This is a genomic window from Streptomyces monashensis (assembly GCF_001866665.1).
Lineage (GTDB): Bacteria > Actinomycetota > Actinomycetes > Streptomycetales > Streptomycetaceae > Streptomyces > Streptomyces monashensis.
Genome location: NZ_MLYO01000029.1, coordinates 1 through 56,567, shown reverse-complemented (window position 1 = coordinate 56,567; position 56,567 = coordinate 1). Strand labels below are relative to the sequence as shown.

Below are 56,567 nucleotides of genomic sequence, written 5' to 3'. Positions count from 1 at the left end.
GGCCACTTCTCGCCCCGCAGACGCCGGACGCCGCTGTGCCGGACGACGTGGCTCGGGCCGTGGTGGGCGTCCTGGCGGACTGGGCGAAGGGCCCCGGCGGCTGGGCCTCCGGGGCTGCCGACGCCCAGCCCAGGCCGGTGGGTGTCGTCACAGTGGCCTCGCGGACCCGGCCCCGGCTGGTCCAGTCCCTGGGCGCCCGGATCGCCGAGATCGGCCGGCTTCCCCTGCTCGGCTCCGTGGAGTACGCGGAGGATGCGCCGCGGGTGCCGCGCAGCAACAGCGCGCAACGGCTGAAGGCGCTCGACGGCTCGCTGACGGTGCCGCCCGCTCTCGCGTCGGCGCTCGCCGAGGCCGGTGGTCCGGTTCTGCTGGTCGACGACTTCACCGAGACGGGCTGGACCCTCGCGGTCGCGGCGCGCCTGCTCGGACGGTCCGGTGCGCGGGGGGTGTTGCCGCTGGTCCTGGCCGTCCAGGGCTGACCCCGCGTCCGGCCGTGGCGGCCGCCGTACTCAGGTCGGCCACCTCAGGCGTGCTCCGACGAACCCTTGGGTAAGGATATAAGCCACACACCCGTAGATAACCGTCGGTGGCCCCAATTGCTCGTTGCCGCATCCCAGTTCGACAGGAAGAATTGAGGTCCGCTCCCCGCACGGTTCGCCCGTGCTCCGGTTGGGCTCTGCTGCGGTGCGCGCTCCCGAATCCAACCTCGCCCGCAGTATGGGCGCGTAGCCGAAGGGAAGAACGTGACCTTCGGATTCGCCTCGTCCTCGGCGGCCTCGTTGTCGACGTCCGCGTCCGCCTCGTCCGCCAGTCGCCTGCTCGAGCCGGCCGAATGGGCTTCCGCCGGAATCCCTCTGCTGCGCGACCCCCGTGAGGTCGTCAGCGGGCTGCACGCCCGCCACCACCCGAGACCGTCCATGGCGGTCGTGGCGGTGCTGGATCCGGAGGAACGGCTGTGCGCCAGCGCGTCGTTCCTGCGGCGCCCGGCCCCGGCCGACGGCTGGATGTTCCGCAACACGCTGCTCGCCCAGTTGCGCCGGGTCATTCCCCATGACCTGAGGCGCCGCACCCCGGTGCGCACGGCCGTACTGCTCTACTGCCGTGAGGGAGACGCGCGCTGGACGGAGGAGGACGGCGCCTGGATGTGGGGCCTGCGCGACGCCTGTACGCTGCACGGCCTGCGCTGCGGGGCGTACATCACACTGACCCACGACGGCTGGCAGGTGCTCGGCGAGGGGCGCGGCGGCCGCCGCCCCAACGCCGACTCGGCGCCGGAGCCCTTCGCCGAGTCGGAGGCCCCGCCGCTCGCGCCGCGCACCGGCGGGCCGGTCTCCGAGGTCCTGCGCCGCGCGGCGGCCCGCTGACGGTCCGGGCACCGGGCGAGCGAGCCGTACACCCCTGCCGGATGCGCCGGTCGGATGCGCGGCGCCCGCGGCGGACGCCTGGGCCGCGGGGGCGGCAGGCCGAGCCCGAGCCGTGGCCCCGCCAACGGCCGGGCCACACAGGCCGACAAGGGACGCGGAGGACAGGACAGCCCGTCCGCAGCCCGCACCGTGCGGGCCGATGGCCCTGTGGCGTCCGGGACGCGCCCGGCGGCCGTACAGCGTCCCGGGCACAGACGGCTCGGAGACCGCGCGCCGCATCGCGGTGACGGACGCACCCCACCGGCGCCCGCCGGTCACCGCCCCGCCGCCGGGGCCGACCGGGAGGCCTTCCTCGCAAACTCGGTGGCCGCCTGGCATCCGGGCATGCCAAAAGCCACTCCGTGCGGATTCCGCCGGAGCGGCTCCAGCGTCACTCCGGTGCCCCGAGGCACCGGGCGTGGCTCAGACGCCGGCGCCCAGGACCGCGTTGATCTGCTGCGGGTCGCCGCAGACGATCAGCAGGGCACCGGCCCGCGAGTGGGCCAGCGGAAGGACGGAGGCCGCGGCGGAGGCGGGACCTCCGTTGACGGCCACGACCACCACGGGGCGGGACGCGGCACGGTCGGCGATGGTGACGTCCGTGTAGAAGACGTCGTCACCGGCGTCGTGCTGCGCCCAGTAGGCGGCTTCACCGAAGGACAGCTCGTGCTCCGCCCACGGGTGCTGGGCACCGGTGGTGATCACGAGCACGTCGCCGGGGGCACGGCCCGAGTCCAGGAGCAGGTCCACCGCCTCGTCGGCGGCGTCGAGCGCGCCCTCGGCCGAGGCCGGGATCAGCTGGATCTGCGGGGTGGCCGCCGAAGCGGCGGGAGCGGCCGGGCCGGACGGGCTCGGCTTGGCCGGAGCCACATCACGCGGCGTGCGCTGCACCGGCGGCGCGGGCCGCGGAGGGCCGGGGCGACCGGGGCGGGACGGAGCCGCGGGACGGGGGCCGGGTACGGGGCGAGGGGTCGGCGCGGTACGGCCGCTGGCCGGAGTAGCGCGGGGACCCTGGGCACTCTCGTGAATCTGAGGCTCCTCGGGAATGAGAGGCATGAGCTGATATTTATCAAACATTGGTGCGGAGCGGGTGACCGGGTGGCACATCAGTGCGATCGGAACCGTCAGAAATCGAAGCCGAGCTGACCCTCGATTTCCGGAACACTTCCGTCCGCCCAGCTGCGGACCTTCTTGAGGTGCCGCCACTGAGGCAACGCATCAAGATACGCCCACGACAAGCGGTGGTGCGGGGTGGGCCCCCGCTCCTCCAGTGCGGCCTTGTGCACGGGCGACGGATACCCGGCGTTGTCCGCAAATCCGAAGTCTGCATGGTCGATGCCCAGTTCGGCCATCATTTTGTCGCGCTGAACCTTGGCGATCACCGACGCCGCGGCGACGGCCACGCACGAGCGATCGCCCTTGATCACCGTACGCACCTTCCACGGGGCGCCGAGGTAGTCATGCTTCCCGTCGAGGATGACGGCGTCGGGGTGGACCGGCAGAGCGTCCAGGGCGCGGACCGCGGCGAGCCGCAGCGCGGCCGTCATCCCCAGGGCGTCGATCTCCTCGGGGGAAGCATGCCCCAGGGCATAGGCCGTCACCCATGTCCGCAAGACCTCGGCCAGTTCCGTACGACGCTTGACGCTCAACAGCTTGGAGTCGGTCAGGCCCTCGGGCGGGCGACGCAGTCCGGTGACCGCCGCACAGACGGTGACCGGTCCGGCCCAGGCGCCGCGCCCCACCTCGTCGACACCGGCGATGACCTTCGCTCCGGTCGTGGCGCGCAGGGAGCGCTCGACGGTGTGAGTAGGTGGTTCGTACGGCATGGCGCCCCTAGCCTACGCCGACGCGATCGTCGTGCGACACCCCGGTCACCCGCGCGCCGCAGGGCTCACCGGGGCGCGGGATCAGACCCGGTGCGGCCGCAGCAGCGGGAGCATCAGCCGGTCGATCATCTCCTCGAGATCCTGGTCGCTCCATTCGCTTCCGCACACCTTCGACCGGTACATCATCATGGCCGGGATGGCGTCGAAGACATAGCTGTTGGCCGCATCGGAGCGTACCTCTCCCCGCTCTATTCCGCGCATGACGACGTCACGGAGCAAGGTGACGGTCGGCTCGATGACCCCGCCGACGATCACGTCCTGGAAGCGCTCCGCCTGGACATCGTCGCACTCGTGAATCACCGCACGCAGGGCCACGCCGGGGGGCGAGTACATGATCTCCCGCACCGCCCGGCATAGGGCGAGAAGGTCTTCGCGCACGCTCCCGAGGTCCGGCGCGGTCTCCACCCGGGGCAGTCCGGCCACCAGCGCGTCCGCGACGAGGTCCTCCTTGGAGGGCCAGCGGCGGTACACGGCGGCCTTGCCGGTCTGCGCTCCGGCCGCGACGCCCTCCATGGTCAGGCCCTTCCAGCCGACGGCGCCGAGCTGTTCCAGGGCGGCATCCATGATCGCGCGCTCCAGCACCACGCCGCGCCGACGGAGGGAAGCCGTCCGGGCAGGATCGGCCGTCCAGCGCGAGGTATCCATCTGTCTCTCTCCAACGTGCAAGGGAAGCGGGGGTTCAGGGGAGGGGAGGCACCGCACCGCAGCGACAGGGGGACGCGGGGCGGCACACCCGATTAAGTGAACGCTTGCGTTCACTCTGGGGGGCTCACTACCGTGGAGCCGAAAGTGAACGCGAGCGTTCACTAATTCCTTCGTGGGGGACCCATAGTGACGACCTCTCAGCTGCTCCAGGATCCAAAACCGGGCGTGGCCCGCCGGGAGGGGCATCCCGGCATCGCACTCGCCGTCATCGCGGCCTGCCAACTCATGGTGGTACTCGATGCGACGATTGTGAACATCGCGCTCCCGCACATTCAAGACGCGCTCAAGTTCAGCACCACCGACCTGACTTGGGTGGTCAGCGCCTACACACTCACGTTCGGCGGCCTGCTGCTGCTCGGTGCGCGAGCCGGTGACATTCTCGGCCGCCGCCGGGTGTTCATGACCGGCATCCTGCTCTTCACCTTCGCCTCGCTGCTGGGCGGCCTCGCCCAGGAACCCTGGCAGTTGCTGGCCGCACGGGCCCTTCAGGGCGTGGGCGGCGCGATAGCCTCGCCCACATCGCTGGCACTGATCACCACGACCTTCCCCGAAGGCCCGGAACGCAACCGGGCCTTCGGCGTGTTCGCCGCCGTCTCCGCGGGCGGTGGCGCCATCGGCCTGCTCGCGGGCGGCATGCTCACCGACTGGCTGGACTGGCGGTGGGTACTGTTCGTCAACGTGCCGATCGGTGTGCTGATCGCGGCGCTCGCGCCGCTGTACATCAGCGAGTCCGCGCGGCACCCCGGGCGCTTCGACATCACCGGCGCGCTGACGTCGACGGTGGGCATGGCCTCGTTGGTGTACGGCTTCATCCGTGCCGCGGAGAACGGCTGGCGCGACACGCTCACCCTCGGCTCGTTCGCCGCGGCCGTGGTGCTGCTGCTCGCCTTCGTCCTCACCGAGGCGTGGGCGAAGGAGCCGATCACCCCGCTGCGGATGTTCGCGGACCGCAACCGCTGGGGCACGTACGTGATCATGCTCAGCCTGTCCGCGGCGATGTTCGGCATGTTCTTCTACATTGTGCTGTTCGTGCAGGACGTCCTCGGCTACAGCGCCATCAAGGCCGGCCTGGCCTTCCTCCCCGTGACCGTGGCGATCGCGATCAGCGCGGGCGTCTCTCAGGCCCTGCTGCCGAAGTTCGGCCCGAAGCCGTTCATGGCGGTCGGTTCGGCGCTGGTGACGGTCGGACTGGTCTGGCAGACGTTCATCCGGCCGGACAGCTCCTACCTCGGCGGAGTGCTCGGGCCGATGCTGGTGTTCGGCTTCGGCATGGGGCTGAACTTCGTGACGGCCACCGTGACGGCCGTGTCGGGCGTGGCCCAGCACGAGGCCGGGGCGGCTTCCGGGCTGCTCAACGCGATGCAGCAGGTGGGCGGTTCGCTCGGGCTGTCCATCCTGACGACCGTATTCGGCTCGGCCGGCAAGGACGAGGCGAAGAAGCAGCTGCCCAGGTTCCTTGCCGACAGCTCGCCGGAGCAGAAGGCGCAGTTCGCCAAGACCCACCAGTTGCCCGCGCCCTGGGGGCACGACGTGCTCGCCCACGGCATCTCCTTGGCCTTCGTACCGGCCGCCGCGATCGCCGGGCTGGCGTTCCTCACCGCCTGGCTGGTGCTCAGGGTCCGCAAGAGCGATCTCGAGTCCCTCTCCGGCACGGCGGGCCCGGGCATGGGCTGACTCCCTCCGAGCCGCGCGGAGCCACGGCCGTCCGGACCGCCGCCCAGGGAAGGAACGCGCAGAAGGCGGTCCGGCCGGCCGTACGGCGGCTGTCGGCATCCGCACCAGGGCCAGGACGACGACCAGCACGAGCACCGGCCCCCACGCCACGAACGCCATCTCACACCCCTCCGCCCCGCACTCTCCGACTCCCCGCCGGGCCCGGCTCCCGAGAGCGCGGTACACGGCGGATACGGGAAGAACGGGCGGCCGTCACGGAGAGTTCCCGGCGGGCACAGAGAGTTCTCACCCCTGTCTCGCGCCGATCAGGAGATCCGCCCTCGGGGTCCGACAGTCGGTGATCGGCCCTCGCGACCCTCAGAGCTCCGTCGGCACCCAGTCCGGCAGCGCCTCGACCCGCTCCGCCCACGCGGCCGGCGGTGTCCCGGCCTTGGTGGAGGCGAGCACGCCGCCCACGATCGCGCAGGTCGTGTCCACGTCACCGCCTGCCTGGGCGGTCGCCCAGAACGCCGTCTCGTAGTCCCCGAGGCAGCGCGCCGCGGACCAGAGCGCGAAGGGGACGGTGTCGTGGGCCGACGTGCGGCGTCCGCAGCCCAGCACGGCCGCGACGGTGCCCGCGTCGGCGTAGTCGAGCATGTCCCGGGCGCGCCGCAGGCCCTGGCCGACGGCGCTCTTCGGCACCAGCGCGACGACGCCGTCGAGCAGCGCCTCGGGGCTCGGCGGCCCGTCCGGCGCACCGGCCAGCGCGGCCGCGGCGGCCACCGCCATGGCGCCGACCACGGCCTCGCGGTGCTGGTGGGTGGGGTAGGCGGAGATCTCCGCCTGGTGGGTCGCCTGCTCGGGGTCATCCGCGTACCAGGCGCCCAGCGGGGCGATCCGCATCGCGGCGCCGTTGCCCCAGGACCCCCGTCCGTCGAAGAGCCCGGCCGCCAGCTCACGCCAGTCCCCGCCCTCCCGGACGAGGCGCAGCAGCCGGTTGACCGCGGGGCCGTAGCCCCGGTCGAAGTCGTGGTGCTCGGCGAAGGAGCGGGCCAGCGCGTCCTGGTCGATGCGCCGGTGGGCGCCGAGGACGGCGACCACGGAGCAGGCCATCTCGGTGTCGTCGGTCCACTGCCAGCGACCGGGCGGCAGCTCGCGCCGCTTCAGCAGCGGATAGTGCGCGGGGACGAAGAACTGGGAGCCCAGGGCGTCTCCCACGGCCAGTCCGCGCAGGCTCGCCAGGGCGCGCTCCAGTCGGCCGGAGGAAGAGGAGTCAGCGGTCATCGCTCTGCCACCCTATCCGTTCACCCAGTACGGCAACGGCTTGCGCCAGCGCTCGAAGGGCCGGTCGAGCGCGTACTTGCCGTCGTCCCCCAGAACGAGCATCCGCATCTCCGCGTTCCCGGGGTTCGACAGCGACTCGAATTCCGCCACGGTCCAGTGGAACCAGCGCATGCAGAAGAGCCGCATCGCGAGCCCGTGCGTCACGAGGAGCACGTTCGGCGGATGATCGGGGTCCTCGAAGCTGCGGTACAGGCTCTCCAGGAAGCCGCCGACCCGGTCGTACACGTCGGCGCCGGACTCCCCCTGCGGGAACCGGAAGAAGAAGTGGCCGTAGGCGTCCCGATAGGCCTTCTGGAGGCGTACGTCGTCGCGGTCCTGCCAGTTGCCCCAGTCCTGTTCACGCAGCCGCGGCTCCTCCCGGACGCGTATGAGGTCCGGGTCGAGGTGGAAGGCGCTGAGCGTCTCGTGCGTGCGGCGGTACGGCGAGACGTACACGCTCACGCGCTCCCTGCCGAAGAGCTCCCGCAGTTCCTTTCCGGTCTCCTCGGCCTGTCGCAGGCCGCGCTCGGTCAGGGCGAGCGCGTGGTCGGGCTCACGCTCGTACACGGAGTCGTCGACGTTGCCCGTTGACTCGCCGTGCCGGACAAGGACGATGCGCCGTGGTCGTACCATGCCGAAACCCTAGATCGAGTGAGGCTGAGTCGAGGACTCGTACGGGCTCCTTACAGCGTAGGTCACACGAAATCGACGTCCGGGACCCGTCCTGAGGTGAGTTTGTTTTCCGAACCCACCTCGAAGCGACCTCTCCGGTGACGCAGGCGCCGTGGCGCTCAGACCGTCCAGGACGGCTCCAGCTCCACGATGTCGCCGGAGAGCGCCGCGATGTCCGCCTCGGTCTGGGCGCGCAGGGCGAGGCGCTCGACACGCTCGGTGCGGTACTTGCCGTGCTCGGCCGCGGACCGCCACATCGACAGGACCAGGAACTCCTGCTCGGGCGCCGCGGCGAACATGCCGCGGATCATGCCGGGCGAACCGGCCATGGCGGGGTTCCAGACCTTCTCCTGCATGAGGGTGAAGTGCTCCACCCGCTCCTCGTGGACCTGGCACAGGGCCACCCGGACCAGATCGGCGTCGGTGAACCGCGGCTCGAAGCCGGTCTTCACGTCGAAGCGGTACTCGAAGAGCTTGACCTGGGCGTCCTTGAACGTGCCGACCTGGGCGGAGGCCAGGCGGTCGTGCGAGCGGGCCATGAAGGAGTCGTAGAAGGCACGGCTCTCCCAGAAGGCGAAGATGTGCGCCACACCCGGTCGGTGCCGGCTCCAGCCGCCGCCCTGTCCCCGAAATCCCGGCTCCCCCGGAAGCCCCGCCCATTTCCGCTGCCCCCGCTCGAACCCGCGGCGGTCCACCACGGTGCAGCGAATCCACTTGACCAGCACCGCGCCATCGTAAGGCCAGCGGACGTGGCGCCGGTCACGCTCCGGCGCAGATCGCTCGCGCATATGCTCCGCGCGCGTGGCACGATGGGCAAAGAGCCTCGGCTCCTGGGGAGTTGGGGACCCGAGCAGCCACAGGGGGAAGGGGGAGCCTGTTGTCCGGCTTCAGCAAGGGGATCCGCAAGGTCGAGGCCGCGCTCAAGTGGGACCCGAGTCCGGCGGGTCGGCCGCCCACCGATCTCGACATCGTCGCCGCGACGTTCACCGCGGACGACCCGTACGGGAATCCGGCCTATCTGGTGCACTTCGACAGCCGCTCACCCGACGGCACGATCTTCCTCAACCGGGACAGCACCGACGGCAGGGGCTTCGGCTGGGACGAGGTCATGACGCTCGAACTGGACCGGCTGGCCGACCGGTACGCGCGCGTGGTGGTCGGTGCGGTCATCCAACAGCGCCCCGGGCACAAGGCGTTCGTCGATGTGCTCAATCCGGCCATGCGCATCCGGGAGGGCTACACGGTGCTCGCCGAGGACGACTTCGGCACGGTCCTCGGGGCGACAGCGGCCACGATCGCCGAGTTCGTCCGCGACGACTCCGGGAACTGGACCTTCCGCCCCGGCGTGCACGGATTCGAGGAGGACCCGGCGACGTTCACCCGCGTCATGGGCAGGGCGCACCAGCCCTGACACGTGGTGGGGTGTCGACATGAACCGTCGACACCCCACGTGAGCAGCTATTTCACGCCCGCTGAGGGCTCACGGTCAGCTGCAGCCGCTGGTCGAGCCGCAGCCCTCGCAGATGTAGCAGGAACCGGCCCGCTGCATCTTCGTACCGCAGGAGAAGCAGAGCGGGGCGTCGGCCTGGATGCCCAGCTGCATCTCCACCAGCTCGGCGCTGGTGTGCGCCTGCTTCGGGGCGGGCTTGGCCGCCTCGACCTCGGCACGCGGCGCGGCCACGGCCTTCAGCTCCTGGGCGCGCGGCGCCGACTGGGCCAGGCCCTCGACGTCGACCTCGTCGTCCTCGATGGACTGCTCGTAGGAACCGGTCTCCAGGTGCCGCTGGCGCTCCTCGGCGGAGTGGATGCCGAGCGCGGAGCGGGTCTCGAAGGGCAGGAAGTCCAGCGCCAGGCGGCGGAAGATGTAGTCGACGATCGACTGCGCCATCCGCACGTCCGGGTCGTCGGTCATGCCGGCCGGCTCGAAGCGCATGTTGGTGAACTTCGAGACGTACGTCTCCAGCGGCACGCCGTACTGGAGGCCGACGGAGACCGCGATGGAGAAGGCGTCCATCATGCCCGCGAGGGTCGAGCCCTGCTTCGACATCTTCAGGAAGACCTCACCGAGACCGTCGTCCGGGTAGGAGTTGGCGGTCATGTAGCCCTCGGCGCCGCCGACGGTGAAGGACGTGGTGATGCCGGGACGACCCTTGGGGAGGCGCTTGCGGACCGGGCGGTACTCGACCACCTTCTCGACCGCGGCACGGATCGTGTCCTCGGCCTTCTCGGTGATCTCCGCCTTCTCCGCGTCCTTGACGTCCTTCGTCTTGGCGGAGAGCGGCTGGCCGACCTTGCAGTTGTCGCGGTAGATCGCGAGCGCCTTGACGCCCAGCTTCCAGGCCTCGTAGTAGATCTCCTCGACCTCCTCGACGGTCGCCGTCTCCGGCATGTTGACCGTCTTGGAGATGGCGCCGGAGATCCACGGCTGGATCGCGGCCATCATGCGCACGTGACCCATCGGGGAGATGGCGCGCTCGCCCATGGCGCAGTCGAAAACCTCGTAGTGCTCCTGCTTCAGACCGGGGGCGTCGATCACGTTGCCGTTCTCGGCGATGTGGGCGACGATCGCCTCGATCTGCTCCTCCTGGTAGCCCAGGCGGCGCAGGGCCTGCGGGACGGTGCCGTTGACGATCTGCATCGAGCCGCCGCCGACGAGCTTCTTGAACTTGACCAGGGCGAGGTCGGGCTCGACACCGGTGGTGTCGCAGGACATCGCGAGACCGATGGTGCCGGTCGGGGCGAGCACGGACGCCTGGGAGTTACGGAAACCGTTCTTCTCGCCGAGACGCACCACGTCCTGCCACGCCTCCGTGGCCGCGGCCCACACCGGGGTGTCCAGGTCGTCCATGCGGACGGCCTTGCCGTTGGCGTCGGCGTGCTGCGCCATGACGCGCTTGTGGGCGTCGGCGTTGCGGGCGTAGCCGTCGTACGGGCCGACGACCGCGGCCAGCTCGGCGGAGCGGCGGTAGGCCGTACCCGTCATCAGCGAGGTGATCGCGCCGGCCAGGGCGCGGCCGCCGTCGGAGTCGTAGGCGTGGCCGGTGGCCATCAGCAGGGCGCCGAGGTTGGCGTAGCCGATGCCCAGCTGGCGGAACGCGCGCGTGTTCTCGCCGATCTTCTGGGTCGGGAAGTCCGCGAAGCAGATCGAGATGTCCATCGCGGTGATGACCAGCTCGACGACCTTGGCGAAGCGCTCGACGTCGAAGGACTGCGCACCCTTGCCGTCGTCCTTCAGGAACTTCATCAGGTTCAGCGAGGCGAGGTTGCAGGACGTGTTGTCCAGGTGCATGTACTCGCTGCACGGGTTCGACGCGGTGATCCGGCCGGACTCGGGGCAGGTGTGCCAGGTGTTGATGGTGTCGTCGTACTGGATGCCGGGGTCGGCGCATGCCCAGGCGGCCTCGGCGATCTTGCGGAAGAGAGCCTTGGCGTCGACCTCCTCGATGACCTCGCCGGTCATGCGGGCGCGCAGCCCGAAGTTCCCGCCGTCCTCGACCGCCTTCATGAACTCGTCGTTCACACGGACCGAGTTGTTGGCGTTCTGGTACTGGACGGAGGCGATGTCGTCGCCGCCCAGGTCCATGTCGAAGCCCGCGTCGCGCAGGACGCGGATCTTCTCCTCTTCCTTGACCTTGGTCTCGATGAAGTCCTCGATGTCGGGGTGGTCGACGTCGAGCACGACCATCTTGGCGGCGCGACGGGTGGCGCCACCGGACTTGATGGTGCCGGCGGAGGCGTCGGCGCCGCGCATGAAGGAGACCGGGCCGGAGGCGTTGCCGCCGGAGGAGAGCAGCTCCTTGGAGGAGCGGATGCGGGAGAGGTTCAGGCCGGCGCCGGAGCCGCCCTTGAAGATCATGCCCTCTTCCTTGTACCAGTCGAGGATCGACTCCATGGAGTCGTCGACGGACAGGATGAAGCAGGCGGAGACCTGCTGGGGCTGCGGGGTGCCCACGTTGAACCAGACGGGGCTGTTGAAGCTGAAGATCTGGTGCAGGAGGGCGTACGCCAGCTCGTGCTCGAAAATCTCGGCGTCGGCGGACGAGGCGAAGTACTTGTGGTCCTCGCCGGCCTTCCGGTACGTCTTCACGATGCGGTCGATCAGCTGCTTCAGGCTGACCTCGCGCTGCGGGGTGCCGACGGCACCGCGGAAGTACTTGCTGGTGACGATGTTGACCGCGTTCACCGACCAGAAGTCGGGGAACTCGACGCCACGCTGCTCGAAATTGACCGAGCCGTCGCGCCAGTTGGTCATGACGACGTCACGGCTCACCCACTCGACCTCGTCGTACGGGTGTACTCCGGGGGTGGTGTGGATGCGCTCGATGTGCAGTCCCTTGGCTCCCGCCTTGCCGCCCTTGGCTCGGGAACCTCGTGCCGGACCGCTCGCCGTCTCTGTCATGCCGCCTCCCTCTACGGGCAAAAACGCCCTGAAGTGCCCCGTTTGTTCCCGTGGCACGGTGTTCTGTCTTGTGTTGCGGGCACCCTCAGCTGCCACCCGCAACAGGTCTTGGATCGCCGCCTCCCGGCCGGAATCCGGACCTCCTCCCGGTTTCCGGCCCGCCGGTCAGTCGGCGGCGTGGGCGGGCTCGGGGACCTGAGTGGTCGCGCCGGGCCCGCGTTCGTCTTCCTGGCTCCCCGCTCCCGCGTCGCCGGCGCCCGCGGCGGCGCCTCGCGGTGCCTCCCTCAGCTCCGCGATGGCGGCCTCGAAGTCCTCGAGCGAGTCGAACGCCCGGTAGACGGAGGCGAATCGCAGATAGGCGACGAGGTCGAGCTCCTGCAACGGGCCGAGTATGGCCAGACCCACGTCATGGGTGGTCAGCTCGGCGCTTCCGGTGGCCCGCACCGCTTCCTCGACCCGTTGGCCGAGCTGGGCGAGCGCGTCCTCGGTGACAGGCCGTCCCTGGCATGCCTTGCGCACACCGTTGATGACCTTGGTACGGCTGAATGGCTCGGTGACTCCGGACCGCTTGACCACCATGAGCGAGCACGTCTCCACGGTCGTGAAACGACGGGAGCAGTCGGGGCACTGGCGGCGCCTGCGGATCGACGTGCCGTCGTCGGTCGTACGACTGTCGACCACACGGCTGTCGGGGTGCCTGCAGAAGGGGCAGTGCATGATCTCCAACCCTCCTCACAGCAGACTCAACAGCCTCGCGGAACCCCATGGGCCCCGCGAAGCAGCCCTAAGCATAGGCGATCGCAGAACCATCTCGGACCCGGGGGACCACAACTTGTGGGCTGCTGTAGCCATCCAACCACTAGATGTGGGGATCGGCTCATTCATCGAGGCAGGTACGCGTGTCGCGACGGAACGGCCGGTCACACCAGCATCGGCGGCACGCCCGGGGACACGCGCACGCGCAACCGCGCCCGTCGTGGCACTTACGGAGATACCGTGGGCGCCGCACGGAGGACGCGTGGGACTCCGGAGCAGAAGGAGCCCGGAACCCGGGCGGCCGGGTTCCGGATGGCAGACTGAGGACACGATCCACCAGGTCGGCGGCCCCGGCGGTGAAGAGTACAACAATGGGCGCTTTTGCCCGACAGGTGGCGCGTCAGCAATACACCCAGACACATGATCACGTCAGGCGAATCGCACTTTTTCACTCGAACGTGTGTTTGGCGCAACCTTTCGAAAGCAACTACCGTTGTCCAGCAGGGAGACCATCGAGAGGGGCCGCCGTGACCACCACCGCAGACAGCGCCATCATCACCGCCCAGGACCGCTCCCAGGGCCGAGTCGAGCCAGTACACGCCATGAACGAAGCCACGAATCCCGAGCACAAGCGCTCCTTGCCGGGCCGACCTCCAGGAATCCGGGCGGACAGCTCCGGGCTCACCGACCGGCAACGCCGCGTGATCGAAGTCATCCGGGATTCCGTGCAGCGCCGCGGCTATCCGCCGTCCATGCGCGAGATCGGTCAGGCCGTCGGCCTCTCCAGCACCTCGTCCGTCGCCCATCAGCTGATGGCGCTCGAGCGCAAGGGCTTCCTGCGCCGCGACCCCCACCGTCCGCGCGCGTACGAGGTCCGCGGCTCCGACCAGGCCGTGACCGTGCAGCCCACGGACACCGCCGGCAAGCCCGCCGCGTCGTACGTCCCGCTGGTCGGCCGTATCGCCGCCGGTGGCCCCATCCTCGCGGAGGAGTCCGTCGAGGACGTCTTCCCTCTCCCCCGCCAGCTCGTCGGTGACGGTGAGCTGTTCGTCCTCAAGGTCGTCGGCGACTCCATGATCGAGGCCGCGATCTGTGACGGCGACTGGGTCACGGTGCGCCGCCAGCCCGTCGCCGAGAACGGCGACATCGTAGCGGCCATGCTCGACGGCGAGGCCACTGTCAAGCGCTTCAAGCGCGAGGACGGCCACGTCTGGCTCCTCCCGCACAACGCGGCCTACGAGCCGATCCCCGGCGACGACGCGACCATCCTGGGCAAGGTCGTCGCGGTGCTGCGACGCGTTTGACGTCTGCGGCGGACAGGCCGCTCGGCCGGTTCGCTCCCTGACCGGGCCCCGGAACCCCTGCGCCGGTTCCGGGGCCCTGCTGTGTCCGCGTGACTCCGCGGTGACACCGGCGCCACGGCTTCGCGGGGGTGGCCTGACCGGCGCCGGTCAGGCCACCCCCGCGATCCACTCGCCTCTTACGGCTCCTACGACGCCTCGGCGGACTCCGCCTGCGCCACCTCCGTCCGGTTCGCCGCCGCGTCGATGGCCGCGAGGGACTTGCGCGCCTGGTTCCGATCCGTGGTGTACCAGAAGTTCGGCAGCGACGCCTTGATATAGCCGCCGTAACGCGCGGTGGCCAGTCGCTGGTCCAGCACCGCCACCACGCCCCGGTCCCCCGAGGCGCGGACGAGCCGGCCCGCTCCCTGGGCCATGAGCAGGGCCGCGTGAGTGGCGGCCACCGCCATGAATCCGTTGCCGCCGGCGTCCTCGACCGCCTTCTGCCGGGCGCTCATCAGCGGGTCGTCAGGGCGCGGGAACGGAATCTTGTCCATGACGACCAGCTGACAGCTGGGGCCCGGGACATCGACGCCCTGCCAGAGCGACAGCGTGCCGAAGAGGCACGTCTTCGGGTCGGCCGCGAAGTTCTTGATCAGCTCGCCGAGGGTCTCCTCACCCTGGAGCAGGATCGGGAACTCCGGAATCCGCGAGCGCAGTTCCTCGGCGGCGAGCTGGGCGGCCCGCATGGACGAGAACAGGCCGAGGGTGCGGCCGCCGGCCGCCTGGATGAGTTCGGTCAGCTCGTCGAGCATGTCGGAGCGCTCGCCGTCGCGCGCCGGGCGCGACAGATGCTTGGCGACGTAGAGGATGCCCTGCCTGGGGTAGTCGAACGGGGAACCGACGTCGACGCCCTTCCACTTCGGCAGGTCCTCGCCCTCCGTGCCCTCGGGGCCGAGGCCCAGGGAGGCACCGACACCGTTGAAGTCTCCGCCCAGCTTGAGGGTCGCCGAGGTGAGGACGACGGAGCGGTCTGCGAAGAGCTTCTCCCGGAGCAGGCCCGAGACGGACATGGGCGCGATCCGCAGAGATGCGCCGAAGCGGTCGTGCCGCTCGTACCAGACGACGTCCCACTCCGAGCCGTTCAGCACGCGCTCCGCCACGTCGTGCACCGTCTCCACCGAGGCCAGCGCCTGCTTGCGGACCGCGTCCTCGTCCTGGACCGACTTGTCGCGCGTCGCGCCGATCGCGGAGATGACCGTGCGGGCGGCGTCCCGCAGCGCCATCAGGGCGTAGCCCAGATCCTCCGGGATCTCCTCCAGGCGGCCCGGCAGGGCCAGCTCCATCAGCCGCTCGAAGCCCTCGGCGGCGGTCTGGAGCTGGTCTGCGGCCTTCTCGTTGACGAGCTTGGCGGCGCGGCGCACCGCACGGTTGACCTGGCCTGCGGTGAGCTCGCCGGTGGCGACGCCGGTGACCCGGGAGACGAGTTCATGGGCCTCGTCCACGATCAGCACCTCGTGCTGCGGCAGCACCGGGGCACCCTCGATGGCATCGATGGCGAGCAGGGCGTGGTTCGTGACCACGACCTCGGCGAGCTTGGCGCGCTCGCGGGCCATCTCCGCGAAGCACTCGGCGCCGTAGGCGCACTTCGTCGCGCCCAGGCACTCCCGGGACGACACCGACACCTGCGCCCAGGCGCGGTCCGAGACGCCCGGGGCGAGATCGTCCCGGTCGCCGCTCTCGGTCTCGTCCGCCCAGTCGCGCAGCCGCAGCAGGTCCTGGCCCAGCTTGCTGGTGGGCGCGGCGGCCTCGAACTGGTCGAAGAGACCGTCCTCCTCGTCCTGCGGCATGCCCTCGTGCAGCCGGTGCAGGCACAGGTAGTTCGACCGGCCCTTCAGCATCGCGAACTCCGGCCGGCGGCGCAGCAGCAGGTGCAGGGCGTCGACCGTGCGCGGCAGGTCGCGCTCCACGAGCTGCCGCTGAAGCGCCAGCGTGGCCGTCGCGACGACCACCCGGTCCCCGTGCGCGAGCGCGGGCACGAGATAGCCCAGCGACTTTCCGGTGCCGGTGCCGGCCTGGACCAGCAGGTGGGATCCGTCGTCGATCGCCTCGGCGACCGATTCGGCCATGGTCACCTGGCCGGGGCGCTCCGTGCCGCCGACGGCGGTGACAGCGGCATGCAGGAGTTCGGGGAGGGAGGGCTTCGTCATAGCCCGACCACCCTACGGCCCGGCGCTGACAAACGGGCGATCACAGCGGGATAGGGGGACGGGGGCACGGACGGGCTCCTGGGTGCGGTGGGGTGCGGCGATCGGACAAGGGTCCCGGGACTCCCCGGCCTGACGGGCTCCTCGGCCCGACGAGATTCCGGGCTTCACGGCTTTCTCGAGAATTCTCCGGTCCAGCGGGAACCCCGCCGCCCGGACAGACGTTCCATCTGTGACCGCGCAATCACTCAGTGCTACAGAACATCGCGCAGGACCCGGTCCCGGATCATGAGGGCGGCCCGCTTGCCGGGCAGGTCGACCTCGGCCGCGAACCGGAATCCGGCGCTCAGGAACGCTGCGACGGAGGGGGCGTTGTGAAGATCGGGTTCTGCTACGACACGGGCGCACGCCGGGCGCCGGTCGAGGACGAGGTCCGCCACGGCGCGCAGCAGCGTGGAGCCCAGCCCCCTCCCCCGATCCGCGGCCTCACCCACGAGGAGATGGATGCCGGTGTCGTGCGGGCGGGCCGGGTAGTGGCGGGCCAGTGGATCCAGGTCCGCCCGGTAGAGCTCCCAGTAGCTCATCGGCGTGCCGTCCAGCACGCCGAGACAGGGCACGCTCCGTCCGTCGCCGTCGAGCTGGGCGCGCAGGTGTTCCTCGACACGGCTCCGGGGCCCGGCCAGCTCCCAGAACCGGGCGATGTCGGGGTCGTTCATCCAGCGGTGCACGAGCGGAAGGTCGTCCTCGACCCGGACGGGCACGAGCCGGAAGGAGCCGACGGCGGTGACGACCGGCCCCCACGTGGGGAGTCGGTCGAGGAGGCAGGCCGTCCCTCCGACAAAACGGGCGAGGAAGTCGGCGGGCAGGTGGAGGTCCAGCGTGTCCTCGCCGTCCTCGTCGTCGGCCTGGACGGTGAACCCGGCGAAGGGTGCGTCGCGGTTGCCCGCGCCGTTCGCTCGGGGGCCGTCGGGGCCCCGGTGGACAGGGGCTCCCCGATGGACCGGGGCGGGGCTGCTGCCGGCGTTCGCGTCGGTGGGAGGCACGGTGCGCTCCTCTCAGGAGACGAGGTGGGTCATGTTCCTCGGAAGTGCGGTCAGGCGGGGCGGTGCACTCGGGGCGGTCCTGCTCAGGAACGAAGGGGGTTGGTCAAGGTGACGTAGACGGACTGGGTGTCGACCGGGCCGACGAGTTCGTCCAGGCCGTGCAGCCGGGTCAGCAGGTTGGCCTTGCAGCGCAGGACGGGTGAGTCGAGCAGGCGGCGGGGCAGACAGGTGCGCAGGGCGGCGGGACCGGAGGCGAGGTCGGTGAGGAAACGGCGGAAGGCGGCGAGGAGCAGGCGCTCGTCGGCGAGGCGCTGGGAGCCGAACGCCCCGATCAGACCTAGCACGTTGTTGACGGCGAGGTAGTACACGAAGCGTTCGTCGATGACCTCGTCGGAGACGAAGGTGTCGCTGCGCCCCCCGATTCCGGGCAGCCGGGCTTCCAGTTCGGCCCGCCGGGACTCGCGGAAGTAGTAGCCCTGGTTGTCGCGGTAACGGCCGCCGGCCGGCCAGCCGTCGCCGTCGAGCAGGAGCACGGTGTTCTGCTGGTGGGCCTCGAGGGCGATGCCGGCCTCGCCGTCCAGCCAGAGCACGGGCCGTACGACCTGCTCCAGGTACCGGAGGAACCACTCCGTGGCGACGGTTCCGACGGGGCGGCCGGTGCCCGCGGCGAGCCGTGCCACGAGCTGGGCCAGCCGGGACCGCATCGGCCCGGCGGTGCCCGGCGCCGGGGCGGTGGCGCCGGGCTCGGCGACGGGGCGGGGCGAGACGAGTCCGGCGACGCAGCCGACGTCGTCGGCCGGGGCGAACGGGTTGTGCCGGATCACCACGTCGAGTCCGGGCACGGGACGTCCGTCCGGATCGTCGACGCCCAGCCAGGCCGGGTCTCGGACGATGTCGAAGCGGGGGTGGGCCGCCTGCCACTGCAGGGCCAGGCCGGTGCGCAGCAGTCGGTGCACCTCGACTCCGCGGTGGAGTTCCTTGCGCAGGTTCTCGCGGCGGGAGTTGGTGATGCGCAGGCCCAGCGACAGCTTGAGCATCGCTGGGGCGCCGGGCCGGTGGACGGTACGCACGGAGGAGGTGGGGTGCCAGGACGCGCCGAAGGGGCCGAGGTCGCGCAGGAGTCCGGAGTCGAGCAGGGCGGCGACGGACGCGCGGTGGCGCAGTTCGCGAGCCTGCCACGGGTGCAGCGGCAGGGCGGTGTACCCGTCGGGCAGGGGGAGTTCGGGTCCGGCGAGGCGGTGGGTGAGTCGGCCGGCGGGAACGGGGCGGCCGCGCTCGGTCCAGGCCGAGTCGGTGGCGAGGAGAGAGGGGGCGACAGCCAGCCAGTGCAGCGGGAAGGAGCCGTGCAACTCCGGTGAGTACAGACGGACTTCGGCCTCGGTCAGGCCTTCCCGGCTCTTCGGGGTCGGGTGCAGCGGGTGGCCGAGGAGAAGGGCCTGCTCGGCATCGAGAAAGAGGTCGGAGACCTCGGCGCGGTGCTCGCGGCGGTCACGGATGAAGGTCGCTGTGCAGCGGAGGGAGTCGGCGACTCGGGCCACGAGGCCGCCGTCGTCGCCCCGGCGGTCCGCGGCCGAAGCAGGGGCGCCGGGCGCCGGGACGGCGGGCCTGGAGGTCGAGGTCCCGGGCCCGGTGGGCGGGGCGCCGGTCCTGGGGCGCGGGGTGCTCGGCATCGCGGACGGGGCGATGGGTGTCTCCCGGGTGAGCAGCGCGGCCAGGGTGACTGCGTCGACAGGAGGGGCGGATTCGGGTGCGTGGAGGAAGCGGGGCGGGCCGAAACGGTGCCAGCCCGTCGGGGACCAGTAGCGGACGGGTACGAGAAGGGAGGTGCCGCTGGCCGGGAGTGGAAGGCGAAGGGTGCCGCCGGTGGGCGCCGCGAGGTCGGTTTCGCGCACCCAGCAGCGCAGGAGGTTCTCCGTGGCGGCGCACTGGGCCGCGATGCGCGGGTCGGGATCCTCCAGAAGGTCGGCGCCGGGCTCTGTCACACGGGTGAGATCCGCGATACGCCGCTTCTGCTGCGGGACCGACTCGGCGAGCGGGACGGGCGAGGGCGTGGCGCCGGAGTCGCCCTGGTCGTCGGGGGAGCCGGAGCTGCCGTCGGGAGTGGGGGTGGCGTTCATGACGGCTCCTCGGGGCCGGCTGGCGGGGTGCGGGGCTCGTGTTGGCGCTCGGTCGCCGTTCTCCGGTGGCCCGCGGTCGCCGCGGCGGCGCGTGGGGCTCGTGGCGCCGTGGACGTGCGGCGCCGGGAGAGCAGCGGCCGGACGGTGCGGGTGCGGGGTCAGCCGACGCGCCGGGCAGGGCCTGGGGGCCGGCCGTGCCGGGAGGGTCTGTGGAGGCCGTGCTCCTCGTGTTGGCGGGCCACTGCGGCGACCGCGTCGGCCAGGCGATCCAGCACGGCCGCCGCCTGCTCGTCGCTGATCGTCAGCGGAGGCAGCAGCCGGACCACCGCCGAGTGCCGGCCGCCGAGTTCGACGATCAGCCCGCGCTGGAGGCACTCGCGTTGCACAGCTGCGGCGAGTTCGGGAGCCGCGGGACACGGAGTGCGGGCCGGTCCCAGCCCGACGGGTGCCGGGCAGCTGCGCTCGGGCTCGGGACCACCGGGCACGGGGGCGCCGTCGTCGGAGACGACGGATCCGTGGCCGCTCGGCGCAGGAGCGCGACCGTCCGGTGCGGGGGCGCCGCCGCCGGGCGTCAGGGCGTCGCCGCCGGGTGTGGGGGCGTGGGCGCCGGGCGCGAGGGCAGGGCCGGTGTGCGTGGGGGCGGCGCCGTCCGGGTGGACCAGCTCGACCCCGATCATCAGTCCGCGTCCGCGCACCTCCCCGACACAGGCGAACCGCCGGGAGAGTTCCTCGAGTTGGCCGAGCATGCGGGAGCCGAGGTCGGCGGCTCGCGCGGCGAGGCCGTTCTCGCGGACGTGGGCGAGGGTGGCGGTGCCCGCGGCCATGGCGAGCTGGTTGCCGCGGAAGGTGCCCGCGTGGGCGCCGGGCTCCCAGACGTCGAGGTCGTCGCGGTAGACGATCACGGCCAGCGGGAGGCTGCCGCCGATGGCCTTGGACAGGACCATGACGTCGGGGGTGATGCCGCTGTGGCCGACGGCCCAGAAGGCGCCCGTGCGGCCGACGCCGGTCTGGATCTCGTCCGCGATCAGCGGGACGGAGCGGTCCGCCGTGATCTGCCGCATGCGGCGCAACCAGGCGTCCGGCCCGGGGATCACCCCGCCCTCGCCCTGGACGGGTTCGAGGATCATGCCGGCGGGCAGCGGTACGCCGGACTTGGGGTCGTCGAGGAGGGACTCGGTCCAGCGGGCGGCGAGTTCGGCGCCGGGCGGGCCGCCGATGCCGAAGGGGCAGCGGTAGTCCTGCGGGTAGGGCAGACGGGCGACCTGGACGTCCCGGGCGGCGCCGGAGGCAGCCAGGGCGCCGGCGGTCATGCCGTGATAGGCGCCGGCGAAGGCGAGGACGCCCGTACGGCCGGTGGCGGCCCGGACCAGTTTCAGCGCGGCCTCGACGGCGTCGGTGCCGGCCGGTCCGCAGAACTGCACGCGGGCCCGGTCGGCGAGGCCGGGCGGGAGGGTGCGGAACAGTTCGGTGATGAAGGCGTCCTTGACGGGGGTCGCGAGGTCGAGGACGGACAGGGGGGCACCGGAGTCGAGGACCTTGCGGATCGCCTCCAGCACGACCGGGTGGTTGTGGCCGAGGGCGAGGGTGCCGGCGCCGGAGAGGCAGTCCAGGTAGCGGCGGCCGTCGGCGCCCTCGATGGTGAGCCCGCGCGCCCGGACGGGCACGATGGGCAGCGCCCGGGCATAGGTGCGCGCCGAGGACTCGCGTGCCGACTGGCGCCTGAGGATGCCCTCGTGCACACCACGCGCGTCCTCGAGCGCACCTGAAGCCATCGACTCCGTAACGGCCACGACTGGCTGTCCTCCCCGCTGTTCAGAGGCGAGTTGATCCGCGGGGACCGCGTACGGGCAGCTGGCCCCCCACCGCTACAACCCCGGACCGGTCGGCGGGTTACGGGTTACGGGAAGAACATTGCCAAGTGAGCGCGGAACGACGGGCGGTGCGCAAGGCGCGCGGGGTGAGCGGATGTCACATCGATGCGCCTCTGACGGATCGGCGAGGTCAGACGGCTTGTAGCCGAACCGTTGCCGTTCCGTCGGAACTCCCCCACAGCGACCGCATAGTGTAGGTCGCCGTTCCAAGAACGTCGTGAGACCGGCGTGAACTCCTCATGAGTTCGACGTCGGCGGCGCGGCGACAGCGCCGAGTTCCTTCAGCACACGGGGAGTCAAGAGCATGCGATCCATACGGCCGTCGTTCACCGTTCGGCGGGGGAGGGGCGCCCGTCGTACCTCCACTTCGCTCGCGGCGGTCGCCGTCGTCTCGGCGCTGGCGATGACCGCCACCGCCTGCAACGGAAACGACAACGCCGACAGCAAGCCGACCGCCTCCGCCGCCGCGGCCGGCGACGGCACGATCAAGATCCCGGACGACCTGAAGCAGAAGCTGAAGGAGCACGGGATCGACATCGACAAGTGGAAGAACGGCGCCTGGAAGAACTGGGACAAGAAGGAGTGGCTGCGCGAGGCCAACGACTTCGTCAACCCGATCATCAAGGGCCTGTGGGACCCGAACCGGATGCGGCACGCCAACGACCCCAACAAGGGCGTGAACGACAACGACATCTCCGGTGACCAGGGCGTGACGGACCCGACCCCGCAGCCGGTGAAGGCGCAGGCGGTGGCGACGCCGTACCACGTCAACGCGGCCGCCTCGGGCAAGGTGTTCTTCGACTCCCCCGAGGGCCACATGGTCTGCTCGGGCACGGTCGTGGAGGACCCGGCGCACCCGGGCAAGTCCAACCTGGTCTGGACGGCGGGCCACTGTGTGCACGCCGGCAAGAACGGCGGCTGGTACCGCAACATGGCCTTCGTGCCGTCGTACAACAACTCCGGCAAGTCGGTCGACCAGTTGCAGCACGCGAGCCGGTCCCAGATCGCGCCGTACGGCGTCTGGTGGGCCGACGCGGCGCAGACCTCGCAGCAGTGGATCGACGGGGGCGGCGAGACCGGCGGCACCGGTGCCTCGTACGACTACGCGGTGATCCATGTGACGCCGGAGCAGGGCAGCGGCGGTAAGTCGCTGGAGGAGACGGTCGGCGGCGCGCTGCCGGTGAACTTCAACGCCCCGGCGGTGCCGAAGGTCAGCAGCATCACCGCGAAGGGCTACCCGGAGGCGGCGCCGTTCGACGGTCAGCTGATGTACCAGTGCGCGGACAAGCCGGGCCGGCTGTCCATCAGCAAGTCGGACCCGACGATGTACCGGATCGGCTGCACGATGACGGCGGGTTCCTCCGGTGGTGGCTGGGTGGAGACCGGCACCGACGGCAAGCCGGCGCTCGTGTCCAACACGTCGATCGGCCCGGTGACGTCGGGGTGGCTGGCCGGGCCGCGCTTCGGTCCGGTGGCCAAGGGTGTGTACGAGTCGGTCAGCAAGAAGTTCGCCGGGCAGTAGGCAGTGAGCGGTAGGGGCGGCGTTCCCTCGCGCCCCTGACGGAAAGGCCCGCTCCCTGGAATTCGCCGAAGGACAAGGGAGCGGGCCTTTCGTGCAGCCGTCGGTCAGGCCGCCGGCACCGGTGCGTACGGCGCCAGGTCCGCCGCCAGTTCCTCGTGGACCCGGACCTTGATCAGGGTGCCCTCCGCGGTGTGCTCCTCGGAGATCACCTCGCCCTCGGTGTGGGCGCGGGCGACGAGCTTGCCGTGGGTGTACGGCACGAGCGCCTCGACCTCGACCGAGGGGCGGGGCAGCTCTTCGTCGATCAGGGCGAGCAGCTGCTCGATGTTCTGGCCGGTGCGGGCCGAGACGGCGATCGAGTGCTTCTCGGTGCGCAGCAACCGCTGGAGGACCAGCGGGTCGGCCGCGTCCGCCTTGTTGATCACGACGATCTCGGGCACGTGGGTGGCGCCGACATCCCGGATGACCTCGCGCACGGCGGCGAGCTGCTCCTCCGGCACCGGATGCGAGCCGTCCACCACGTGCAGGATCAGGTCGGAGTCGCCGACCTCCTCCATGGTGGAGCGGAACGCCTCGACCAGGTGGTGAGGCAGGTGGCGTACAAAGCCGACCGTGTCCGCCAGGGTGTACAGGCGGCCGCTCGGGGTCTCCGCGCGCCGGACGGTCGGGTCCAGGGTCGCGAACAGGGCGTTCTCGACCAGGACGCCGGCGCCCGTGAGGCGGTTGAGCAGGGAGGACTTGCCGGCGTTGGTGTAGCCCGCGATGGCGACGGACGGCACCTTGTTGCGCCGGCGCTCCTGGCGCTTGATCTCGCGGCCGGTCTTCATGTCCGCGATCTCCCGGCGCATCTTCGCCATCTTCTCGCGGATCCGTCGCCGGTCCGTCTCGATCTTGGTCTCACCGGGGCCACGCGTGGCGAGGCCGCCGCGACCGCCACCCATCTGCCGGGACAGCGACTGACCCCAGCCGCGCAGCCTCGGCAGCATGTACTGCATCTGTGCGAGCGCGACCTGCGCCTTGCCCTCTCGGGACTTGGCGTGCTGGGCGAAGATGTCCAGGATCAGGGCCGTACGGTCGATGACCTTGACCTTGACGACGTCCTCCAGCTGGATCAGCTGGCCGGGGCTCAGCTCACCGTCGCAGATGACCGTGTCCGCGCCCGTCTCGAGGACGATGTCGCGCAGCTCCAGGGCCTTGCCGGAGCCGATGTAGGTGGCCGCGTCGGGCTTGTCGCGGCGCTGGACGACGCCGTCGAGCACGAGCGCGCCCGCGGTCTCGGCGAGGGCCGCCAGCTCCGCGAGGGAGTTGTCGGCGTCCTGGGCGGTGCCGGTGGTCCACACCCCGACGAGTACGACCCGCTCCAGGCGGAGCTGGCGGTACTCGACCTCGGTGACGTCCTCCAGCTCCGTGGAGAGGCCGGCGACGCGCCGCAGGGCCGCGCGCTCGGAGCGGTCGAACTGGTCGCCGTCCCGCTCGCCGTCGATCTCGTGGCTCCAGGCGACGTCCTCTTCCATCAGGGCATCGGCCCGAAGGCCCTCGGGGTAGTCGTGCGCGAGGCGCTTGGTGTCCTGGGAAGGGGAAGAAGAGGAGGTCATTGGATCCTTACGTCGATGGGATGGCCGGTGCGGCGTCGGTGCGGCGGTCCTGCGGGGCCGCTCGTCCTGTCAACGTACGAGCACCCCGGGAGATTCCCGTCCCGCCTCGCGCCGACTCGAAGATGGTCGCACGGGGCGACACGTCTCGTCACCGTGTTATCGCGCGCTGCGCGTTCCCCCGGCCCCGGCCCCGGCGGCCTTGGCCGGAGCGGACACCTTCCCGGCCTGGGCCGAGGGCCGTCCGGCGGAGGCCGAGGGCTTCGTGGCCGCTGCCTGCTGGTCCTTGGCCGGGGCCTGCTGCTTCCAGTCCGGGTGGCCGGGCATCGGCGGGGTCTTCGCGCCGTACAGCCAGGCCCGGAAGAAGCCGCTCAGGTCGCGGCCGGAGATCGTCGAGGCCAGCTGGACGAAGTCGGCGGTGGTGGCGGTGGAGTCCCGGTGCGCGCGCACCCAGACGCGCTCCAGCCGTTCGAAGGCGGGGCGGCCGATCTCCTGGCGCAGGGCGTAGAGCACGAGCGCGGCGCCGTCGTAGATGTTGGGCCGGAAGATGCTGATCTTCTGGCCGGGCGCGGGTGCCTTGGGCCGGGCGGGCGGACCGCCGGCCTCGCGCCAGCGGTCGGAGGCGCTGTAGGCGGCCTTCATCCGCTGTTCCATCGGCTTGTGCGCGGTCTCGTCGGCGTACAGCGCCTCGTACCAGGTGGCGTGCCCCTCGTTCAGCCACACGTCGGACCAGGTGCGCGGGCTGACGCTGTCGCCGAACCACTGGTGGGACAGCTCGTGCACCATGATCGACTCGACATACCACTTGGGGTAGGCGGGGTCGCTGAACAGGTTCTTCTCGAAGAGCGAGAGGGTCTGTGTCTCCAGCTCGAACCCGGTGGAGGCCTGTGCCAGCAGCACGCCGTAGGTCTCGAACGGGAAGCGGCCGATCTTGCTCTCCATCCAGGCGATCTGGTCGGGCGTCTTGGCGAGCCAGGGTTCGAGGGCCTTGCGGTCGGCGGCGGGCACGACGTCGCGCATCGGCAGCCCCTCCGGTCCCTCGCGGCGGACGACGGCGGAGCGGCCGATGGACACCTGGGCGAGCTCGGTGGCCATGGGGTGCTGGGTGCGGTAGGTCCACGTGGTCGTCTTCCCGGCCCGGTCCGCACCGTCGGGCAGACCGTTGGCGACGACGGCATAGCCGTTCGGGGCGGTCACGTGGAAGGTGAACATCGCCTTGTCGGACGGGTGATCGTTGCACGGGAAGACCAGGTGGGCGGCGTCGGCCTGGTTCGCCATGGCGAGGCCGTCGACGGTGCGCACCCAGCCGCCGTCCTGGTCCTTGGCCGCCACCGGTTCGCTGGTGTGCCGCACCGTGATCCGGGTCCAACTGCCCCGGGACAGGGGATGGTCCGGGGTGACGACCAGGTCCTCACCGGCCTTCGCGAAGTCCGCGCGGCGCCCGTCGACCTCCACGGAGCGTACGGTGCCGTGCGTGAAGTCGAGGTTGAGGCGCTCCAGGTCGGCGGTGATCCGCGCGTCGATGGTGGTGACGGCTTCGAGCGGCTTGTCGTTCCTGCCGGAGTAGGTGAAGGAGAGGTCGTACGACGCCACGTCGTAGCCCGGGTTGCCCAGGTACGGGAAGAGCCGGTCGCCGATGCCCAGGGGCTCGGGCGGGGCCGCGGCGGCCAGGAGGCAGACGGAGACGGCGGAGGCGAGCAGGGCCGCCGTGCGGCGCCGGGAGCTCAGGGGCGTATGCCGGGAGCGGGGGGTGAGCAGCATGCACCACCGCTACCAGTGCACCACCGCCCCGCGACGACGACGCGCGCCCGGCCCACCCGAACGGGTTCCGCCCAGGTCCCTCTGACAGGTCCTTCCGACCGGGACCCGACTGCCTTGTGATCGAGTACGCCCGGTACCGATCAGAAGGCCGGGCCCGGGTGTTGGGCGCGGGCCACGTCGTACACGCCCGGCACGTCCCGCATGGCGCGCATCAGGCCCGGGAGGCGGGCCGCGTCGGGGAGTTGGAGCGTGTAGGTGTGCCGGACCCGTTGCTGCGTGGGTGGTTCGACGGTCGCTGAGACGATGTCGGCGCCGGTCGCGGAGATCGCCTCGGTGAGGTCGGCGAGCAGATGCGGGCGGCCGAACGATTCAGCGACCAGCGTGACCCGGATCTCGGTCGTGTCGCCCCAGCGCACCCCGGTCTCCGCGCGCCCTCGGCTCTTCATCTGCGCCACCGTGGCGCATTCCAGACGGTGGACGGTCAGCACTCCCCCGCGTACGGCGAAGCCGGTGATCTCGTCGGGCGGTACGGGCGTGCAGCAGCCGGCGAGCCGTACGGTGGCTCCTGGCCGGTCGGAGAGGACGTCCGCACTCCGGCGGCGGGCGGCGCTCCCCCGGGCCGCATCCTCCGCCGTAGTGCTCTCCGCCGCCGCGCTCTCGGCGGGGGCGGTGCCGTCGGCCGGGTCGGGGCGCGGAGCGGTCGCCTCGTCGGTTCCGGAGCCCGTGCCGCCGTCGGGGTGCGCCGCGAGCCAGCGCTGGATGGCGATGCGGGCAGCCGGGGTGTGGGCGTGCTCCAGCCATTCGCGGGAGGGCTCGGAGGCCGGGTCCTGGCCCATGAGGAGCTGGACGGTGTCGCCGTCCTTCAGGACCGTACTGAGCGTGGCCAGGCGGCCGTTGACGCGGGCGCCGAGACAGGCGTGGGCGTCGTCCCCGTACTGCGCGTAGGCCGCGTCGACGCACGAGGCGCCCTCGGGCAGGCCGAGGGTGCCGCCGTCGGGGCGGAAGACGGTGATCTCGCGGTCCTGGGCGAGGTCCTCGCGCAGGGTGGACCAGAAGGTGTCGGGGTCGGGGGCGGCCCGCTGCCAGTCGAGGAGCCGGGAGAGCCAGCCGGGGCGGGTCGGGTCGGCGCGCTCGCCGTCGGCGGGGATGTCGGAGGCGGGGGCGTCGGAGGCGGGGGCGTACGGGTTGCCGAGCGCGACGACGCCGGCCTCGGCGACCTTGTGCATCTGGTGGGTGCGGATGAGGACTTCGACGACCTGGCCGTCGGGCCGGGCGACGGCGGTGTGCAGCGACTGGTACAGGTTGAACTTCGGTACGGCGATGAAGTCCTTGAACTCCGAGACGACCGGTTTCAGACAGGTGTGCAGTTCGCCGAGGACGCCGTAACAGTCGGCGTCCTCCTGCACGAGCACGAGCAGCCGGCCGAAGTCGGCGCCGCGCAGCCGGCCGCGTTTGCGGGCCACGCGGTGGACGGAGACGAAGTGCCGGGGGCGGATGAGGACTTCGGCCTGGATGCCGGCCTCGCGCAGCACACCGCGGACCTCGTGGGCGACCTCGGCGAGCGGGTCGCCCCGGCGGGCGGCGTTGCCGGCGATGAGTTCACGGGTGTGCTCGTACTCGTCGGGGTGGAGGATGGCGAAGACCAGGTCCTCCAGCTCGGTCTTCAGGGCCTGCACGCCGAGGCGTTCGGCGAGCGGGATGAGGACGTCGCGGGTGACCTTGGCGATCCGCGCCTGCTTCTCGGGGCGCATCACGCCGAGCGTGCGCATGTTGTGCAGCCGGTCGGCGAGTTTGATCGACATCACGCGCACGTCGCTGCCGGTGGCGACGAGCATCTTGCGGAAGGTCTCCGGCTCGGCGGCGGCTCCGTAGTCGACCTTCTCCAGTTTCGTGACGCCGTCGACCAGATAACGAACCTCCTCGCCGAACTGTTCCCGCACCTGATCGAGGGTCACATCGGTGTCCTCGACGGTGTCGTGGAGCAGGGAGGCGGTCAACGTCGTGGTCTCGGCGCCGAGTTCGGCGAGGATCAGGGTCACGGCGAGGGGGTGCGTGATGTACGGCTCGCCGCTCTTGCGCATCTGGCCGCGGTGCGAGGACTCCGCGAGGACGTAGGCGCGGCGCAGCGGGTCGAGGTCCGCGGTGGGGTGGTGGGCGCGGTGCGCCTCCACGACGTGGCTGATGGCATCGGGCAGTTTGCCGCGGACGGCCGGGCCGAGCAGCGCGGCCCGGCCGAGCCTGCGCAGGTCGATCCGTGGCCGGGACTTCCTGCGGTCCGCCCGGGGCACCGCGGGGGTGGTGGCCGCCGCCGCTGTGGGCGCTACCGGGCCAGGGGTCGCAGGGTTCGTGGCCTCCGCACTCATGGGCACCTCCGGCTCGTGGACCGGCGGACGGGGCTCCAGGGCGCACGCGGCTCAGGGATGGCGACGTTCTCCCCCGTCCGTGCCGGTGCTTGATGCTATCGAGCCCACCACGTGCTCCTGACCGCCTCTGGCCGAGCGTGAAACGGATCACCCATTCGAGCGATGAGAAGAAGGTTTAGGTTTTGCGCCACGCGCCCACGGCGCGTCCGCGGTTCGCCCGGGGGCGTGCGCCTCTCAGGGCGCCGGAAACCGCTGTTCCTGGCCCCCGGGGCGGCTGCCGTCGTGGTGACACCCGGTCAGCGGACGGCGTTTTCCAGCCATTCGCCGTCGATCTCGCCCTCGGCGACGATCACGGCCGGTCCGGTCATCTCGATCTCGCCGTCGGGTCGCTCGGTGATGACCAGGCGCCCGCCGGGCACGTCCACGGTGTACGTCGCCGGGGTGCCGGTGACGGCCGGGTCGACGCCGTCGCGCCGCGCGGCGGCCACGGCGACGGCACACGTGCCCGTGCCGCAGGAGCGGGTCTCGCCGGAGCCGCGCTCGTGCACGCGCATGGCGACGTGGCGGGGGCCTCGGTCGACCACGAACTCGACGTTCACCCCGTCCGGGTAGGCCTGCGCCGGGCTGACCGGGGGTGCCTCGAGCAGTCGGCCCGCGTGCGCGAGGTCGTCGACGAAGGCGACCGCGTGCGGGTTGCCCATGTTCACGTTCCGCGCGGGCCAGCTGCGCTCGCCGACGGTCACCGTGACCTCGCCCTCGGGCAGACGGGCCCGGCCCATGCCCACGGTCACGTCGCCGTCCTTCGCGAGGTGGACGGAGCGCACGCCCGCGCGCGTGGCGATCGTGAAGTCGCCTTCGGCCACATGTCCGGCGTGGTGGAGATAGCGGGCGAACACACGCACGCCGTTGCCGCACATCTCGGCGACCGAGCCGTCGGCGTTGCGGTAGTCCATGAACCACTCGGCCTCGTCCGCCATCGCCTTCGCCTCAGGGTGCGCGGCGGACCGCACGACATGCAGCACCCCGTCGCCGCCGAGGCCTGCCCGGCGGTCGCACAGGGCGGCGACGGCGGCCGGGGTGAGGTCGAGGGCGTTCCCGGGGTCCGGGACGATCACGAAGTCGTTCTCGGTGCCGTGACCCTTGAGGAAGGGGATGGGCGTGCGCGTGCTCATGCCTCGATCGTACGGGGTGGGCACGACACACCGCCGCGCGGCGGGCTAGCCGCGCAGGCGGGCCACGCGCCACACCGCGAGGACGGCCACCACGGCGACCAGCAGCATGTACGCGAGGACGACCCGCCAGTCGACCCGGCGGCCGGAGCCGCGCGGGGGCAGGCCGGGCCAGGTGTAGCCCACCCGCCGGGCGGCCGTCATGCCCCAGCCCGCGGCGCAGGAGCAGATCAGCAGGCCGAGCATCGCGATGACGGCTCCGCTGTCGCCGAAGTCGAAGGCGAGCGGGAAGGCGAACATCAGGGAGCCGACGGCGGACAGCCCCACGATGGGGGCGAGCTGCCAGATGCGCAGCCGACGCTGCGGGCGCAGTTCGACCTCGACCTCGGGCCCGCTCTCGTACATCTCCTCGGGCGCCGGTCCGTCGGCGGTCACGCCGTCCGGGGACTCGTCGGGACCGTCGTCGGACAGCGGGTCCCCGAGGAGGCGGTCGGCGGCCGGCCGGTGCTCGTCCAGCCGGTGATCGTCCCGCCCGTCGCCGGGCAGGTCGCGGGTGAGCTGCTCGCCGGTCAGGCGGTCGCCGTCCAGGAGGTCCCCGGCCGTCGGGTCGCCGGCCGGGCGGTGCCCGGTCGGTCCGCACTCCGCGGCACGCGCCGCCCCGGCCGGGTCCGGTTCGTCACCCGCTGTGGTGACGTGCTCGGCACCTGGTGCGGTGTCGCGAGGGCCGGCCTCCATCGCCACGCGCCCTCCCAACTAGGTTCCACTTGGTCGATCGAAGCTCGATGATGGCACGGCGCCGAAGGCCCCGATGACCGGCGGCGCATCCCGATGCCATCACGTGATCAGGCTGTAACCGGTCGTTCGACCAACGCCAGGGCCTGGTGCGGAAGTTCCGCTCGGGCGGCCGCGGCCCCACTCAACCAGTGCACCCTCGGGTCGCGCCTGAACCACGAATCCTGCCGGCGCGCGAAGCGCTTGGTCGCGCGCACGGTCTCGGCCCTGGCCTCCGCGTCGGTGCACTCCCCGGCGAGCGCCGCGAGCACCTGCTGGTAGCCGAGCGCGCGCGACGCCGTGCGCCCCTCGCGCAGGCCCCGCGCCTCCAGCGCGTGCACCTCGTCCACCAGACCGGCCTCCCACATCAGGTCGACGCGGCGCGCGATGCGCTCGTCCAGCTCCGGACGCTCGACGTCGACACCGATCTGAACGGTGTCGTAGACCGAGTCGTGGCCGGGCAGGTTCGCGGTGAAGGGCCGGCCGGTGATCTCGATCACCTCCAGCGCCCGGACGATCCTGCGGCCGTTGCTGGGCAGGATCGCGCGGGCCGCCTCGGGGTCGGCGGCGGCCAGCCGGGCGTGCAGGGCGCCCGAGCCGCGCAGCGCCAGCTCCTCCTCCAGCCGGGCGCGGACCTCGGGGTCGGTGCCGGGGAACTCGAGGTTGTCCACGGCCCCGCGGACGTACAGGCCGGAGCCGCCGACCAGGATCGGCCAGCGGCCCTCGGCGAGCAGGGCGTCGATCCGGGCGCGGGCGAGTCTCTGGTACTCGGCGACGGAGGCGGTGACCGTCACGTCCCAGACGTCGAGCAGGTGGTGCGGTATGCCGCCGCGCTCTTCGGGCGTCAGTTTGGCGGTACCGATGTCCATCCCCCGGTACAGCTGCATGGAGTCGGCGTTGACGACCTCGCCGCCGAGCTGCTGGGCCAGAAAGACGCCGAGATCGGACTTTCCGGCCGCGGTGGGTCCGACGACGGCGATGACGCGGGGGGTGGGGGGTGCACTGCTCACCGCACCAGTTTCGCAAACCTCCGGGTGGGCTCTCGAACGAGTTACGTGACGCATGGGTTTTTGCGTCGTTGCCCGTGGCGAGATACCGCCTTCGAATCAGGGAGGCGGTGACCCCGGCGGCGCAACCGTACGCACCGGGTGACGCGGGAATTCGCCCGCACGAGTACCGTATGGAGTGAATATGGGCGTGTTTGCTCGGTTCTTCGGCAAGTCGAAGGCGACTCCGGAGACGCCGGACGCCGTGGCGCAGACCGGTGTGGAGCCGGACGGAGCCGAGGCGGAGGAGGTGGAGTCGGCAGCTGCGGAGGAAACCGCTTCGGCGGAGGCGAAGGGGACGACCGAGGACGGGCGTGAGGACGCCGCGACGCAGTCCGGTGCCGGCACCGGTGCGGACGACACGTCCGACGGCTCCGGTATCCCCAAGCAGCAGTCCGCCGAGGAGGCCGCCGACAGCGCGACCGGCGAGGGCGCCCGCAGGTAACTGTCCCGCGAGGGAAGGTGGACCATGGGTCTGTTGGACAACATGAAGGCCAAGCTCGGCCCGGCCAAGGACAAGGTGTCGGATCTCGCGCGACAGCACGGGGACAAGGTCACGCACGGCATCGACAAGGCCGCGAAGGCCGTCGACGAGCGGACCAAGGGCAAGTACAGCGACAAGATCCACGCGGGCACGGGCAAGGCCAAGGAGGCGGTCGACCGCCTCGCGCACAAGGAGGGCACCGGCCCCGAGACGGACGGGACCGACCCGGCGGCACCCACCCGGCCGCAGGAGCCGCCCACGGCTTCCTGAGCCTTGGACGGCCCCTTGCGGCACGGGGCACGGGTATCGGCGGACGGTCGCGGAGCAGCACCAGCGGCTCCCGGCCGTCCGCCGTCTCACGGGTACGGCACGGCCCCTTCGAGTATGGGCGGGCGGGCCCGGGACCGGATCGGACGCCTCAGGACCAGGTGGCGACGACGTACCCGACGCCGTACGGCGCGTCCTCGTACAGCAGTGCGCCGGCCAGGTCCGCGCCCTCGGCGGCGCCGGCCAGGACCTGCCAGGGGGCCCGGCCGGAGGCCTTCAGCTCGTGGGCCAGCTCGGGGTCCAGTGCCCGGACGGCCGCCAGGTCGGCCGTGCCCAGCGCCCGCGCGACCGCGGCGTCGAACGGGGCCGCCCGTTCGTCCAGGTATCCCGGCGCCTTCAGCGTGCGGCAGGCGCTGGCGTCTCCCATCACCAGCAGCGCCACCCGCCCGGCCCGGGCGCCGATCTCCCGCCCGGTGGCGAGGCAACGCTCGGGCGCCAGCGGCTCCCCGACGCCGAGTCCCTCGATCGGGGCGTCCGCCCAGCCCGTCCGCTCCAGCAGCCAGGCGCCGACGGCGAGCGACGGCGGCAGCTCGCGCTCGGGGACGGCGTCCGTGGCCGGGCCCAGGCGTACGCCGGCGTCGACCCCGAAGCCGCGGAAGGAGCCCGGGGTGCCCTGCGCGAACGGTCCGCGCCCGCTCTGCCCGGCGGGTCCGACGACCACCAGGAGGTCCGGGCGGGCGGCGGCGAGCACGCCGAGCGCGTCGGCGCAGGCCGAGCGGGCGGCGTCCAGCTCGGGCGCGGCACCCGCGGCGACCTCGGGTACGAGCAGCGGCGGGCAGGGACAGGCTGCGGCGGCGACAAGCATGACCGGCAGCGTACGCCGTACGACGGCCGACGGCCGTGTCAGTCCGCTACGCGCATCGGCCCGACCACGCGGACGACCCGGCTCCGGCCCGCCCCTCTTCGCGGCGGGCCGTCAGTCGCAGCCGCAGCCGCTTCCCGCCGCGGCCGGCAGCGGCTCCGGGACGCCGATCTTCGGCAGGCCCAGCATGACGCCCGCCGGCTTGGCGGCCTCGGCGGCGTTGCGCTTCTCCCAGGCGTCACCCGCGCGCGTGCGGCGCACGGAGAGGACCGGCCCCTCGGCGAGGAGGTGGTGCGGGGCGGCGTAGGTGATCTCGACCGTGACGACGTCGCCGGGGCGGACCTCCTGGTCCGGCTTGGTGAAGTGGACCAGCCGGTTGTCGGGGGCGCGGCCGGACAGGCGGTGCGTGGCGCCGTCCTTGCGGCCCTCGCCCTCGGCGACCATCAGCTCCAGCGTGCGGCCGACCTGCTTCTTGTTCTCGTCCCAGGAGATCTCCTCCTGGAGGGCGACGAGCCGCTCGTAGCGCGCCTGGACGACCTCCTTGGGGATCTGGTCGTCCATGGTCGCGGCGGGGGTGCCGGGCCGCTTGGAGTACTGGAAGGTGAAGGCCTGCGCGAACCGGGCCTCGCGCACGACGCGCATGGTCTCCTCGAAGTCCGCCTCGGTCTCGCCGGGGAAGCCCACGATGATGTCGGTCGTGATCGCCGCGTGCGGGATGGCGGCCCGCACCTTCTCGATGATCCCGAGGTAGCGCTCCTGGCGGTACGACCGGCGCATCGCCTTGAGGACCGTGTCCGAGCCGGACTGGAGCGGCATGTGCAGCTGCGGCATCACGTTCGGGGTCTCGGCCATGGCCGCGATGACGTCGTCGGTGAAGTCGCGCGGGTGCGGGGACGTGAACCGGACGCGCTCCAGGCCCTCGATCGTGCCGCAGGCGCGCAGCAGCTTGCTGAAGGCTTCGCGGTCGCCGATGTCGGAGCCGTAGGCGTTGACGTTCTGGCCGAGCAGCGTGATCTCCGAGACGCCCTCGGCGACCAGGGCCTCGATCTCGGCGAGGATGTCGCCGGTACGGCGGTCCTTCTCCTTGCCGCGCAGGGCCGGGACGATGCAGAAGGTACAGGTGTTGTTGCAGCCGACGGAGATCGACACCCAGGCCGCGTACGCGCTCTCGCGCCGGGTCGGCAGGGTGGAGGGGAACGCCTCCAGCGACTCGGCGATCTCGACCTGCGCCTCCTGCTGCACGCGCGCGCGTTCCAGCAGAACCGGCAGCTTGCCGATGTTGTGCGTGCCGAAGACGACGTCCACCCAGGGCGCCTTCCGCACGATGGTGTCCTGGTCCTTCTGCGCGAGGCAGCCGCCGACCGCGATCTGCATGCCGGGCCGCGAGGCCTTCCGCGGCGCGAGCCGGCCGAGGTTGCCGTACAGCCGGTTGTCGGCGTTCTCGCGGACGGCGCACGTGTTGAAGACCACGACGTCGGCGTCGCCGTCCGAGCCCTCCGGCGCCCGCACGTACCCGGCCTCCTCCAGCAGCCCGGACAATCGCTCGGAATCATGGACGTTCATCTGGCACCCGTAGGTACGCACTTCGTAGGTCTTGGGTCCCTGCACGTCCACTGCCCGGCTCCGGTCGCTGCTGCTGGTCATGGGTCAAGGGTAGGCGCTGCTCGGGGCGACCGGTTTCGGCGGGCGGACGGGGTGGGGACCCAGCGGGCCGGTGGCCCCCCGGATCCCGCAGGTGCGTGTCGGCGCCGTCCGGGCCGGCCGGAGCGGAAACCGGGTGGAGCGGGCGCGGGCGCTGCGCCTAGGGTCGCGGAATGAGTACACGTACGTTCCGCATCACCGTCCGCGGCGCCTTCGACGGCCTGACCGACGCGCAGCGCGCCGCCCTGCTGGCCGACGCCGCCGCACACGACGTGCTGCGCGCCGCGTTCACGCCCGAGGGCAGCCTCACCTACGACATCGCCGCCCGCCCCGCCTTCGTCTTCCGCTTCTCCGACACCGGCGAGGAAGAGGAGGACATCCTGGAGGCGACGGAGCGGGCCGAGGAGGCGGCGCAGGCCTGGCTGACCGAGCGCGGCTACGGCTTCAAGAACCTGCGCTCCAGCGCCGAGGACCTCTCCCAGGCCCCGATGGGCAAGCGGCAGCGACGCGCTGCGCGATACGGCGGAGCATGAACTTGAGTAGTCAAGGATCCGGCAATGGCTTCCGGAGGGACCGGCAGTGGCTTCCGGAGAGAGCGGGGCGGCGATGAGTGACACCCTCGACGCGGCTCTGCGTCTGGTCAGGGCGCAGGCGGCGCTCGTACGGCGCTTCGACTCCCGGCTGAGCGGGCTGCACGGGGTCAGCCTCGCCGACTTCACCCTGCTGCTGCGGCTGGGGCAGGCGCCCGGCGGACGCATGCGCCGGGTCGATCTCGCCGAGGCCCTGGGGCTGACCGCCTCCGGGGTCACGCGCGGGCTGGCCCCACTGGAGCGGATCGGGTTGGTGACCCGTGAGCCGGACGCCCGGGACGCGCGCGTGGCCTACGCGTCGCTGACCCCGACGGGCCGCAGGCGGCTGGCGGAGATGCGTGCCACGGCCGAGGAGGCCGCCGCCGAGGTCTTCGCCGCCCGGGCGTGGAGCGGCGAGGACGTCGCACTGCTGTCGGGGCTGCTGACCCGGCTCGGCGGCGCCGGCCTCGACGGCCGCTGAGCGCCGGCCGGTTGTGCAGTCTCCGGGCGGCCGCCGTCCGCCCGCCCGGGACGCGCGCGTGGCCTACGCGTCGCTGACCCCGACGGGCCGCAGGCGGCTGGCGGAGATGCGTGCCACGGCCGAGGAGGCCGCCGCCGAGGTCTTCGCCGCCCGGGCGTGGAGCGGCGAGGACGTCGCACTGCTGTCGGGGCTGCTGACCCGGCTCGGCGGCGCCGGCCTCGACGGCCGCTGAGCGCCGGCCGGTTGTGCAGTCTCCGGGCGGCCGCCGTCCGCCCGGGGACGCCGACAGGCCCTGGCGGCCACCCACAACACCGGTTCGTGCGGGTGCACTTCGGCCATGGATGGCCCGAACACGCCGTGTCACAGCTCACGTTCAGTTGTGGCCGGACGGTGAGGGAGTGATGGATGCGGCATGGCATGCTCATGGTTCGACATCGAGTTACCGGCCGGTACTGCCGCTGGGCGGACCGCCCGCCGGAATCTCTCTGCCACCCCCCACTCCACCCAGGACCGACCTTGCGCAGACGCACGAGGCACAGGTACGCCCTGCTGCCCGCCCTCGCCGTGACCACCCTCTTTGTCGCCACGGCCTGCTCCTCGTCCGCACCGCACGCCGAACCGCAGTCGGCCGCCGGACGCGGACAGCAGCCCACGGCCCCTGTCCGTGCCACCGACGGCACGGACCGCTCACTCGCCGTCGTCGCCGCTCCCGCCGCCCCCGCGACCGCCGCGGCGGGCCGGCCGGGCACCGGGCAGCGCGCGCATCGGACCACGCTCGCGGTCACCTCGTACGACAGCCGCACACGACGGGCCGTACTGTCCGACGAGTCGTCTCCGCAAAGGAGTTCGACAGCCACCCCCTCGCGCTCTCCGTCAGCCTCCGCCCCGCCCTCCCCCGCTCCCACCGGCAGTTCCCCGGATGTCGCGCACCGGACCGCCGTGGGCGACGTGATCGCCAGCGCGCCCGCGCCCGGGGCGCCGCACGGGCTGCTCGCCAAGGTCACCAAGGTGATCGGCGAGACGGACCGGGGCACGCAGGTACAGACGGCACCGGCCACGCTGAACGCCCTGCTCGGCGACGCCACCGCGAAGGGCGACGTGCCGGTCGACCCCTCGTCCTTCGCCGTCGAGAAACTGCTGCCCGGGGTGAAGGTGTCCTGGGCCAAGGCCGGTGACGTGCGCGTCGGCCCGAAGAGCGCGACCGTGCCCCTCGGCAGCCTCCGGCTCGACGTGAGCGCCGCGGTGGCATCGGCGAAGGACGCCCCGGTGTCGGCCGGCGCCTCGGTGCACGGCTTCGTCCAGGTCGCCCCGCGGGTCGACTTCGCCTACGGCGGCACCGGCACCGCAGTGACACCCGGGGCGGCGTACCTCGGCGTGTCCGGTCGCTGGACCTCCGGCTGGTCGGTCGCAGGCCGGGCCGCCGCGACGACCGGCGCGCCGCTGCGCATCCCGTTCGCCACGCTGCACGCCGATCCCGTCCTCCAGGTCGGCCCGGTCCCCGTCGTCGTCAGCCTCGGCCTGACCTGTTACATCCAGCTCAGCGGCGACGGGCACGTCACCGTCGACGTCGAGCAGAACGTCAAGGGCGCCTTCACGGCGGGCGGCACCTTCGGCCCCGCCAAGGGCTGGACGCCGGTCAGCTCCTCGGACATGACGAGCACCCCCGTACACGCCTCCGTCACCACCGCCGGGACCCTGAAGACGGCGCTCGGCGCCGAGGCCTCCGTCGGCCTCTACGGCGCGGTCGGCGTCACCGCCGACCTGGCCCCGTATCTCCGCGGCGAGGCCTCCGGCACGGTGGTCACCGGCTCCCCCTCCACGTCCATCGGCACGGGCGGGGTGAAGGCCTCGATGGACTGGCGCGTGTACGGCGGCGTCGATCTGTCCGGGACACTGCGGCTCCAGCTGTCCGTGTTCGGCACGCCGATCGTCCACCGGGACATCCCGCTGGGCGCGCTGCACCGCGAGTGGAAACTGGCGGGCGGCACCCTGAAGACCCCCTAGGACCTGTGGGCGCCCGGCTCCGCCGGTATCCAGCCCTGGCCGCGCAGTACGGCCGACACGTCCGGGGCGCGGTAGTGCTCCCCCTTGAGGACCTTGCCGTCGGCCCGGCGGGCGACCTGTCCGTCCGGGCCGATCTTGCTCATGTTGGCGCGGTGGACCTCGGCGATCACCTGGTCGAGGTCGATGCCGTGGACGAGCGCCGTGCCGTAGGCGACGTAGACCACATCGGCCAGTTCGTGCGCAAGCTTGTCCAGCGGGCCGTCGACCGCGACCTCGGCGACCTCCGCGGCCTCCTCGGCGAGCAGTTCCCCGCGGTGTGCGGCCAGTTGGGGGTCCACCTCCGCCGGCGTGCTGCGGGCGTCGAGGCCGAAGGCATGGTGGAACTCACGGACGAGGTCGGCGGGCGAAGTGCTCATGCGTCGACTCTAACGACCGCCACTGACAGCGCCCCCGGCTCTCCTCGTCGCACGGGGCGTGACCCCGGCCTGGTCACGGGCGCGCCCGGGCTGGCAGGATCGCCGCATGTCGAAGGTGTTCCCCCGGCTCGGCAGGCGCCGGGCGCTGCCGGTCGCGGCCGCCGGGGCCGTGCTGCTCGGGCTGCTGCTGTGGTGGCTGCTGCCCCTGGGCGAGAAGCCGCCGAGCGGGACGATCGTCTTCAGCACGGGCACGTCCTCGGGGGTCTACCAGGAGTACGGCGAGCGGTTGCGCACCGAGCTGGCCAAGGACATGCCCGGGCTGAAGGTCGACCTGCTCGGCAGCGCCGGTTCGCAGGAGAACGTGCAGCGGGTGGCGACCGGCAAGGCCGATTTCACCATCGCGGCGGCCGACGCGGTGGAGACGTACGAACTGGCGCACGGCAGCGGCGCCGGACGGCTGCGCGGGGTGGCCCGGCTCTACGACGACTACGTTCATCTCATCGTGCGCAGTGACTCGGACATCCGGAGCGTGGCGGACCTGCGGCACAGGCGGGTGGCGACCGGGCTGCCGCACTCCGGGGTGCGGCTGATCGCCGACCGGGTGCTCACGGCCGCCGGCATCGACCCGCACCGGGACATCACCGCGGCCGGGGACGGCATCGACACCGGGCCCGAGCGACTCCGGCAGAACAAGATCGACGCGTTCTTCTGGTCCGGCGGACTGCCCACCAAGGGACTGGCCGGGCTGGCGAAGAAGGCCGCGTTCAGGTTCGTGCCGATCGACGGCGACCTCGTCACCAAGCTGCACGACGAGGGCCAGGAGAACCGCTACTACCGGGCCACCAGCATCCCCGAGTCGGCCTACCCGGTCGTGCAGCAGGGCAACGAGGTGCCGACGATCGCCGTCGCCAACCTCCTGATCACCCGCACGGACGTGGACCCCCGGCTGACCGAATGGCTGACCCGCACGGTCATCAAGAGCCGCGACGGCATCGGTGCCCACGTCCACAGCGCCCAACTGGTCGACCTGCGCACCGCGATCTACACGGACCCGCTGTACCTCCAGGAGGGCGCCCGGCGGTACTACCGCTCGGTGAAGCCGTGAGGCGGCCGGAGCGGGGCGGGCCTGCGGGAGCCCGTCCCCTCAGTGCTCCCCCTGTCGTGGCACCCGCACCGTCACGCGCAGGCCGCCCGGTTCGTGGTGGTCGTACGTGATCGAGCCGCCGCCCGCCATGAGCAACGCGCGCGTGATGGACAGGCCGAGGCCCGAGCCCTTGATGTTCTGATGGCGGCCGCTGCGCCAGAAGCGGTCGCCCACGCGCGCGAGTTCCTCCTCGGTGAGGCCGGGACCGGTGTCGGTCACCACGATCGTGGAGGTGTCGCCGTCGGCTGCCACGGTGACCGCCACCGTGCCGCCCTCGGGGGTGAACTTCACGGCGTTGTCGATCACCGCGTCCAGGGCGCTGGACAGGGTGATCGGGTCGGCCCAGCCGGTCGTGGGCGGGCACTCCCCGGTCAGCCGGACGCCCTTCGCACCGGCGGCCGGTGACCACGCGGCCACCCGCTCCTCCGCGAGCGCGCCGACGTCCGTCAGGCTCAGGTCCGCCTCGGCGTGCTCGGCCAGCGCCAGGTCGAGCAGGTCGTCCAGCACCTGCGCGAGACGCTTTCCCTCGGTGCGGACGGAGGCGATCTCCTCGTTGTCCTCGGGGAGTTCGAGGGCGAGCAGCTCGATGCGCAGCAGCAGCGCCGAGAGCGGGTTGCGCAGCTGGTGCGAGGCGTCGGCGACGAAGGCACGCTGCTGCTCCAGCACGTCCTCGACGTTGTCCGCCATCTCGTTGAACGACCGGGCCAGCCTTCTGAGTTCCGGCGGTCCGCCGGCCGCCGCGACCCGGGACTTCAGGCGTCCGGTGGCGATGTCGTGGGTGGTGGCGTCCAGGACGCGGACCGGTCGGAGCACCCAGCCGGTGAGCCGTAGCGCCGCCCCGACGGCCAGCAGCATCGCCGCGCTCTCGCCGGCCGCGACGAGCAGCCAGCTGTGCAGGATCCGGGACCGCATCTGCCCGGTCGGCGAGTCGGTGACCACGACCGCCACGACGTCCCCGTCCCGGATCACCGGCGAGGCGACGACCAGTCGGCTGCGCTGCCACGGCCACACCTGTCGCGGATCGTGGCTGCGCCGGCTGAGCAGCGCCTCCGCGAACGCGTCCCGGACCTCCCCCTTCGGCGGTACGAGCCAGTCGGCGGGGGCATTGGCCATGGCGGAGCCGTTGCGGTAGAAGACACCGGCGTTGATGCCGTAGACGCCGTAGTAGTTGGCGAGTTCGCTGCGCAGCGCCTCCAGGCGCTCGTCCGTGCCCGTGCGGCGGGATCCGCCGGGGCCGCCGGTGACGAACTGGGCGAGCGCGGCGAAGCGCGCCGTGTCGTCGATCCGGTCGACGACGACCTTCTGCTGCTGGGCGGCGGCCACGCTGATGGCGAGCGGCAGGCCGAGAGCGAGGAGTACGGCCGCCATCAGGACGATGAGCAGCGGCAGCAGACGTGCGCGCACCCGGCCCCGCTAGGCGGCCGGCGCGACGAGCCGGTAGCCGACGCCGCGTACGGTCTCGATCAGCGCGGGCATGCGCAGTTTGGCCCGCAGGGAGGCGACGTGCACCTCCAGGGTGCGGCCGGTGCCCTCCCAACTGGTGCGCCAGACCTCGCTGATGATCTGCTCCCGCCGGAAGACGACGCCCGGACGCTGCGCGAGCAGGGCGAGCAGGTCGAACTCCTTGCGGGTCAGCTGGACGACCGCACCGGCCACGGTGACCTGGCGGGTGGGCAGTTCGATGCGCACGGCGCCGAGCAGCAGCGACCCGTCGCCGCCGGGGCCCGCGTCCTCGTGGGCGGTGCGCCGGCTGACGGCGTGGATCCGGGCGAGCAGTTCCCCGGTGTCGTACGGCTTCACGACGTAGTCGTCGGCGCCCAGGTTGAGCCCGTGGATGCGGGAGCGCACGTCGGAGCGGGCGGTGACCATGATCACCGGGGTGCCGGTGCGCTTGCGGATCTTGCCGCAGACCTCGTATCCGTCCTGGTCGGGCAGGCCGAGGTCGAGCAGGACGACACCGAAACCGTCGCTCTCGGGGACGAGTGCCTGGAGGGCTTCCTCGCCGCTACGCGCGTGCGTGACCTCGAAGCCGTGCCGCGCGAGGACGGCGGACAGGGCCGCGGCGACGTGGTTGTCGTCCTCGACGAGCAGCAGTCTCATCCCGGCCCCCTCCGGTTCAGCGGTCGTACGGTGTCGGTTCTCGTGCGTCTTGTAGGCGCACGCGCGCGTGCACCATGGCAGTGACGCCGATGGACAAGGACGGCGTCAAGAGGGTTCCGGTTGCCTGTCGCTACCGTTATCCGGCCGATACGCGCGCGGGGAACATGTGCTACGACACGTGTCCGTTTGCTATCGGATCGTGATGCTCAGATCTCCCTCAGATGTGATGACGCAGGTCACAGCGGCTCATTACTGTCCTCCGAAACCGAGCAGGACGGAGCCCGAGAGCGATGACCGAAGCAGCGCTGACCAAGGAAGACACGGTCACGTCCGACGAACTGGTCGTCCTGAAGAGCGTCAACAAGCACTTCGGCGCGTTGCACGTGCTCCAGGACATCGACCTGACGATCGCCCGTGGCGAGGTCGTCGTGGTCATCGGGCCCTCGGGGTCCGGAAAGTCGACTCTGTGCCGCACGATCAACCGCCTGGAGACGATCGACTCCGGCACCATCACGATCGACGGAAAGCCCCTGGCCCAGGAGGGCAAGGAGCTGGCCCGGCTGCGGGCCGACGTCGGGATGGTGTTCCAGTCCTTCAACCTCTTCGCGCACAAGACCGTGCTCGAGAACGTGATGCTGGGCCAGCTCAAGGTCCGCAGGACCGAGAAGCGGCAGGCCGAGGAGAAGGCCCGGGCGCTGCTCGACCGGGTCGGGGTGGGCACCCAGGCCGACAAGTACCCCGCCCAGCTGTCCGGCGGCCAGCAGCAGCGCGTGGCGATCGCGCGGGCGCTGGCGATGGGCCCGAAGGTCATGCTCTTCGACGAGCCGACCTCGGCCCTCGACCCCGAGATGATCAACGAGGTCCTCGAGGTCATGCAGCAGCTCGCCCGTGAGGGCATGACGATGATCGTCGTCACCCACGAGATGGGATTCGCGCGCTCGGCCGCGAACCGCGTGGTCTTCATGGCCGACGGCCGCATCGTCGAACAGGCCACGCCCGAGCAGTTCTTCAGCAACCCGCGCAGCGACCGGGCCAAGGACTTCCTGTCCAAGATCCTGCACCACTGAGGGCGGCGCCGGCCCGGCCCTCCGTACCCGGGTCGCCTTTTCCGACGGGTCTCGTTCCGCACCATTTTCGAAGGATGTTCAGCATGCAGCTCCGCAAGGTCACCGCCGCCTCGGCCGTCGCCCTCGCCCTCGCCGTGACCGCCACCGCGTGCGGCGGCGGCAAGAAGGACGACTCCTCCGGCGGCGGCAAGAAGATCGCCATCGGCATCAAGTTCGACCAGCCGGGCCTCGGCCAGAAGACCCCGTCGGGCTACGCCGGCTTCGACGTCGACGTGGCCACCTACGTCGCCAAGAAGCTCGGTTACAGCGCCGACCAGATCGAGTGGAAGGAGTCGAAGAGCGCCGACCGCGAGACCATGCTGCAGCGTGGTGACGTCGACTTCATCGCGGCCACCTACTCGATCACCCCGAAGCGTCAGGAGAAGGTCGACTTCGCCGGCCCGTACCTGCTGGCCCACCAGGACGTGCTGCTGCGCGCGGACGACACGAAGATCAAGGCTCCGGCGGACCTCAACGGCAAGAACCTGTGCTCGGTGGCCGGCTCGACCTCGGCCCAGAACCTCAAGGCCAAGCTGGCTCCCAAGGCGAACCTCCAGACGTACCCGACCTACTCGGCATGCATGTCGGGCCTGCAGAGCGGTGCCATCGAAGCCCTCACCACGGACGACTCGATCCTCGCCGGTTACGCCGCCCAGGCCCAGTTCAAGGGCAAGTTCAAGCTCGGCGGCTTCAAGATGACCAACGAGAACTACGGCATCGGCGTCAAGAAGGGCAGCGCCCTCAAGGCCAAGATCAACAAAGCTCTCGAGGACATGGTCTCCGACGGTTCCTGGGAGACGGCCGTGAAGAAGAACTTCGGCCCGGCCGACTACAAGAACGAGCCCGCCCCGAAGATCGGCGACATCAAGAGCTGAGGCAGCGCCCGCCGGTGCGCCGTCGCTCCTGACGGCGGCGGCGCGCCGGGGCATCCTTACACGCGGAAGCGCGGGAGAACGTGTTCGACTTTCTTGACAAGTACGACGTACTGGGCGCCTTCTGGACGACCGTGCAGCTCACGCTGCTGTCGGCCGTGGGCTCCCTGGTCTGGGGCACTCTGCTGGCCGCCATGCGGGTGGGCCCGGTACCGCTGATGCGCGGTTTCGCCACCGCCTACGTGAACATCGTGCGGAACATCCCGCTCACGGTGATCATCCTGTTCTCCTCACTCGGCCTCAACCAGACGCTGGGCATCAGCCTCGGTGCGCACGGCTTCGACGCGATCAACTTCCGGCTGGCCGTGCTCGGTCTGACCCTCTACACCTCGTCGTTCGTGTGTGAGGCGATCCGGGCCGGCATCAACACGGTGCCGGTCGGCCAGGCCGAGGCCGCTCGGGCCATCGGTCTCAGCTTCACCCAGGTGCTGGGGCTCGTCGTACTGCCGCAGGCCTTTCGCGCGGCCGTCGGCCCGCTGACCAACGTGCTGATCGCGCTGACGAAGAACACGACGGTGGCCGCCGCGATCGGCGTGGCGGAGGCGGCCTTCCTAATGAAGAAGATGATCGAGAACGAGGCGCAGCTGCTGGCCATCTCCGCGGTCATCGCCTTCGGGTTCGTCTGCCTGACCCTGCCGACGGGTCTGATCCTCGGCTGGGTGGGCAAGAAGGTGGCGGTGAAGCGATGAGTTCGGTCCTGTACGACGCCCAGGGCCCCCGCGCCAAGCGGCGCAACACCCTGTACACGGCGGTCTTCCTGGTCGCCCTCGCCGCCCTCGGATGGTGGGTGTACACGGCCCTCGACGACAAGGGGCAGCTGGCCTGGCCGCTGTGGAAGCCCTTCTTCAGCGGCACCGAGGCGTACTCGACGTACATCTGGCCCGGTCTGGAGAACACCCTCAAGGCGGCCGCGCTGGCGATGGTCATCGCGCTTCCGCTGGGTGCCGTCCTCGGTATCGCCCGGCTCTCGGACCACGTGTGGGTGCGCGTCCCGGCCGCGATCGTGGTGGAGTTCTTCCGGGCGATCCCCGTCCTGGTCCTGATGATCTTCGGGCTCGCGCTCTTCGCCCAGTACACCGGTGTCAGTTCGGACGATCGTCCGTTCTACGCGGTCGTCACCGGTCTGGTGCTGTACAACGCGTCGGTGCTCGCCGAGATCGTCCGTGCGGGCATCCTCGCCCTGCCGAAGGGCCAGTCCGAGGCAGCTCTCGCTATCGGCCTGCGCAAGGGTCAGGCGATGCGGCTCATCCTGCTGCCGCAGGCGGTCACCACGATGCTTCCGGCGATCGTCAGCCAGCTGGTGGTCGTCGTGAAGGACACCGCCCTCGGCGGTGCCGTCCTCACCTTCCCCGAACTGCTGGCCTCGGCCAACACGATGAGCGGCTACTACGGCAACATCATCGCCTCGCTGACCGTCGTGGGCGTGATCTACGTGATCATCAACTTCTCGCTGACCTCGTTCGCGAGCTGGCTGGAGGGCCGGCTGCGGCGGCGCAAGAAGTCGACCGGCGCGGTGCTGGCGGTCCAGGACCTGGCGGACATCGCGGGCACGGCAGGCACGGGCGCCGACCCGGCCGGCACCGGCGCGGGCATCGGCGACGGCGGCGCCAGGAAATGACGGCCGCTCACACCGCGTGAGGGTGCGGAGCTCGGCGCGGAGAACACGGGGAACCCGGGGACCATGGAGAACAGCGGGACCATGGAGGAGCCGAATCCGGCCGCGGTGGGCGGCACCGTCGGTACCGGTGGCGCCGCCTGACACCTCGGCACTCACCCGTACGGGCCCCAGGGGCAGTGGCATGATCGCCACTGCCCCTTGTCGCTTGACGCAAACTCTGCCAATGGGTTGCATACGTTCTGTGATCGTGCACCCCGCTTCACCTTCTTGTTCACCGTCGTCCGTCGAGGCACCGCTGCGGGCAGGGGGCGCCACGCCGTGGACCCGGTGATCGTCGTCGGAGCGGGCCCCGTCGGGCTCACGCTCGCCCTGGCGCTGGCCCGCCAGGAGGTGCCGTCCGTCGTCCTGGACGAGGGCCCCGGCAAGGACGAACCCCGCCCCGCGCGCACCGTCGTGCTGCGCGAGGACACGGCCGCCCTGCTGCAGCGGCTGACCGGAGTGCCGCTCGACAGCTACGGCATGCGCTGGGCCGGATGGCGGTCCCTGCGGCGCAAGCAGGTGATGAGCGAGGTCGACTTCGCCGAGGCGGGCGCCGCCGCCCCGCTGCACATCGCCCAGCACGTCGTCACCGCCGCCCTGCGCACGGCCGTCGCCGACGAGCCCCTGGTGAAAATGGCCGTGGACAGCCGCCTGGACGCGATCGAGCAGGACCGTTCCGGCGCCACCGCGCACTCCCGCGGCGCCAAGGGCACCTGGTGGCGCGGCAGTTACCTGGTCGGCTGCGACGGCCAGCGCTCCACGGTGCGCAAACTCCAGGACATCCGCTTCCCGGGCCGTACGGCGGTGGAGCGTCACGCGGTCGCCGCGCTGCGCGCGGAACTTCCGTGGGAGGGCCGGGCGTTGATCCATCGGACGCCGCCGTGGCGGCAGTCCGGGCCCTCGGCCGGGGAGGTGACCGCCCGCCCCCTCCCGGACGGCGTGTGGCGCCTGGACTGGCTGCTGCCGCCCGGCAAGGACCTGGTCACGCCCGAAACCCTGGTGGCCCGGATCCGCGAGACGCTCGCGGGCTGGACGGACGGCACCACGCCGCCGTACGACCTGCTCGACACCGGTGTCCATATGGTGCACCACCGGCTGGCCCGCCGCTGGCGCGCGGGCCGGGTCCTCCTCGCCGGGGACGCGGCGCATCTGCTCGGCGCACTCGGCACCCAGGGGCTCGACGAGGGCCTGAGGGACGCCGACAACCTCGCCTGGAAGCTGGCCCCGGCCTGGCACCACGGGCACCACGAGGCGCTGCTGGACAGCTATCAGACCGAGCGGCGCGCGGCGGTCTCCGCCCGGCTGCGCGCCGCCGACCAGGTACTGCCGGTGGTGCGCGGCGCGGGCGGGCTGCGCCAGATGGTGCCGGGCACGGCCCGGGGCCACGATGCGCTGCTGGCGGACGGCCACCTGGGGCGCGGGACGCTCGGCGCACCGGGGACGTACGCCGACTCGCCGCTCGCGCCCCCGCCGCTGGACGGCCGGATCCCGGTCGGGACCGCACCCGGCGCGCAGGTCACCGACGTCCGGGTCACCGCGGAGGACGGCTCGTTCGTCCGGCTGCGCGATCGGCTCGGCCGCGGCGCCCTGCTCGTGGTGCTGATCGCGCCGGGCACGGGCGTGTGGGACCGCAAACACTGGATGTCCGCCGGGGTGATGCCCCGGCTCGCGGCGGCCGTGACCGCGCTGCCGCACCCCGCCGAACTGCTGGTCGCCGAGGAGTACCCGGGTGCGCCGGCGCACAGCGTGCTGCTCGTGCGCCCCGACGGCCACCTGGTCACGGCGCTGAGCGGGGTGCGGCCGGCCGACCTGTACGCGGCGGCGGAGGCGGCGGTGGGCGGCGCGGTGAAGGAGGAGGCGGAGGCCGCCTCCGGCGCGCGCTGACCCGTACGCCGATCACGCTCTGTCCACATGGTGACGGTGAGTTGACCGGAGTGCACGCTCATGCTGTACTCCGGACCATGACCGACACCTGCGTGCGCCTGTGGCGGAGGGTCCACATGGACCTCGTCCGCTACGCGGGCTGTGTGTGTCGTCCGTCCTGCTGAATTCGCTTCCCTCCCTCTCCGGGCGCCGTCGTGCGCCCGTTTCCGCGAACCTCCAGGACGGTGCTCGTGTCTGTCTCCCCTGCTTCCGTGTCCCCCGCCTCGCCCCGCGTCCGTTCGGCGCCCACCCAGGCGGACCTGCTCGACTTCGCCCGGCGTACGGCCACCGACACCGCGCTGATCGCCTCCCTTCCGCTCGACCCGGAGGGCCGTACCTGGGTGCGGCTGGAGGGGCCGGGCGGCAGCGAGGCCTGGCTGATCGGCTGGCCGCCCGGCACCGGCACCGGCTGGCACGACCACGCCGAGTCGGTCGGCGCGTTCGTCGCGGCCTCGGGCGAGCTCAAGGAGAACTCCCTCGCCGCCCGGCTGCCGACCGACGGCTGGCAGACCCTGGAACTCTCCGAGGGCGTCGACCGCGAACGCCGCCTCCCCGCCGGCGAGGGCCGTGCCTTCGGCCGCCACCACGTCCACGAGGTCCTCAACGCCTCCCGCACCGAGCACGCGGTCTCCGTCCACGCCTACTACCCGCCCCTTCCCCGCATCCGCCGCTACAGCCGCACGGGTCAGGTACTGCGCCTGGAGCAGGTGGAGCGGCCGGAGGACTGGCAGTGAGCGGCACGAAGGAGACCCCGGCGGACGGCACCGGCCCGGCGGCGGGCGCGGTCGAACGGCCGCTCGGCATCGACGCGTTGCTGGAGCGGGTGCGCGCGGGCTACCGGCGCGTCGAGGCACGGGAGGCGCACGAGGCGGCGCGCACCGGTGCGGCGCTGCTGGTCGACATCCGGTACGCGGCCCTGCGCGAGCGGGACGGACTGATCCCCGGCGCCCTCGTCATCGAGCGCAACGAACTGGAGTGGCGCCTCGATCCGCAGGGCAGCCACCGCGCCCCCGAGGCCACCGGGCACGACCTGCGCGTCGTGGTCCTCTGCAACGAGGGCTACGCCTCCAGCCTCGCCGCCGCCTCCCTGCACCAGCTGGGCCTGCACCGGGCGACCGACCTGGTCGGCGGCTTCCAGGCGTGGCGGGCGCAGGGACTTCCGGTGGAGCCGGCGACGCGCTGACGACAACCTCCCCCGGCTCCTCGGGGGGATACTCCTGCACGGTGGCCACCGCCACCGGCCGCACCCGCAGTGCCGCCCGCCCCGGAACCGTGGTGCCGACGAGCGCGAGCAGACCGGCCACGGCGACGACGGTGACGTCGAGCAGAGGCGTGACCGTGGGCGCGGCCCGGCCGGTCATGCCGACGCTGCACGCGGTGAGCACCGCGAGGGCGATCCCGCTGCCGAGCGAGGTGGCGAGGAGCAGCGGGCTCGGCACCTCGGTGCGCAGCATGCGCAGCACCTGACGCCGGGGCGCCCCGGCGAGCCGGAGCAGAGCGGACTCCCGGGCGCGTCGGGGCGGGCTCTCTCTGCATGTACGTGTCGGACGTGTCGTCCGCGTCCGGGCCCCGGCCGGTGTGTCCGTGCCATGGCCCGCGGCGTGCCCCCGGACTCGCCCGCGCGGGCCCGGAGCAGCACTGCGGCGGACCGGCGTCTTCAGCGGGGGCCAACCCCACTGCGCGAGACCCGCGACACATCCCGGCCTGCGGTGCCACCATGAGGCTCGCCGGTCGGGAGAAGCCCGCCCCGGAGGTCTCAGATGTCCGCGTCCCCCAGGAACTCGGTGTCCTCGCCCTCTTCCTCCAGGGCCTGGCGGACGACGCGGAGGGCCATGCCCTCGGGATAACCCTTGCGGGCGAGCATGCCGGCGAGGCGGCGGAGCCGCTTGTCGCGGTCGAGGCCGCGGGTGGCGCGCAGTTTGCGGTCGACCAACTCGCGGGCGGTCGTCTCCTCCTGCTCGGCGTCCAGCTGGCCGACGGCCTCGTCGATCAGCGCCGAGTCGACTCCCTTGGTGCGCAGCTCCCGGGCGAGTGCCCGGCGGGCGAGCCCACGGGCGTGGTGCCGGGACTCCACCCAGGCGTCCGCGAACGCGCCGTCGTCGATCAGTCCAACCTCCTCGAACCGCGACAGCACCTCCTCGGCCACGTCCTCGGGGATCTCCCGCTTACGCAGGGCGTCGGCGAGCTGTCTGCGGGTGCGCGGGGTCCCGGTGAGCAGGCGCAGGCAGATCGCCCGCGCCCGCTCAGCCGGGTCCCCTGAAGACTCCCCCCGCTCGGCCCTCGACGAGGGAGGGGGGCCTTCGTCCTCCCCGGGCGCGTCCTCGAAGCCGCGCCGCCGCCGGCTCCGGGCGCCCTTGCCGCCCCGACGGGCTCCGCCGTCGCCCTCGTACCCACCGCTGCCGCGGTGCCCGCCCGGGACGTCGGACTCGCTGTAGTCGCTGAACTCGCCGTGCGCGCCGTCGTCACCGCGCCCGCCGTACTCGCCGTGCCCGTCGGCCCGGTGTTCGTCGCCACCGTCCGGGGCGGAGTCCGGGTAGCCCCCGGTGCCCCTCCCCCGTGGGGTACCGGGGGTGGCGTACTCGTACTCGGCCCAGTCGGTTCGTCGTGTCACGGGTCAGCTCTTGGCTGCGGCGGCCTTGGGCTTGGCGGCCTTGGCGGCGGGCGCCGTCTTGGCGTCGTCGTCGGCCGCTGCGGTGACCGCCGCGTCCGCGCCGGGCTCGGCGGCGGGCTCCTCCGGGCGGACCCCCACGCCCAGCTTCTCCTTGATCTTCTTCTCGATCTCGTTGGCCAGGTCGGGGTTGTCCTTCAGGAAGTTGCGCGCGTTCTCCTTGCCCTGGCCGAGCTGGTCGCCCTCGTACGTGTACCAGGCGCCGGCCTTGCGGACGAAGCCGTGCTCCACGCCCATGTCGATCAGACCGCCCTCGCGGCTGATGCCCTGGCCGTAGAGGATGTCGAACTCGGCCTGCTTGAAGGGCGGCGCGACCTTGTTCTTGACGACCTTGCAGCGGGTGCGGTTGCCGACCGCCTCGGTGCCGTCCTTCAGGGTCTCGATGCGGCGGATGTCGATACGCACCGAGGCGTAGAACTTCAGCGCGCGGCCACCGGTCGTGGTCTCCGGGGAGCCGAACATCACGCCGATCTTCTCGCGGAGCTGGTTGATGAAGATCGCGGTGGTCTTGGACTGGTTGAGCGCGCTGGTGATCTTCCGCAGCGCCTGGCTCATCAGTCGGGCCTGGAGACCGACGTGGCTGTCGCCCATCTCGCCCTCGATCTCCGCGCGCGGGACGAGCGCGGCGACGGAGTCGATGACGATGAGGTCGAGGGCGCCGGAGCGGACCAGCATGTCCACGATCTCCAGGGCCTGCTCGCCGTTGTCCGGCTGGGAGAGGATCAGGTTGTCGATGTCGACGCCGAGCTTGCGCGCGTACTCGGGGTCGAGGGCGTGCTCCGCGTCCACGAACGCGACCTGGCCGCCGGCCTTCTGGGCGTTGGCCACGGCGTGCAGGGTCAAGGTCGTCTTGCCGGAAGACTCCGGTCCGTAGATCTCCACGACACGGCCGCGCGGCAGGCCACCGACGCCGAGGGCGACGTCGAGCGCGGTCGATCCGGTCGAGATGACCTCGATGGGCTCCTTCGACCGCTCGCCCATGCGCATGACCGCGCCCTTGCCGAATTGCCGTTCAATCTGTGCGAGCGCGGCGTCGAGCGCCTTCTCGCGGTCGGTTCCTGCCATGGGTTCCACCCGGTTTGCTTGAGTCGATCGCTTCACGTCAAAGACGCTAACGCCTGCCACTGACAATGCGCCCCGACGCAGGCCCAGCCTGTGGATAACCCGGTGACATCTCCCCGCAAAACGGGACGAAATCCACCACCTCGAGCCTCGCCTGAGCTTCCATAAGAATGGATGTTCGATTTTTGTGTCAAGCAACGGGTTGCCCTCTGCTCCTGCACGGTGCGCGAGGAGCCACGTCCGGCCGCCGGCCCCGTCAGCCTCGGTGAACCTCCGGGGATTTCCGCATCCCTGGACCGCCCTCACCTGGATGCCGGGCCTGCCGCCCTGCCCCGGCTCCCTCGACCCCGCGCCGCGGCCAGGACGAGGCGGCGCCACAAGCCCTGGACCGGTCAGCGTGGTCGGCCGGCGTGGTCGAGCACGCTGCCGTTCGCGCAGACGAGGGCGACGGCGGTCACACTGATCATCTCCTTCATGCCCCGGGCAACGATCACCGCCGACACGGGACACAGCCCGATGCGGGTGGCCGGCGGGCTCGGAGCAGGAACCGTACGACCTGCCGAACCGGTCACCCATTGGTGCGCCGGGGCGACGATTCCGCCGGCTCCGCCCGTCCGGGGCCGCCATGCTCACATGACGGCGGTGCGTGACCGGCACCGCCCGGAGGCGCCGACGGGAGACCGGGCGTACTGGCGGGAGGGCAATGGCACAGGGAGCAGGGCGCCGCGGCGGCCTGGACGAACAGGCCGTACTGCTGGTGGCGGGGGTGGCGGACCTGGCGGTGAGCACGCTGGGCTCGGCCGTGACGACCGTACGGGGGCTGCTGCGCCGCTCGGACGCCGCGGAACTGGCGTCGGCGGCCGAGCAGGACCTGGTGGCCCGCGGTCGGCTGGCGCTGGACCGCCGCACGAACGTGCCCCCGGCCCATCTGGAGATCCTCGCCCGGCACGCGCGCGTACACCGGGGTGCCGATGGCGGCTGAGCGGTGGAACGCGGCCGGGTTCCGGACCCGCGTCGGCCAGGTGCTGCACGCGTTCGTCGCCCAGGAGGCCGATCTGCTGGCCGAGGTCGATCCGGCCCTCGGACCCGTGGCCGACCAGCTGGAGTCGGCGGTCGCGGACGGCAAGCGGCTGCGGGCGGCGTTCTGCTACTGGGGCTGGCGTGCGGCCGGCCAGCCGGACAGCGACGCGCTGGTGCGGGCCGCGGCCTCCATGGAACTGGTGCACGCCGCCGCGGTCGTGCACGACGACCTGATCGACGACAGCCCCCTGCGGCACGGCCGACCCACCGCCCACCTGGCCCTGCGCGCCGCCGTGACCGGGCATCCGCGTCCCGGCGCCGCCGCGCGGTCGCTGGCGATGCTGGTCGGGGATCTGCTGATGTCGCTGGCCGGGCAGCTGTTCGCCACGTGCGGGCTGCCCGCGGCGTATCTGGGCCGCGCCCGCCCGCTGTGGTCGCTGCTGGCCCGTGAGCTGATCGCGGGCGAGTGCCTGGAGATCCTGCACACCGGGGCCGTCCCGGACACCGCGGCGTCGCTGAAGGTGATCCGGTACAAGACCGCCAAGTACACCGTCGAGCAGCCCCTGTTGATCGGCGGCACACTGGCCGGGGCCGGGGAGCGGCTGCGGGCGGGCTACTCGGCGTACGGGCTGCCGCTCGGCGAGGCCTTCCAGCTGCGCGACGACCTGCTGGGCCTGTTCGGGGACCCGGAGCGCACCGGGAAGGCCGACACCGACGACGTACGCGGCCATCGCCCCACCGCGCTGCTGGCGGAGACCTGGCGGATCGCCGGCGCGGACGAACGCGAGCGGCTTCGGGAGCTGCTGGGCCGGGGCGGTCCGGACCGGGCGGGCCTGGACGCCGTGCGGGAGGTGATGCGCCGGCTCGGCACACCGGACCGCGTCGAGAACATGATCTCCGCGCGCGTGGCGGAGGCACTCGATGCCCTCCACGACCTGGACGTGTCCGCGTGCGCCGCCGACGCCCTGGCCGAACTGGCGCACGCGGCGACGGTCCGCCCGTACTGACCCGCACCGCCCCGCTCGTGCTGACCCGGACCGCCCCGCCCGTTCGGCGGGGCCGCCCACCGCCCGGGCGCCGACGTCCCGCGCTCCCGACTCGCCACACGCCGACGACTTCCCGGACAAGGAGCCCCCTGCCATGACCGTCACCGAGGCATCGATGGACGCCCTGCGGGAGGCCGGCGACGAACTCGCCGACGCCACCGTCGCCACCCTCTTCGCGCGCGGGGAGGTCGGCACCTTCAACACGCTGATGCGGTACGTCTCCACCGCGGGCGCTCCGCTGCCGGACGGCCTGCCCGACGTGGCCCGTGAGTACCTCCGGGCGACGAGCGTGCCGCCGTCCTGGGTGGACTGGGGCGAGATGGAGAAGGCACGGCTGTTCTTCATCGACAACAACGTGCACATCTCCACGGCACTGTCCTTCGCCTCCATGCCCGCCTGTTACGTCGTCCCGCACGTGGCGCGGCTGTTGTCGGCCACGCACTCGCTGAAGTACCCCTCCAAGCGGATGGCGGAGACCGGCCAGTTCACGGTCTATCTGATGCAGCCCGACGCCTTCGAGGCGGGCAGCCGCTTCATCCCGGCCGCCCAGAAGGTCCGGCTGCTGCACGCCTCCGTCCGGCACCACCTCAGGCGCGAGAACCGCTGGGACACGGCGGCCCTGGGCACGCCGATCTGCCAGGAGGACATGATCGGCGGGCAGATGTTCTTCTCGCTGCTCGTCCTCGACAGCCTGCACCGGCTGGGCATCCACATGACCACGGAAGGAGCGGAGGCCTACTACTACGCCTGGCGGGTGGTCGGCGCCATGCTCGGTGTCGACCAGGAGGCCGTGCCGAAGACCCTCCAGGAGGCGCGGAGCTTCCTCGACCTGTACATGATCCGTCACATGGGCCCCTCGGCGGAGGGCGCGGAGCTGACGCGGCAGCTCATCGACCTCTACGAGGAGGTCGTGCCCGGCACCCTCTTCGACCCGATCGTCTCCGCCCTCGTCCGCCATCTGGTCGGAGACACCTGCGCCGACTGGCTCCAGGTGCCCCGCACCCGCTGGGACACGCTGGTGAAGGCCGTCCCGCACCTCCTCGGGGTGCTGGAGACCATCGAGGACCGCTCCCCGCTCGGCGCCTGGGCCCTGGACCGGCTCGGCCACCTGACGACGGTCCTCGAACTGTCGTCCCTCACGCGCGGGCGCGTGATGCACTACGCCATCCCCGAACACCTCAAGAAGGACTACGGCGTCACCGACGCGGCCCCCCGCACCGGGCGCTGGACCCCGCCCGCCGCCACGGTCTCCCCCTGACCGCCGCTCTCCGGGCGCCGGATGCCGCCGTTCCCGGGGTACTCCACGTGGTGTACGGCGGGTGCCTTCGGCCGGACGACGACCGCGCGGGCGGCGGCCGGGAGCCTTGGCGGATGAAGACTCCACGCGCCGTCGGCCACGTCGCCGACCGCCTCGTCGGTGCGTGCCACGAGCCAAGTGTCGCCGACGCCACCGACAACCAGCGCCCACCTGCGCTTTCGTGACCGATTGCGCCTTCGTGACCGCTCAGTGCCGTATCGCAGTCACCTTCACGAGCAATTACCGCATGTCGGGCAGAAGGCGGCGGTGCGTGCCCGGGCAAGACGTCAGTGGCGCTCGCCCGGCACGTTCATGACCGCGCAGACCACGCGCCACACGTCCTTCGCCGCCCAGCCGGCGTCCAGCGCCTCGTTCACCGTGCGTCCGCCCAGCTCCGACATGACGTGATCACGCGCGAAGGTGTCGGCGTACCCCGGACCGAAATGTTCCGCCATCCGCTGCCAGAAGACCGTCAACCGCATGAATTCCGCTCCATACCCACCATGGCCTGCACGTTTCCAGCCTCTCACGCCCCCCGCACGACCGTCAGGGGGTTTCCAGGGGGTTCGCCTCCCCGCTGAACCCAGCATCCATGGCGACGCGACCTCGCGGGCCGGCGTCGGGGGCCATCTGCCGATGCGCCCCGCGGAGGCGAGCGCGGGCTTCCAGAGGCGCGTGTTCCATGTGTCGCGGTTGCATGCACGCCGCTGCCGCGTACCCGGGAAAAGCAGGCAGTCACGCGGACGGCTCGGTACCAGGCGCCGGCCCCATCACGCTTTCGTGTGCAAGGGCCGCGGCAGCCGTCGTCGGCGCGCGTCCGTCCCCCCGCTCGGGGTGCGGGTCCTGTGATGTTTGAACATTTGAATGCGCTGGTATTCCAGGGGCACTCCTGTGACGGCTGTGCCCTGCGATGGCTGATGACAACGACAACGGGTCTTCCGGGTGGGGCATGAGAACTGAACACGGGTTTCGGCGCGGTCGCCGTCGAGCCCGTCTGAAGAAGCGCACGTGGGGGCGCTGGGGGCGGTCGTCGCCGGTGGCGGTGTGGCTGTGGCGACCGTCGCCACGGCCGGGTCGCCGGGCCATGGCGGAGTGTCGGTCGCGCAGGGACCGGTCAAGACGCATGTCCACTCGCTGTCCCTGACCGGAGCAAGCGCGTCGCTCAAGACGCCGGGGGCCCGGTCCTCGGCTCCGTTCAGCATGGTGGGTGTCACCTGGAACGGCGCGCACGCCAAGCTGCGCGGCGCGGTGGAGGTGCGGACCCGTTCCGCCGCCGACGGCCACTGGACACCGTGGCTGAAGATGCAGCAGCCGGACGACCTCCCCGACGCCGCCGAGCTGAACCGTCCTGGTGTGCGCGGCGGGATGTCTGGGCAACAGCTACAACGTCAACGTGATCTCCGGTCACTGCAACGGCTTCGCCACCGACTGCCCCGGCAACCAGCTCTACAACGCCCTGAGCACGATCCGCTCCTACTCGGCCGGCCCGGTCGCCGCGGTCTCCGTCACCGGGATGTCCGGCGGGGCGGCCAAGTCCGGCACGAGCTACTACACCAAGGGCGCGGCCACGGTGAGCTGGACGACCGTCACGCCGTCCGCGGTGATCTCCGGCTTCGACGTCCTGGTCGACGGCAAGGCCGTGGCACACACCTCCGGCTCCGCCCGCTCCGCGTCGGTCTCGGTCGCCTCCGGCAGCCACACCGTCCAGGTCCGTGCCACCCACGTCCGTGGGGCGACCACACTGTCCGGCTCGGTCACCCTGGTCGGCGACACGACCGCGCCCGCCTTCACGACCGCTCCGGCCGTGAACACGCGCACCGGCACGGTGAGTTCGACCGCGGTCCCGGTCACGGTGACCTGGAAGGCCGCCGACAACGCGGCGCTGGCCAAGGGCATGGCGACCTCGCCGTCCTCGGCCGCCTTCGGCCCGACCGTGACCTCCTGGAACACCAGCGCCAGGCCCGGCGCCTCGGACCTGTTCGCCCTGAAGGCGTACGACGTGGCCGGCAACACCGGTGGCGCCTCCGTCTCCCGGACACCGAACATCGTCCAGGAGAATCGGCTGACCAGCGACCCGCCGGTCCCGCCCGCTCTGCGCCACGGGGCGGGACCAGCGGGCACCGGTCGCCCTGCTTCGAGTGAGCCCTACCGCGAACAGAGCGTGCGTGACGGCCAGGACGTGACCGAGCGCACGGTCCACAGGTACCAGCACGCGTCCCGCAGCCCGTCGGATGAACGCCGCACCGACGTCACACGGCCCGGCCCCCGGACCGTGGCCGCCCGACCGATGTCCCGAACAAGGCCCGCTGCTCGGCATCGAAGTCCCCCGTTATGTTTTCCGCGGTCCTG

General features: G+C 71.8%; 50 protein-coding genes and 2 pseudogenes (1 of these 52 running past the window's edge). 25 read left to right on the top strand and 27 right to left on the bottom strand.

Annotated features, from left to right (window positions below):
- Positions 1–479 carry the final stretch of a RecQ family ATP-dependent DNA helicase gene (locus BIV23_RS17700; RefSeq protein ID WP_071381842.1) on the top strand. It extends 1,687 nt beyond the left edge of the window, so the window shows 479 of its 2,166 coding nt (coding positions 1,688–2,166); its start codon lies beyond the left edge, outside the window; its stop codon occupies positions 477–479.
- A gap of 264 nt (positions 480–743) precedes the next feature.
- Positions 744–1,364: a hypothetical protein gene (locus BIV23_RS17695; protein ID WP_071381841.1), complete on the top strand. Its 621-nt coding sequence runs from the start codon at positions 744–746 to the stop codon at positions 1,362–1,364.
- A 462-nt stretch (positions 1,365–1,826) separates the two neighbouring features.
- Here BIV23_RS17695 and BIV23_RS17690 read toward each other — a convergent pair whose 3' ends face one another.
- From BIV23_RS17690 to BIV23_RS17680, 3 genes are all read right to left on the bottom strand, one after another.
- A complete protein-coding gene (locus BIV23_RS17690; RefSeq protein WP_079173215.1) occupies positions 1,827–2,459 on the bottom strand; it encodes a hypothetical protein in 633 nt (210 codons plus the stop codon).
- A 68-nt stretch (positions 2,460–2,527) separates the two neighbouring features.
- A complete protein-coding gene (locus BIV23_RS17685; protein ID WP_071381839.1) occupies positions 2,528–3,229 on the bottom strand; it encodes a ribonuclease HII in 702 nt (233 codons plus the stop codon).
- An 81-nt stretch (positions 3,230–3,310) separates the two neighbouring features.
- The gene (locus BIV23_RS17680; protein ID WP_071381838.1) at positions 3,311–3,934 is read right to left on the bottom strand and encodes a TetR/AcrR family transcriptional regulator; all 624 of its coding nucleotides are present in this window, start codon (positions 3,932–3,934) and stop codon (positions 3,311–3,313) included.
- 186 nt (positions 3,935–4,120) lie between these two features.
- Here BIV23_RS17680 and BIV23_RS17675 point away from each other — a divergent pair, with 186 nt between their 5' ends.
- Positions 4,121–5,668: an MFS transporter gene (locus tag BIV23_RS17675; RefSeq protein ID WP_107471195.1), complete on the top strand. Its 1,548-nt coding sequence runs from the start codon at positions 4,121–4,123 to the stop codon at positions 5,666–5,668.
- A gap of 357 nt (positions 5,669–6,025) precedes the next feature.
- Here BIV23_RS17675 and BIV23_RS17670 read toward each other — a convergent pair whose 3' ends face one another.
- The 3 genes from BIV23_RS17670 to BIV23_RS17660 form a co-directional block, all read right to left on the bottom strand.
- The gene (locus BIV23_RS17670) at positions 6,026–6,931 is read right to left on the bottom strand and encodes an ADP-ribosylglycohydrolase family protein (protein ID WP_071381836.1); all 906 of its coding nucleotides are present in this window, start codon (positions 6,929–6,931) and stop codon (positions 6,026–6,028) included.
- 12 nt (positions 6,932–6,943) lie between these two features.
- Positions 6,944–7,603: a histidine phosphatase family protein gene (locus BIV23_RS17665; protein WP_071381835.1), complete on the bottom strand. Its 660-nt coding sequence runs from the start codon at positions 7,601–7,603 to the stop codon at positions 6,944–6,946.
- Positions 7,604–7,761: 158 nt separating this feature from the next.
- On the bottom strand, positions 7,762–8,367 hold the full coding sequence (locus BIV23_RS17660) for a YdbC family protein (RefSeq protein WP_071381834.1): 606 nt from the start codon (positions 8,365–8,367) through the stop codon (positions 7,762–7,764).
- 152 nt (positions 8,368–8,519) lie between these two features.
- Here BIV23_RS17660 and BIV23_RS17655 point away from each other — a divergent pair, with 152 nt between their 5' ends.
- Positions 8,520–9,053 carry a TerD family protein gene (locus tag BIV23_RS17655; protein WP_071381833.1) on the top strand — a complete coding sequence of 178 codons (534 nt, stop codon included), beginning with the start codon at positions 8,520–8,522 and terminating at the stop codon, positions 9,051–9,053.
- A 75-nt stretch (positions 9,054–9,128) separates the two neighbouring features.
- On the opposite strand, the gene BIV23_RS17650 is transcribed toward BIV23_RS17655, so the two are convergent.
- Both BIV23_RS17650 and nrdR read right to left on the bottom strand, forming a co-directional pair.
- Positions 9,129–12,041, bottom strand: a complete 2,913-nt coding sequence (locus BIV23_RS17650) for a vitamin B12-dependent ribonucleotide reductase (RefSeq protein WP_071381832.1) — start codon at positions 12,039–12,041, stop codon at positions 9,129–9,131.
- A gap of 165 nt (positions 12,042–12,206) precedes the next feature.
- On the bottom strand, positions 12,207–12,758 hold the full coding sequence (nrdR, locus tag BIV23_RS17645) for a transcriptional regulator NrdR (protein WP_071381896.1): 552 nt from the start codon (positions 12,756–12,758) through the stop codon (positions 12,207–12,209).
- 566 nt (positions 12,759–13,324) lie between these two features.
- Between nrdR and lexA the strand changes: the two genes are divergently transcribed.
- On the top strand, positions 13,325–14,101 hold the full coding sequence (gene lexA / locus BIV23_RS17640) for a transcriptional repressor LexA (RefSeq protein WP_071381831.1): 777 nt from the start codon (positions 13,325–13,327) through the stop codon (positions 14,099–14,101).
- A 185-nt stretch (positions 14,102–14,286) separates the two neighbouring features.
- Here the strand turns inward: lexA and BIV23_RS17635 are convergent, their stop codons facing one another.
- The 4 genes from BIV23_RS17635 to BIV23_RS17620 all read right to left on the bottom strand — a co-directional run bounded on the left by BIV23_RS17635 (position 14,287) and on the right by BIV23_RS17620 (position 21,216).
- Positions 14,287–16,287, bottom strand: coding sequence for an ATP-dependent DNA helicase (locus tag BIV23_RS17635; RefSeq protein WP_071381830.1), 2,001 nt, complete (start codon positions 16,285–16,287; stop codon positions 14,287–14,289).
- Between the two features lie 251 nt (positions 16,288–16,538).
- Entirely contained in the window at positions 16,539–17,327 is a 789-nt protein-coding gene (locus BIV23_RS17630) for a GNAT family N-acetyltransferase (RefSeq protein WP_071381829.1), read from the bottom strand.
- An 83-nt stretch (positions 17,328–17,410) separates the two neighbouring features.
- Positions 17,411–19,444, bottom strand: coding sequence for an IucA/IucC family protein (locus BIV23_RS17625; RefSeq protein ID WP_071381828.1), 2,034 nt, complete (start codon positions 19,442–19,444; stop codon positions 17,411–17,413).
- 158 nt (positions 19,445–19,602) lie between these two features.
- Entirely contained in the window at positions 19,603–21,216 is a 1,614-nt protein-coding gene (locus BIV23_RS17620) for a diaminobutyrate--2-oxoglutarate transaminase family protein (RefSeq protein ID WP_079173214.1), read from the bottom strand.
- 403 nt (positions 21,217–21,619) lie between these two features.
- On the opposite strand from BIV23_RS17620, the gene BIV23_RS17615 reads away from it, so the two are divergent.
- Positions 21,620–22,837, top strand: coding sequence for a trypsin-like serine peptidase (locus tag BIV23_RS17615; protein ID WP_177239931.1), 1,218 nt, complete (start codon positions 21,620–21,622; stop codon positions 22,835–22,837).
- A 104-nt stretch (positions 22,838–22,941) separates the two neighbouring features.
- On the opposite strand, the gene hflX is transcribed toward BIV23_RS17615, so the two are convergent.
- From hflX to miaA, 6 genes are all read right to left on the bottom strand, one after another.
- Entirely contained in the window at positions 22,942–24,432 is a 1,491-nt protein-coding gene (gene hflX, locus BIV23_RS17610; protein WP_071381827.1) for a GTPase HflX, read from the bottom strand.
- A gap of 156 nt (positions 24,433–24,588) precedes the next feature.
- Positions 24,589–26,190: a M1 family metallopeptidase gene (locus BIV23_RS17605; protein ID WP_071381826.1), complete on the bottom strand. Its 1,602-nt coding sequence runs from the start codon at positions 26,188–26,190 to the stop codon at positions 24,589–24,591.
- Between the two features lie 140 nt (positions 26,191–26,330).
- Entirely contained in the window at positions 26,331–28,553 is a 2,223-nt protein-coding gene (locus BIV23_RS17600; protein ID WP_071381825.1) for a RelA/SpoT family protein, read from the bottom strand.
- Between the two features lie 296 nt (positions 28,554–28,849).
- Entirely contained in the window at positions 28,850–29,725 is an 876-nt protein-coding gene (gene dapF / locus BIV23_RS17595) for a diaminopimelate epimerase (protein WP_071381824.1), read from the bottom strand.
- Between the two features lie 45 nt (positions 29,726–29,770).
- Positions 29,771–30,238, bottom strand: coding sequence for a hypothetical protein (locus BIV23_RS17590; RefSeq protein ID WP_071381893.1), 468 nt, complete (start codon positions 30,236–30,238; stop codon positions 29,771–29,773).
- 326 nt (positions 30,239–30,564) lie between these two features.
- On the bottom strand, positions 30,565–31,503 hold the full coding sequence (miaA, locus tag BIV23_RS17585; protein ID WP_071381823.1) for a tRNA (adenosine(37)-N6)-dimethylallyltransferase MiaA: 939 nt from the start codon (positions 31,501–31,503) through the stop codon (positions 30,565–30,567).
- Positions 31,504–31,684: 181 nt separating this feature from the next.
- Here miaA and BIV23_RS17580 point away from each other — a divergent pair, with 181 nt between their 5' ends.
- Together BIV23_RS17580 and BIV23_RS17575 are read left to right on the top strand one after the other, a co-directional pair.
- Entirely contained in the window at positions 31,685–31,984 is a 300-nt protein-coding gene (locus BIV23_RS17580) for a hypothetical protein (protein ID WP_245790558.1), read from the top strand.
- Positions 31,985–32,008: 24 nt separating this feature from the next.
- Positions 32,009–32,293 (top strand): antitoxin, encoded by a 285-nt coding sequence (locus BIV23_RS17575; protein ID WP_071381822.1) that lies wholly within the window; start codon positions 32,009–32,011, stop codon positions 32,291–32,293.
- Positions 32,294–32,441: 148 nt separating this feature from the next.
- Here BIV23_RS17575 and BIV23_RS17570 read toward each other — a convergent pair whose 3' ends face one another.
- Complete coding sequence (locus tag BIV23_RS17570; protein ID WP_071381821.1) at positions 32,442–33,155, bottom strand: class III extradiol dioxygenase subunit B-like domain-containing protein; 714 nt, start codon at positions 33,153–33,155, stop codon at positions 32,442–32,444.
- 111 nt (positions 33,156–33,266) lie between these two features.
- Positions 33,267–34,796 carry a tRNA (N6-isopentenyl adenosine(37)-C2)-methylthiotransferase MiaB gene (miaB, locus tag BIV23_RS17565; protein WP_107471193.1) on the bottom strand — a complete coding sequence of 510 codons (1,530 nt, stop codon included), beginning with the start codon at positions 34,794–34,796 and terminating at the stop codon, positions 33,267–33,269.
- Positions 34,797–34,966: 170 nt separating this feature from the next.
- Between miaB and BIV23_RS17560 the strand changes: the two genes are divergently transcribed.
- The 4 genes from BIV23_RS17560 (at position 34,967) to BIV23_RS17545 (ending at position 37,847) form a co-directional block, all read left to right on the top strand.
- Positions 34,967–35,326, top strand: a complete 360-nt coding sequence (locus BIV23_RS17560) for a DUF6204 family protein (protein WP_071381819.1) — start codon at positions 34,967–34,969, stop codon at positions 35,324–35,326.
- Positions 35,327–35,399: 73 nt separating this feature from the next.
- Positions 35,400–35,843, top strand: coding sequence for a MarR family winged helix-turn-helix transcriptional regulator (locus BIV23_RS17555; RefSeq protein WP_071381818.1), 444 nt, complete (start codon positions 35,400–35,402; stop codon positions 35,841–35,843).
- 58 nt (positions 35,844–35,901) lie between these two features.
- Positions 35,902–36,075, top strand: a complete 174-nt coding sequence (locus BIV23_RS17550) for a hypothetical protein (protein ID WP_245790557.1) — start codon at positions 35,902–35,904, stop codon at positions 36,073–36,075.
- Between the two features lie 284 nt (positions 36,076–36,359).
- The gene (locus BIV23_RS17545; protein ID WP_071381817.1) at positions 36,360–37,847 is read left to right on the top strand and encodes a hypothetical protein; all 1,488 of its coding nucleotides are present in this window, start codon (positions 36,360–36,362) and stop codon (positions 37,845–37,847) included.
- Here the strand turns inward: BIV23_RS17545 and BIV23_RS17540 are convergent.
- On the bottom strand, positions 37,844–38,263 hold the full coding sequence (locus BIV23_RS17540; protein ID WP_071381816.1) for a pyrophosphohydrolase domain-containing protein: 420 nt from the start codon (positions 38,261–38,263) through the stop codon (positions 37,844–37,846). The genes BIV23_RS17545 and BIV23_RS17540 overlap by 4 nt on opposite strands.
- A 106-nt stretch (positions 38,264–38,369) precedes the next feature.
- Here BIV23_RS17540 and BIV23_RS17535 point away from each other — a divergent pair, with 106 nt between their 5' ends.
- Positions 38,370–39,368 (top strand): TAXI family TRAP transporter solute-binding subunit, encoded by a 999-nt coding sequence (locus BIV23_RS17535; protein WP_071381815.1) that lies wholly within the window; start codon positions 38,370–38,372, stop codon positions 39,366–39,368.
- A gap of 39 nt (positions 39,369–39,407) precedes the next feature.
- Here BIV23_RS17535 and BIV23_RS17530 read toward each other — a convergent pair whose 3' ends face one another.
- Positions 39,408–40,811 (bottom strand): sensor histidine kinase, encoded by a 1,404-nt coding sequence (locus BIV23_RS17530; RefSeq protein WP_071381814.1) that lies wholly within the window; start codon positions 40,809–40,811, stop codon positions 39,408–39,410.
- Between the two features lie 9 nt (positions 40,812–40,820).
- A complete protein-coding gene (locus tag BIV23_RS17525) occupies positions 40,821–41,507 on the bottom strand; it encodes a response regulator transcription factor (protein ID WP_071381813.1) in 687 nt (228 codons plus the stop codon).
- A 290-nt stretch (positions 41,508–41,797) separates the two neighbouring features.
- Here BIV23_RS17525 and BIV23_RS17520 point away from each other — a divergent pair, with 290 nt between their 5' ends.
- The 8 genes from BIV23_RS17520 (at position 41,798) to BIV23_RS17490 (ending at position 48,308) form a co-directional block, all read left to right on the top strand.
- Positions 41,798–42,574 carry an amino acid ABC transporter ATP-binding protein gene (locus BIV23_RS17520; RefSeq protein ID WP_071381812.1) on the top strand — a complete coding sequence of 259 codons (777 nt, stop codon included), beginning with the start codon at positions 41,798–41,800 and terminating at the stop codon, positions 42,572–42,574.
- An 83-nt stretch (positions 42,575–42,657) separates the two neighbouring features.
- On the top strand, positions 42,658–43,488 hold the full coding sequence (locus BIV23_RS17515; RefSeq protein ID WP_071381811.1) for a glutamate ABC transporter substrate-binding protein: 831 nt from the start codon (positions 42,658–42,660) through the stop codon (positions 43,486–43,488).
- An 80-nt stretch (positions 43,489–43,568) separates the two neighbouring features.
- On the top strand, positions 43,569–44,234 hold the full coding sequence (locus BIV23_RS17510; RefSeq protein ID WP_071381810.1) for an amino acid ABC transporter permease: 666 nt from the start codon (positions 43,569–43,571) through the stop codon (positions 44,232–44,234).
- The gene (locus BIV23_RS17505; RefSeq protein ID WP_071381809.1) at positions 44,231–45,163 is read left to right on the top strand and encodes an amino acid ABC transporter permease; all 933 of its coding nucleotides are present in this window, start codon (positions 44,231–44,233) and stop codon (positions 45,161–45,163) included. Before BIV23_RS17510 ends, BIV23_RS17505 begins: the two co-directional genes overlap by 4 nt.
- Positions 45,164–45,481: 318 nt before the next feature.
- The gene (locus BIV23_RS17500) at positions 45,482–47,086 is read left to right on the top strand and encodes an FAD-dependent monooxygenase (protein WP_071381808.1); all 1,605 of its coding nucleotides are present in this window, start codon (positions 45,482–45,484) and stop codon (positions 47,084–47,086) included.
- A 77-nt stretch (positions 47,087–47,163) separates the two neighbouring features.
- Positions 47,164–47,250: a putative leader peptide gene (locus tag BIV23_RS53940; protein ID WP_313960178.1), complete on the top strand. Its 87-nt coding sequence runs from the start codon at positions 47,164–47,166 to the stop codon at positions 47,248–47,250.
- Between the two features lie 66 nt (positions 47,251–47,316).
- Positions 47,317–47,859 (top strand): cupin domain-containing protein, encoded by a 543-nt coding sequence (locus tag BIV23_RS17495; protein ID WP_071381807.1) that lies wholly within the window; start codon positions 47,317–47,319, stop codon positions 47,857–47,859.
- Positions 47,856–48,308 carry a rhodanese-like domain-containing protein gene (locus BIV23_RS17490; protein WP_071381806.1) on the top strand — a complete coding sequence of 151 codons (453 nt, stop codon included), beginning with the start codon at positions 47,856–47,858 and terminating at the stop codon, positions 48,306–48,308. Before BIV23_RS17495 ends, BIV23_RS17490 begins: the two co-directional genes overlap by 4 nt.
- A gap of 31 nt (positions 48,309–48,339) precedes the next feature.
- Here BIV23_RS17490 and BIV23_RS51905 read toward each other — a convergent pair.
- The 3 genes and pseudogenes from BIV23_RS51905 to recA form a co-directional block, all read right to left on the bottom strand.
- Positions 48,340–48,642, bottom strand: a pseudogene (locus BIV23_RS51905) (FtsX-like permease family protein); the annotation flags it as partial.
- A gap of 239 nt (positions 48,643–48,881) precedes the next feature.
- The gene (gene recX / locus BIV23_RS17480; protein ID WP_071381804.1) at positions 48,882–49,736 is read right to left on the bottom strand and encodes a recombination regulator RecX; all 855 of its coding nucleotides are present in this window, start codon (positions 49,734–49,736) and stop codon (positions 48,882–48,884) included.
- A gap of 3 nt (positions 49,737–49,739) precedes the next feature.
- Positions 49,740–50,858: a recombinase RecA gene (gene recA / locus BIV23_RS17475; protein ID WP_071381803.1), complete on the bottom strand. Its 1,119-nt coding sequence runs from the start codon at positions 50,856–50,858 to the stop codon at positions 49,740–49,742.
- Positions 50,859–51,558: 700 nt separating this feature from the next.
- Here recA and BIV23_RS17470 point away from each other — a divergent pair.
- The 3 genes from BIV23_RS17470 (at position 51,559) to BIV23_RS17460 (ending at position 54,179) form a co-directional block, all read left to right on the top strand.
- Entirely contained in the window at positions 51,559–51,837 is a 279-nt protein-coding gene (locus BIV23_RS17470; protein WP_071381802.1) for a polyprenyl synthetase, read from the top strand.
- Positions 51,827–52,882 carry a polyprenyl synthetase family protein gene (locus BIV23_RS17465; RefSeq protein ID WP_071381891.1) on the top strand — a complete coding sequence of 352 codons (1,056 nt, stop codon included), beginning with the start codon at positions 51,827–51,829 and terminating at the stop codon, positions 52,880–52,882. The genes BIV23_RS17470 and BIV23_RS17465 overlap by 11 nt, the downstream gene beginning before the upstream one ends.
- Positions 52,883–53,015: 133 nt before the next feature.
- Positions 53,016–54,179 carry an oxygenase MpaB family protein gene (locus tag BIV23_RS17460; RefSeq protein WP_071381801.1) on the top strand — a complete coding sequence of 388 codons (1,164 nt, stop codon included), beginning with the start codon at positions 53,016–53,018 and terminating at the stop codon, positions 54,177–54,179.
- A gap of 326 nt (positions 54,180–54,505) precedes the next feature.
- On the opposite strand, the gene BIV23_RS17450 is transcribed toward BIV23_RS17460, so the two are convergent.
- Positions 54,506–54,700: a DUF3046 domain-containing protein gene (locus tag BIV23_RS17450; protein ID WP_071381799.1), complete on the bottom strand. Its 195-nt coding sequence runs from the start codon at positions 54,698–54,700 to the stop codon at positions 54,506–54,508.
- 911 nt (positions 54,701–55,611) lie between these two features.
- Here BIV23_RS17450 and BIV23_RS17445 point away from each other — a divergent pair.
- Positions 55,612–56,567: pseudogene (locus BIV23_RS17445) on the top strand (hypothetical protein); the annotation flags it as partial.

Coding starts and splice junctions, on each gene's coding strand:
- BIV23_RS17690 (WP_079173215.1), bottom strand. CDS start 2,459: ATGCCTCTCATTCCCGAGGAGCCTCAGATTCACGAGAGTGCCCAGGGT.
- BIV23_RS17685 (WP_071381839.1), bottom strand. CDS start 3,229: ATGCCGTACGAACCACCTACTCACACCGTCGAGCGCTCCCTGCGCGCC.
- BIV23_RS17680 (WP_071381838.1), bottom strand. CDS start 3,934: ATGGATACCTCGCGCTGGACGGCCGATCCTGCCCGGACGGCTTCCCTC.
- BIV23_RS17670 (WP_071381836.1), bottom strand. CDS start 6,931: ATGACCGCTGACTCCTCTTCCTCCGGCCGACTGGAGCGCGCCCTGGCG.
- BIV23_RS17665 (WP_071381835.1), bottom strand. CDS start 7,603: ATGGTACGACCACGGCGCATCGTCCTTGTCCGGCACGGCGAGTCAACG.
- BIV23_RS17650 (WP_071381832.1), bottom strand. CDS start 12,041: ATGACAGAGACGGCGAGCGGTCCGGCACGAGGTTCCCGAGCCAAGGGC.
- nrdR (WP_071381896.1), bottom strand. CDS start 12,758: ATGCACTGCCCCTTCTGCAGGCACCCCGACAGCCGTGTGGTCGACAGT.
- BIV23_RS17635 (WP_071381830.1), bottom strand. CDS start 16,287: ATGACGAAGCCCTCCCTCCCCGAACTCCTGCATGCCGCTGTCACCGCC.
- BIV23_RS17625 (WP_071381828.1), bottom strand. CDS start 19,444: ATGAACGCCACCCCCACTCCCGACGGCAGCTCCGGCTCCCCCGACGAC.
- BIV23_RS17620 (WP_079173214.1), bottom strand. CDS start 21,216: ATGGCTTCAGGTGCGCTCGAGGACGCGCGTGGTGTGCACGAGGGCATC.
- BIV23_RS17615 (WP_177239931.1), top strand. CDS start 21,620: ATGCGATCCATACGGCCGTCGTTCACCGTTCGGCGGGGGAGGGGCGCC.
- hflX (WP_071381827.1), bottom strand. CDS start 24,432: ATGACCTCCTCTTCTTCCCCTTCCCAGGACACCAAGCGCCTCGCGCAC.
- BIV23_RS17605 (WP_071381826.1), bottom strand. CDS start 26,190: ATGCTGCTCACCCCCCGCTCCCGGCATACGCCCCTGAGCTCCCGGCGC.
- BIV23_RS17600 (WP_071381825.1), bottom strand. CDS start 28,553: ATGAGTGCGGAGGCCACGAACCCTGCGACCCCTGGCCCGGTAGCGCCC.
- dapF (WP_071381824.1), bottom strand. CDS start 29,725: ATGAGCACGCGCACGCCCATCCCCTTCCTCAAGGGTCACGGCACCGAG.
- BIV23_RS17580 (WP_245790558.1), top strand. CDS start 31,685: ATGGGCGTGTTTGCTCGGTTCTTCGGCAAGTCGAAGGCGACTCCGGAG.
- BIV23_RS17575 (WP_071381822.1), top strand. CDS start 32,009: ATGGGTCTGTTGGACAACATGAAGGCCAAGCTCGGCCCGGCCAAGGAC.
- BIV23_RS17570 (WP_071381821.1), bottom strand. CDS start 33,155: ATGCTTGTCGCCGCCGCAGCCTGTCCCTGCCCGCCGCTGCTCGTACCC.
- miaB (WP_107471193.1), bottom strand. CDS start 34,796: ATGACCAGCAGCAGCGACCGGAGCCGGGCAGTGGACGTGCAGGGACCC.
- BIV23_RS17560 (WP_071381819.1), top strand. CDS start 34,967: ATGAGTACACGTACGTTCCGCATCACCGTCCGCGGCGCCTTCGACGGC.
- BIV23_RS17555 (WP_071381818.1), top strand. CDS start 35,400: ATGAGTGACACCCTCGACGCGGCTCTGCGTCTGGTCAGGGCGCAGGCG.
- BIV23_RS17540 (WP_071381816.1), bottom strand. CDS start 38,263: ATGAGCACTTCGCCCGCCGACCTCGTCCGTGAGTTCCACCATGCCTTC.
- BIV23_RS17535 (WP_071381815.1), top strand. CDS start 38,370: ATGTCGAAGGTGTTCCCCCGGCTCGGCAGGCGCCGGGCGCTGCCGGTC.
- BIV23_RS17525 (WP_071381813.1), bottom strand. CDS start 41,507: ATGAGACTGCTGCTCGTCGAGGACGACAACCACGTCGCCGCGGCCCTG.
- BIV23_RS17520 (WP_071381812.1), top strand. CDS start 41,798: ATGACCGAAGCAGCGCTGACCAAGGAAGACACGGTCACGTCCGACGAA.
- BIV23_RS17515 (WP_071381811.1), top strand. CDS start 42,658: ATGCAGCTCCGCAAGGTCACCGCCGCCTCGGCCGTCGCCCTCGCCCTC.
- BIV23_RS17505 (WP_071381809.1), top strand. CDS start 44,231: ATGAGTTCGGTCCTGTACGACGCCCAGGGCCCCCGCGCCAAGCGGCGC.
- BIV23_RS53940 (WP_313960178.1), top strand. CDS start 47,164: ATGACCGACACCTGCGTGCGCCTGTGGCGGAGGGTCCACATGGACCTC.
- recA (WP_071381803.1), bottom strand. CDS start 50,858: ATGGCAGGAACCGACCGCGAGAAGGCGCTCGACGCCGCGCTCGCACAG.
- BIV23_RS17470 (WP_071381802.1), top strand. CDS start 51,559: ATGGCACAGGGAGCAGGGCGCCGCGGCGGCCTGGACGAACAGGCCGTA.
- BIV23_RS17465 (WP_071381891.1), top strand. CDS start 51,827: ATGGCGGCTGAGCGGTGGAACGCGGCCGGGTTCCGGACCCGCGTCGGC.
- BIV23_RS17460 (WP_071381801.1), top strand. CDS start 53,016: ATGACCGTCACCGAGGCATCGATGGACGCCCTGCGGGAGGCCGGCGAC.
- BIV23_RS17450 (WP_071381799.1), bottom strand. CDS start 54,700: ATGCGGTTGACGGTCTTCTGGCAGCGGATGGCGGAACATTTCGGTCCG.